Genomic DNA, 50,664 nt, shown 5'->3' with positions numbered 1-50,664 from the left:
GAGGCCGTCGTCCGCAGCCGCCGCCGACGTCGACCCGCCGCCCCCGGCCGGGGTGGGGTTCGCGCGTTCGGTGTAGCCGGTCGGGGGCGTGTAGTTCGGGCTGGAGTCGGTGAACCGCTCCATGATGAACGTCGTGGCGGGGGCGTTCGCGGCGACGGTGGTCACCTGCGGGTTCGCGTGCGTTGTGCCCGCGACCGTCTCCTGCCGGGACGCCCACGCGTCGATCGGGGTGGTGGTGGACACGCCCCGGTACACGACGATGATCGCCGTCTGCTTGTTGATGACCGACTGCGTCAACGCGAGCGGCGACGACTCGGACCCGGTGCACACCCGGTAGTAGATGCGGCCTTCCTGCGTGCCGCCGGACGTCGCGACCCGAGCAGCGCGAGCGGCAGCGGGTCCGTCCACGTCGCGCCGTCGTCACCGTTCCACGCGAGAATCGCGAGGTCACCCGACTGGATCCCGGGCGGCCAGTTGATGTTGAGGGTGCCGGTCGACGCGGTCGCGGACGTTGCGGCGACGAAGGAAACCACGAGGGGCCTAGCTGAGCGTGTAGTCGGCGTCGGTCAGCGTGTAGTCGCCCTGGGAGCCGTACGATTCCGGCGCGGACAGGGATCCGCCGAACAGGAACGTCCCACCCGAGGAGGCCGACCAGACACCCCAGTGGGTGATCGTCGTCCCGCTTGGCACGTCGAAGTTGGGTGCGTTCGACGAGTCGAGGTTCCCGGCCGACGCCGCGTTCCACGTGATCGCCTGCCGCGCGTAGGCAGGGGATCCGCCGGTCACCTCGGATGCGCCCGTGCTGCCGGGGTCGGCGGTGTGCAGCGACGCATAGTCGGCGTCGACCGCGACGGCGTCCAGCATCGTGGTCGCCGCGGTGGTGCTCAGCGCCATCAGAGCCGCCCCTGCTTGCGGAGGTCAGCCAGCGCACCAGCAAGCCACTGTTCCAGCTCGGCGAGCGGCAGAACGTCCCCGCCCACATGCACGTGGACGACCTCGGGCGCCCGGCGCCGTTGGGCTCTCGCCCGGATCCATCGCAGCATCAGATTCGCCCCCGCTTCTTGAGGTCGTTCATCGACTTGGTCAACCAGTCCTGCAACTCCAAGCGGCTGCCGATGACGCCGTGGTTGTGGAGCTCCACCACCAACCGACCCGACCGTCCGCCAAGGGCTGCGCCGTCCCCACCCGCGACCGGCATCGGCGACGCCCGCCGCAGCGGCGACACCATCGCCTGCCCCACCTGACCCGCGTTGATCGCCTCGATCAGGCCCGGGTACTTCGCCGCCTGGCCCTTGCTCACCACGTACTCGTCACGGGTCGCGGCGATGAGGTTGGTGTCGCGGCCAGGGCGCCCTCGCACCCACCCGCCGGACCCGTACGCCGGGATCCGCGGCCGGACCGGGCTCACGCTGCTGGATGGGTCGCCGGTCAGCCCGAGCGTCGCAGCGAGGTCAACCTCACGGCGGGACGCGCCCGGCTGCAGCGCCTCCCGCGCAAGCCGAGCCTCCGCCGGGGTGACCGCGCCACCGGCCGCCATCCGCAACCCGTACTGGCGGGTGAACATGGGGTGATTCGCGCCGCGCGCGCCGCCACCGACACGCACACCCACGCTGCCGGACGACTCCACCGGCACGCCGTTTAGCGTGCCGGCCATGTGACCAACACCGGCGTCGGTCACACCGACCATGAACGGCGACTGCAAGCCCCGCACGAACCCGTCCGGCCCACCACTTGCGCCGAACGAGTGGGTGGTGTGGCGCCGCTGATGAGGGTTCCGCCGCTGAATCACGTTCGTGATCGCCGAAGTCCAGCCGGAGCAGTCGTACCCGGCCGGGCCGACCCCGCCCCACAGGTACGGTTTCCCGACCTGCGTCCGCGCCCACGCCATCGCGGCCCCGCCGGACGCCATGTACTTCTTCCACGACGCCGCCATCGACCGGATAATCCCGGTGATGAACCCCGCGTAGCCGCGGTTGATCGGCGACATCACATCGTCGACCACCGCGCGCGTCGACCCGCCCCGGTCCAAGCTGACGCGCCCGCCCGCCGCGTACCCCTGCAGCTGCCCCGCCCGCGCCATCGCCCGCAGCCGGTACACCGCGTCATGGCCGCCGACCGCGTCGACCTCTTCGGGCGTCCACACGTGCTCGTCGACACGCAGCAGCGCAGGCACCGAGTCGTACGCCCGGCTCGATTCCGGACCCAACGACGGAATGGGGCCGCCTCGGGCGCGCGGCACTAGATGCGCCGGCCCACCCGTCGTCGCACCCGGCATGCTCCGCCAGTTCGACCAGTAGCCCTTGGCGTTGATGTCGACGTTCGTGGACACCTTCTTCGGGATCTTGTTGAGCTCTTTCCACAGAGCCTCGGCGCGGCCCTCGCTGATGTGCATCGACCGGGCGGTCTTCAGGAACGCTTCCTTCGACACGTTCGTCGCACGCGTCGCGTTGCCCGTCGACTTCGCGAGCTGGTCGACCTGCGCCCGCGCGGCCTTGTTGTTCCCGGCCAGCGCGTACAGGACCGGGAGCGCTTCGCGGATCCGCTGGTTGTAGACCGTCTGCGCGCCGCGAGCCCCGTCCGTGCGGAGCGTCTGGATGCGGGCCTGCTCCGCCGACGTTCGCACCTGCGTGATGAATGACCCCAGCGCCCCGGTCCCGGCGTTCGTCGCGCCGCGCAGCTTGGTGTAGGCGAGCCACAGCTCCTCAGCCCGCGTCTTCGACCCGAACATCGCCGTGGCCTGCGCGATGAACGTTGCCTTGCTGACGTTGAGGGCGCCGGTGTTGATCCCGAGCGAAGTGGCGAGCGCGTCCACCTGCGCCTTCGCCTGCCGGTTCCCGCCCGCGAGCGCATACAGCAGCGGCAGCTGCTCCGACACCGCAGCGCGCGCCTCGTCCATGCTCTTGGTCTTCGCGAACGTCGCATCCGCCAGGTCCCGGACGCTCGACAACTGGTTCGCGAACGACTGCTGCAGCTGCAGCGACGACGCGGTGTTGCCGTCCATGCGGCCCTTGGCATCGTCGAACTGCTCGCCCAGGTCCCGGTACCCCTGCCTGAGCTGCGTCGTCACCTGGTACATGCGCAGGCTCGGGTTGAACGCGGCGTCGAGCGCGGCGGTCAGCGCGTTGACGCGGTCCTCCAGCGACAGGGCCTCGTTCGATGCCCGCTCCAGCGACAGGCCGATCGCCTTCGTCGGGTCGTTCGCCTGCTCGACCGCGAGCTTGTACCGGTTGATCTTCTGCGACGCCTCGAACGTCAACCGGCCGTTCTTGTCGACGGCCTCCGACAGATCCACACCGGTCGCGGTCGCGAGCTCGATCGCCTCGTCGGTGGTGATCCCGTACGTGTGCGCCAGCTCTTCGGACGCCTGGGTGATGTTCCGTACGGCTTCTGCGCCTGGTCCAGCTTCCCCCGGTACGCCAAGACTTCCTTACCGGTCTTGACGGTGACTTCGTTGTTGGCGTCCATCTCCTGCCGGGCGCGCCGCTCCGCGTCCTGCAACCGCGGGAGCAGATCCCCGACGAGCCGCTGATAGCCGGTGAGGTTGTTCCCGACCGCGCGGTGCTGCCGCTGCAGCGAGTCCGTCAACTTGTCCGACTCGCTGGACGCCTGCCCCGCGTTCGACGCCCACAGGAACAGCGCCGCCGCCCCGGCAACCCACAGCGCCGGGCCCAGCGCGGACACCACACCCAGCGCACGCGTCGCGACCGTCGCACCGCGCGTCTCCGCCGCATACGTCCGCATCCGCGTGGACAGGTTCCCCACCCCGGCGACCAGGCCCAGGACCGGGGCGCGCAGCAGCAGCGCCGTGACCGCGAACTGCGCGAACAAAGGGTTCACTTGCGCGAGGCTATTGACCATCCCCAGCGCGCCGTTCGCCACCTCCAGGACACTGATCCCGACCGGCGTGATGTCGGTCGCCAACCGCAGGGCGAGCGATCCTGTGGTCGTCGCGGCGGTCCCGAGCTGGTCCAGCGCCCGCGGCGCCTGCGCACCCATCGAGTCCAAGAACGCCCGCATCTGCGGGCCGGTCGCGAACCCACCGAGCCGGTCCAAGAACCTTTGGACGTCCACCGACGTTTCGTTCGCCAGATCCGACAGCATCGGCAACAGATCCGCGCCCACCCGCAGGACCGTGTTGAACGCGCCCATCGCCTCCGGCTCGAACGACCTCGCGAGCGCGAGGTAGTCGTCCTTGAGGTTCTGCACCTCAACCGCCGCGCCACGCTGCAACGGGGACAGGCTGGACCAGTTCGCGGCAAGATCTTCCTGCGCAGCGACGACCTTGTAGATGCTCGGGGCCGCCATCACCCCGAACGCACCCATCGCCGCCGCAGCCGACAACTCAGCCGCCGCCAGCGCCCCCGCCCCGGCCACCAGCGACGTGATCGCACGCTCACGCGTCATGAGCGCCCGCGTCGACTGCTGCGTCGAGCGAGTGTTGCGGTCGGTCTGCTCGGTCTGCTGGCGGGTCTGATCCGTCTGCCGCTGCGTCGACCGCCGGTTCCGCTCGGTCTCCTGCGTCTGCTGCCGCGTCTGCTCGGTCTGCTGCTCGGTCTGCCGGTTCGACTCCTGCTGCTGCCGCGTCAACTGCTCTTGCGTCTGCATGAGCCGCTGCAGGGCCTGTTCCAGCCGCTCCGCCCCGGAGGCGGCGCGGGTGAAGCCGCCGCCGCGCTGCCGGGACACCTGCTGCATCTGGTCGTGGAGTTGCTCGGTGGCGTTCTTGGCGGCGCGCATCGCCGCGATGTAGCCGGTGACGTCGGCGCGAAGTCTCGCGCTCACGGTGCGGTCCGCGATGACGGTCACCCCCTCAGGTGGTGTCGGGCATCGCCCAACCCGCGTGGTTGTGATCGTCATCGCGCCACGTGCGCCGTACCGGGAACCGCAGCGCGTGCAGGTTCTTGTCCTCGGCGTAACGCTTCTGCCGGGCCGCGAGGGCCTTACAGCCTTGGCATGCGACCGGGAGCCCGGCCTCGTACCCGCCGAACGCCTCCGGCTTGGTGGTCTCCGACAGGGGCTGTCCGCAACCGGTGCAGGTGTCGGCCTCGATGTCGAGCAGCGCCGTGGCCCACGCTCGTTCGGTGTCGTCCCACTCTGCCTCAACCTCAGTGACCGACCGGACGAGGCGGTCACCGTCGTACTCGTACGTAGTTACCCGGCGAGGCTCCCAGCCGAGGAACCGCCGCCGCGAGACGCCCCACGCTCGGGCGGCTTCGATTTCGGCGCGGGCCGGGCCAGAATCGCGGACGCGAGCCCGGATTTTGGGACGTTCACCGAGCCGCGGTTCAGCGCGAGCGCGGCGCCGTACAGCTCCAGCATCTGCCCCTCGGTGAGGACCTCGAAGAGCTGGTCGACCTGCTGTTCGGTCATCACCGGGTCCAGGCACGACGCCGCGATCAGCACCGTCGGGAACGTCGCGTTGTTCACCCCGAACTGCGTATCGGCGGCGTTGTCCTCACGCGGCGGATGCTCTTCGAGAAGATCACGCCACTTCTTCCGAGGCAGGGCACGCAGCCGGAACGTGTGCGTGTGGTCCTGCATCGTCTGCCGGAGATCCTCGATCTGCTCGGCGATCTCCCGGGCCTGACCGCCCGCCGCGAGGCTGTCGTCGCGCTCCTCGGCTTCGCGGGCTTCGGCCAGATCCGTCTCCAGCCGCTCGAACTCGACGGCCAGATCTCCCCGCAGGCAGATCGGCACCCCGGTTTCGGGAAGCTTCGCCCCCGCGAGGAGCTTCTCGAAGTCGGCCATTACGCAGCCACGCTCGCTTCCGTGTCCGGGGCCTCGTGGTTGAACAGCCGCTGCTGGACGGTCTGCGGCTCGTTCAGCGCCGGGGGCTGTCGCATGTAGCTCCCGACACGGACGGGGTACACCTCGACCTCGTCGGACGCGGCCCACGCGGTGGTGTGCGCCTTGTTCCGGCGAACGCACAGGTACCCCAGCGTGCCGGGAACGAGCGTGGTGAACGCCACGTCGTCGGCGGTCAGCGCCTTCCGCTTGTAGGTGAGGGTGATCTCGTACTTCGTCGTGCCAGCGTCTTCGGTTTCGGCGACGGAGGCGAGGGCGGTGTTGTCGACCGGGGTCTGCTCGGCGGAGATCTCGAGGCCCTCCTTGGTGATGTACTCCTGGAGGTCGGTGCCGCCGTTGAGTTCGGTGGCGGTGGGTGCGGCGATGTTCGCGACGGTGAGGACGAAGCTCACCTTGACGTTGCCGTCGCCGAGGAGGTCAGCAGCCATGCGGGATCACGCTCCTTACTTGTCGTTGGCCGCGCGGCTGCGGCTCTTCGTGGCGGGCTTGGCGTCCGAGGGCTCCTCGGGCGGGGCGGGCGGCGCGTCGTCGGCCGGGACCTCGCCGGGCGCGGGCTGCTCCTCGGCGTCGGGGACGGGCTCCCAGGCCGGCCAGCGCCGCAGGCCCCGGCGCGCGATCATGTGCGTCTGGCTGTGGTCGGACTTCAGGCGGCACAGCACGAACTCGATGCTCATCAGCGATCAGATCCTCAGGGCAGCGAACGTCACGGACGTGGTCGCCGACCAGGTGATCGACGCGAGCCCCGAATCGTCGGGATCCCCGTACACCGCCAGCAGCGGAATCGCCGACGTCGCACCCGCCGCCACGCTGACGGTCTTGTCCGGGTTGTCGACGCCGTAGCTGGTGGTGCCGACCCCGCCGATCGTCACGGTCAGCGAGGACCCGCCGCCGTTCTCCACAAGGAGGAACGTGCGGTCGGCGGCTCGGACCTTGTCGCCGCCGGACGAGGCGGTGGAGGTGGTGACGGCGGTCCCGTCTCGGGTGATCGCCGCCACGGCAACGGTGGCCATACGGGCTCCTTCCAGGGGTGTTCGGGCATGCGGGCGGGCCCGCGCGGCGGCGGGACAGCAGTGGGGTGCGGCTATTCGGGCTGGGTGCGCCAGCCGAGCTGCAGCACGACGTAATGCACCGGCGGCGCCGCGGTGTCGTCACGCTCGGCCGGGCGGTCCAGGAGGAGCTGCCCCCGGTAGGAGGCACGGTCCGGCACGGTGAGGGTCTGGTTCACCAAGGCCGCCTTGGCGAGGTCCGCGACGGTCTCAGCGGCATCCTGGGACGCGCCGACGCACGTGAGCTGGCAGGTGTAGTCCAGGTACTCGACCGGCTCCGCGACCGTGCCGTCGACCGTGCCGCCGCCCGGGTACAGCACCACGTACGGGATGTGGGGCGAGTGGCCTTCCTGCCCCTGCCACCCAGACGCGGGCGGCTGGATGCCGCGGCCGACGGCCAGCCCGATGCTCTCAAGGGCGGCCTTGACGGCGGTGGTGTGCGGGGCGGCGGCCGCGACCGTCGTCACAGGATGTTCCCGACGATCTGCCCGAACGCCGTGACGGCGAGGTCGGCTTGCTGGTCGAACACCGGGAGCAGGTACGGCTGCGGCGACATCCGGGACGTGCCGAACTCGACGAAATGCGCGTAGTTCGCCGTGGGCCCCGCTTCGAAACCGAGCCCGTCGGGGTCGAAGTCGACGCCGATGCTGGAGCGAAGGTGCCCGGTGTCGACCGGGCAGATCGCCTGCGCGCCGCGGACGGTGTCGAACCCGACCTTCCGCACGACGGCCCCGGCGCGCGCGTCGATGGTGTCGGCGGCGTCGTCCAGCGACTGGATGAGCGCCTCCACCTGCGACAGGTCTGTGAAGCGGGCATTCACTGCTCAACCACCCTGCCTTCGACCTCTTCGGCGAGCATCGTCCGCTGCCACTGCTCCGACTCGTACTCCAGACCTGTCACCGCGAACGTCCGGCCGGCCAGCCGCGGGTCGACCGCGGAGGTGACGGTGATGACGTCTCCGATGTGGATCTCGGGGACGTCCCATGGCACCGACACCATGTAGTCGCGGCGGGTCATCTGCGTCTGCTCCGCGGACACGCGCGGGTTCCGCTCGAACGACGGGGCGATCACCATGCACGGGCCCGTGTAGACGGTGGTGGCGGCGGGCGGCGTCCACGTTCCGTCTGCGCCGACCGTGCCGTCCCCGTCGGTGCGGGTGATGCGGCACGTCGCGGTCATCGCGCCGGTCGCGGTCGGACGGTGATGCGCGGACCAGTTCGGGTGGATGACGCGGGTGTTGGGGAGCGGCATCAGCTCTCCCATTCGGCGAGTTCGTGCGCGGACCAGCGGGTGTGCGGGTCCACGAAGTCAACGATGTCCAGGCCCCCACCGATCGCGGGGTCTTCGTCGTCGGCCTGCTGCCGCAGCATCGCGGCGCGCTTCATCAGCGCGTCAGCGACCTTCGCGCCGTCGGTGGACAGGTCTTGGACCTGCAGCACCTTCGACACCATCGCCTCACTGGACGCGATGGTCTCCAACGCGAGCGCGGCGGCCTTCTTCACGCTGCTGCCTTCGAGCGCGAGGAACCCGGAGATGTCGGCGTCGGTGAACAGCAGGAGCGCCGGGTCCTTGTCCGGGATCAGCAGCCGCACCTGCCCGACCGTGGTGGCCGGGTCGAGGGTCGGCGCCGGACCCACGGTCGGGGACGGCCGAACCTCGAACGTGCCCTCCTCCGCGGACTCCACCGTGCCGGTCGCTTCGAGCCGGTACGCGTGCGTCCCCGCGCCGACCGGCTCGTACGTCGCCCGGTAGGTGCCCGACCCCGACTCGTGCGCGATCGTCGCCGCTGCGGTCGTCTCGTCGGGGAGGGTGATCGTGCCGGTGACGGTCGCATCCGTGACGGCCGCGCCGTCCAGGTCGGTGAGCGCCCACTCGACCACGACCGTCTTCCCGATCCAATACACCTCGGTCATCTGAGGTTCACCTCCGATCCGTAGCTGGTGACGGTTGCGTCGGGCCGTTCGGCGAGCTCCGCGGCGGGGTAGCCGGTCAACGTCACGGTGCCGCGCCCTGCGGGAGGTTCGCCGCCGCCCGCCGCGACCACGTCCGCGAGGGTGAGCGCGTCGGCAACCGACCGGCCGGCCGTGAACGTCCGGCCCGCAGCGTCGGCCAGGACGAGACCGTCCGCTGCCGCGCCGGCCAAGGCAAGCACCCGGCCGGGAGAGTCAGTGAGGGTGACCGGGTCCGCGGCGGTGACGGTCTGCCCTGTGGCGCCGGACGCCGCGTCGCCCAGGGCGAACTCGTCGGTGGCGGCACGCTGCCCCGCGGTAGCGCGGGACGCAGCATCGGTCAGGGCCAGCGCATCGACAGCGCCACGGTCGGCGGTGAGAACGCGCGCGACGGCATCGTCGAGCGTCAGCATGTCGGAGGCGGACACCATCTGCCCGGACGTCGCAGCGACCGCCTCGGCGATGCCGAGCCCATCGACGGCGGCGCGGGCAGCCACGGTGACGCGCGCGGCCGCATCGTCGAGGTCGAGCAGGTCGGCGTTCGTACCGTCCCCAGGGATCAGACGGTCGTCACCGACCCGCGCGAGATTGAGCGCCCGGGCGGCGGCATCGGCGAAGGCGAGCCCGTCAGCGGCGGTCACGTTGTGGCCGGTGGTCGGGACTGCCGCGTCCGCCAGGTCGAGGGCGTCCGCCGCAGCGCGGACTCCAGCCGTGACCTGCGTGGCCGTGTCGACAACGGTGAACGCTTCGACAGTGGCACGGGCCCGAGTGACGACCGCTACCGCCCCGTCACCCAGGCTCAGGCTGCCGGTAGCGGCACGGCTGCTGCTGCTGGTTCGGGTGGCGGCGTCGGCCCCGGCAAGGGAATCGGCCGCCGCCCGGGTCACCGACGAGGTTGCACGGACCGCAGCATCAGCAAGAGCGACCGTGTCGGTAGCGTCCACAGCGACCGGCCCGCCGCCGCCTTCCGGGCCGATGGGCCCCTCGTCGCTGAACGCGACGCTCTCAAGGGCGAAACTCCACGTCTCCGACGACAGCATCCCCATCCGCTGCCGCGTGACCGCGGAGGCGGTGCCGGTGTTGATGCTGCTCGTGGACAGGGTGTCAGCCGGGGTGGTCGACTCCGGATCCGTGTACAGCGTGGCCTGCACACTGCCGGTGCCGAGCCCCGTAGTGACGGTCCACTCGATCCGCACCCACGTGTCCACGGGAATCGCAACCGTGCCGTTCCCGGCGAACGTCCCCGTCCCGTACAGCAGCCCCAGCCTGCCGTTGCTGTTGACGCGGACGGTAATGACGGTCGCGGTCCCGGCCAGATGGCGGACGATGTTGATGTTGTCGGGCGGCAGGCTGCCGATCTTCAGGTAGACGCGGCCCCACGTGGTGGTGCCGGACACCAGCGACGTCCACGCGAAGTACGGGTCGTCATCAGCGACCGTGGTGATCTGGCAGGCGACCGTCCCGTGCAGGGCACCGCTGCTGTAGGTGATCGTGGACGAGCTGGGGTCGACTTCGTTGAACGCGTCCCCGGACAGGCCACCGGAGTTCGCGACGGTGACGGCCGTGCCGGGCGTCCCTCCCTCGAAGGTGTTCTCGAGGACCGCCACGCCTCAGCCGCCCCGCCAGATCAGGACACGGTGATGGTGTCGGTGATCGTGACGGCGTCGCCGGACGCGGACAGCGTCGCGGTCGCGTCGAGGAGCGTCTCGTTCGTCATCGTCCCCGACGTCGACGCGTTGAAGATCCCGATCTTCGCGATCGTCACCGGCAGGCTGTCGGAGCCGTTCGCGGTGAACGTCTTCGACAACGTGGCGGTGGCCTGCCCCGACGTGTGCGCGTACGTCGCCTGCGCCCGCAGCAGCCCACCGCCCACCGTCGTGATCTCCCCGGTGAGGGTCGTGTTCGTCGCCGCCGGAGCCGTGCTGTCCGCCGTCACCGCCATGTAGTTCGACGCGGCGGGCTGCGCGCCCGTGCCGTACACGCACGCCAGCGCGTGGTCACGGCCGCCGTTCGTCAGCACCGTTCAGCCCTCCTGCGGTTCGGGGTCGCGGATCTCACAGCCGTAATGGTCCGCGAGGAGCTCCGCCATCAGCGGGTTCGTGGACGCGACCCACGCCGGGTCCCCGTCGGAGTGCCAGTTCCACACGCCGCCCGGCGCAGTGATCGCCGTGAGGACCTCACCCAACTTCAGACCGGTCGGTGGGACCACGGTCGTGCACCGGCGTCCTTCCGGCAGGACGGTCCGCACCTCACGGCCCGCCTCATCGCGATGCACCTCGACCGCGTCCCGGTTCCCGAGGTACACCACCATCTGCTCACTCATCACCCTCACCCACGGTCGTCTGCTGGGTCGTCTTGCGGGTCGTGGTCTTACGGCGGGAGCGGGCCGGACGCCCCGGGGTCGTGACGCCCGGCCCTTCACCCGCCGGGCTCCGCACGGCCGCGCCAGACCGCACAGCGGCGGGCTCCCGCAACTCCACCTGCCCGGTCGGGGGCCCGGGGGGCTCAGGCTGCTGCGGGAACCGGGCCAGGAGCTCCCCCAGCCGGTCGTACACGGCGGCCAGGTACAGCTCCGTCGCGGTGCCGGGCGGGGGGAGGCTCCTGCCGTCAGACATCGGTCACTGACCGGGCGACGCGACCGCGGACTTCGGGTCCATCAGCGTCCCGCCGATGGTGTGCCTTATCTTCCATTCCGTGCTGTCGGAGTCGAAGTCGCCGTCCTCCGGGTTCACCAGGCCGCCGCCGACGCGCGTGGCGTTCGGCGACTTCTGGAAAAGCTCCGGGGTCTCGTGCCCGATGAGGAACCCGACCTCCATCGCCGGACGGCCGACGCCGGGGTTCGCGAACAGGTACCAGGCGGTGGACCCGACGGTGCCGGTCGTGGTGACGAGTGGAGCCACGGGTTCACCACCAGGGACACGTCGTTCCGCATCCAGTTGGTGGTGCGGAGCTGGTCGTTGCCGGTGCCGTCGCCGCCGCCGGTCGCGGCGAGGATCTCGGTGGCGTTGAGGATGTTCATCGCCGTGACCTTGAGCGCGGGCGGGACGACGAGCACGGCCGACTCGATGTAGATCGGCGCGCCGTCGTCGTCGACCTGGCTCGCGAGGAGCGTGTACGCGTCCTGCAGGCTGCTGATGGACAGCGCCGACGACGCACCCGCGGTGACCAGGTTCGCGTTCCCCGCGGAGAAGAACGTCGAGTCCGGGCCCGTCGCGGACGCGTACAGGTCGGTGACGAACCGCTCCTCGGTGCGGCGCGCCGCGTTCCCGAGCCGGTCGGGGATGGACGCGAACGCATCCAGGTCGTCGTTGATCAGGTCTTCCCAGGACAGGGCGACCCGGCGGCCGTACTTCCCGACCGAGTAGGTGTAGACCCCGTCGGTCAGGGATGCGGCCGGGTACTCCGTCAGCTCCTTGACGCGGCCGAGGGTCGCTTCCGCGCCGTCGAGGGTGTACCGGCGGACCTGTCGGAAGTCGCGGACCCGGCCGCGCTTGGCGATGCTGGTCCACTGCACCGGCATGGACTGGTAGCGGGCGAGGATCTGCCGGTCGAGGATGTCCCCGAACAGGTTCGAGAAGTCCGACGTGGACATGTTCTCCGCGAACTGCAGGCCCGCGTACCGGTCACCGGCGATGACCCGCTGGTACAGGTTCGCGACCTCCAGCAGACCCCGCCGGTAGGCCGGGGACTCGCCCCGGCCCCGGTTGGCGCGGGCACGACCGGACACGCTCCGGCCCTCACCCTCGTACAGCGCGGCCTCCGACGCCTTCGAGGCGTCGACCTGGCCGACGGATCCGAGGACGTCCAGCGGCCCCGGAGCGGCATTCGTGACAGTCATTCTGTTGGCTCCTAGTAGCCGATGCGGACCTGGATCGTGGACGTGGCGCCGGACGTGACGGCCTCCATCGCGATGCCGTACCGGACCCCGGACGTGTTGACGTTCAGGACGGGGGTCGCGGCGGAGTCGTAGTACACGACGTCACCGGCGGCGACCGCGGCACCCGCGGTGCCGTTGTGCGCGATCACCGACAGTTCGGCGACGCCCTCGAACTGCACCGACGTGGTGCCGTCGGAGTGCTCGCTGGTGAGCGCGACGCCCGGCAGCTGACCGAACAGCACCGGGTCCCCCGACGCCGGGGTGGCCGGCTGCGTGCAGACGACGGCGAGGCGGTCGCCGTCGTTGTAGACGATGTTGGTCGCCATTGGTTAGCGTCCCTTCGCGGCGATGTCGGCCACCGTGTCGGGCAGCCCGATGGACTTGAACACGTCACCGAGCCCGGCCTGCAGGTCGGCCTCGGACATCTCGTCGGCGGAGCCGGACGACCCGAGCCCGCGGACCGAGCCGATGCCGTTCTCCTCGGCGAACCGCGCGAGGTAGCGGCGCTCCTTCTCGATCGCCGCGCGGATGTTGGTGACGAGCGCGGCCTCGTCGAGCGCGCCGTCGTCGTTCAGCGGCACGTTGTCGCCGGTGACGGCCTCGACGACCTCGGAGTGCGCGACCTTCGGCAGCGTCGACTCGGCGAGGACCTCCAGCGCCTTGGCGCGCGCGGCGTCGTTCGCGCGGAGCCGCAGGTTCTCCCGCTTGGCCTCGTCGAGCTGGGTCTTGGTGGTCTCCAGCTCGCGGGCGTTCTCGCCGAACTGCGCGACCTTCAGTTCGGCCTCGGCGAGGCGGGACTTCAGGTCGGTGTTCTCGCCGCGGAGCCGGTCGGCCTCGCTGACCTCCCGCGTCCCGGTGGGGGCGCCGCCCTGCGGCGCGCCCTGGATTCCGGTGTCTCCGGACATGGAGACTCCTTCCTTGGTGGGCTTGGCCGGCGGCGCCGGCACGGTGGTTTCCGCCATGGCGGCGGACGTTCTGTCTTCCCGGTCGTCCGGGTCGTCGTCGGGCTCGTCGGGGTCGTCGTGCAGGTCCCGCTTGTACAGTTGCGGCTGCTCGGCCTCGACCCGCGTGACGAACGCGTTGAGGGCGTCACCGATCGCAGAGGAGAGGGCGATGCGCTCGTCGCGGGTGAGGCGGCCCTCGCCGCGCATGTGGTCGGTCATCTCGGTGAACGCCAGGTGCAGGCGGGACTCCAGCCAGCTCCCGATGTTGCGGGCCTCCGCCACGTCGCGGGCGGATTCGAGGACCTCGACGATCGCGCCGCCGCGCCCGGCGCGGGTCACGAAGTCCACGCTGATGCCCTCGGTCAGCGACGTGATGACCATCCGGTTCTGGCCCTCGACCTCGCCCGGTTCGGCGGTGCCGTGCGCGCGGATGGACACGCCGATGTGGTCGGCCTGGTCGCGAAGGAGCTCCTGGAACGGCGCGAACACGCGGGCCTCCGCCCACAGCGCACCGTCCTGGAAGAACGCGTCTTGGGTGAGGACACCGGCGAGGTCCCGCACCGAACGTTCGGGCCGGTCCTCCGCCTCGGAACGGGACGGGTGATCCGTGAACATGTGTGTGCCCGCCCCGAAGACGCGCCGTTCGGCCGCCTCGCGGAGAGTCTCCGCCGGGTACCAGCCCGACGAGCCCTGGCCCTCGTCGATCAGCTTGATCCGCATCCGCGCACCCGACTTGGCGCGGGCCTCCGTCAGGAGCGTGGTCTCACCGACCGCGACGGGCCCGGCCTCGGACAGCGCAGTATCGGTCGTCATCGGTTCGCCTCCCTTATCCGTGGTGGATCGAGGCGACCGCGCCCGTACCGGTCAGCGTCACGTGGATCCCCGACGCGCACTGAATCCCGGGCGCCCCGAAGTCCAGCACCTGCGACGCCCCGGTCGCGGCCTTGAGGGTGAGGAGGACGTCCCCGGACGCGCCGTCACGCAGCTCCAGCGCCGCGACCGCGGCATCGGCGGTGAGGACCAGCCCGCGGATCCGGGACACCCCGGTGGTGACGGCGCCGGTCGCGTTGATCTGCTGCAGAGCACTCACGGCCGGGCCCTCACTCGCCGGCGCGGCGCTGCAGGTCGACGGCCGCCGCCATCAGCCCCTCGACCGCGCGGGACACGTCCCCGGTCGCCATCGGGAGCCGCCGCACCCCGCCCGCGACGCGCGCCTCACCGGGCCGCGGCATCATCTCCTGCTGCAGTTCGAGAACCTTGCCGTTGACGGCCTCGACCTGGGCGCGGATCGTGTCGGCGGCGGCGCGGGCCTCGTCGGCGAGGGCGGCGGCGCGGTCGGTGTACGTCTGCTCGGTCTTCGCCGCGGGCTTGCTCGCGGACATCTTGGGGCCGGTGTTCTTCCCGGTCTCGGTATCGCGTCGGTGGGCTGGTCGCCCTCGGGCTTGTCGGTCGCCTTGCTCGCGGCCCGCCTGCTCGTGGCCATGTCGTCTCCCCTTCCGGGTCGGTTTGTCGGAGGTGGGCCGTACGCTGCCCGGATGGCAATCAGCGAAGAGGAGCAGAAGCTCCGAGAAGAAGCACGGAAGGCGATCCTCCAGTCGGCGAAAGGTCTGGCCGAGAAGGTGCCGAACCTCTCCGCGACCGCGCCCGACAACCTGCGGGCTGCTGCAGAGGCGTACGCGATCGTCGTCGGGGACGACGAGGACGAAGACGAGCCGGACGCGGGCGGGACGTACTAACCCGCCGCAGGAAGATCCCTGACCGGGGTGGTGACGTACGACGGGCGCCACCCCGGGTTCTCCCGCCGCCGCGCAAGGTCGCCCCAGCCGATGGCGCCCGAGTTCAGCCGGGCGAGCCGCGCCGGGCCCATGATCTGCAACTGCTCATCGGGCGGCAGCGACTGGAACGCCGCCTGCGCGTCCGGGATGGCGTCGTCGGGCTCATCAAGGTCGAAGCCCAGCGCCGCCCACGACAAGGTGCGCGGTGACCTACTGCATCGACACTGCGGATGCCCTTGGGGGCCGGGCTCGTCCAGCGCGTGCTCAGTCCCGTGCATCACCCAACAAGCCGGACACGTCCGACCGTCGTCTAGCGTGGCCAACCAGGTCCATCCCGCCAGCACATCCCGGTGGGCGTCCTGCGTCGCAGCCGCAGCCTGGCGATAACTGTCGAGCACCTCAGTGCGGGCGATGGTGACGGCGCGGGTGAGGCCCCCGTTGAACGCACCCTCCACTCTGTCCACCATCGCCCGCGCCGTCTCCCGCGGGTTCCGGCCGCGCTTCACGCCGCGCACCAGCTCGAACCGCATCGCCATGTCCGCGTCCCTGCCGAGCGGCCGCGTCAGCACGGTGATGCGCTGCTGCACGCGCTTGTCGATCGCGTCGATCGCCCGCTGATGGAACCCGCCCGGCCCGCCAACCATGTTGGAGACCGTCCCGGGGTCCAGGCCGGGCGGGAGCTGCGACACAATCTGCTCAACCTGATCCGCCGGGGCCTGCTCAACCGCGGCCTGCGCAACGGCTGAGATCTCAGCGGCGGCGAGCCCAGCGAGCGCATCAAGGAGCTGCGCGGCGGTGGACAGGGCTTCCTGCAGCGCGGCGTCGCGTTCGATCGCACGGCGCGACGGCCACTCGTCGGCGTCGCCGATGAGATCCTCGACCGCGGACGTGATCCGGGGCTCGACCTCGTCCCACGCGGCGGCCCATCGGCCGGTGAGGATGCGTACGGCGACGTCGATAAGACTCGTAACGGCGGTGATCGCGGCGCGGGCGAGACCGAGGGTAACGTCCGTAATCGCCATCCGAATCTCCCCCCGATCAGGGCCGGGCGGGGTTACCGTCACGGCATGGACCACGACCTTCACGCCGTTGCCGTCGCCCTCACCGGCCTGATCCAGGCATTCGAAGCCCACGCCGACGCCAACCCTCAACTGGGAGACTCGCTGCGCGGCTACGCCGCCGAGATCCGAGACCACCGCGACTCGGTACTGCGGCGCCTGGGCATCACGCCCGGCACGCCGCTGGACGACCACGGCGGGGCCAGCGAATGGGCCGCAGCAATCGGGACTCTGAGGTGGGGCAACCACGCCTGGCCAGACCAGCCGACCCGGGGGAAGTGGCTCAGCGTCGAGCAGGCGAACGAGGCTCCGTAGCGCCGCCTGCTTCGGGCTCCGGTTCGGGGTCACCGCCCGTCAACGCGGCAGGGTCCTCACCGCGGCGGAACGCGTCCACCGCGGCCTGCCCCACACCACCGGCAGCGCCGCCGGGCGGGAGGAACTCGCCGCGCGAGTCGGTCAGCATCTCCACCACCGACTCCACATCCGACACACCGAGCGCCTCCAGCAGCAGACGCGCCACCACCAGCGGCGGCAGATACGCCGTCGAGTCCGCCTTCACGATCGCCTCCACGACCTTCGTCGTGTCGACGTCATCAATGTCCGGCCACGAAATGTTCACCTCGTCCGACACACCACCGGCGAGCTCCACGACCTCACGGCCATCCGCGTCGACCGTGATGGTCCCGTCGAGGGGGCCGTCCACCGCGCGGACGGCCTCACGGATCACATGCCGGTAAATCGCCTTGCGGGTCGCGGTCCACACCTTGCGGCGCAGGTCCATCGTCCGCTCGGTCGGCGTGTCGAGGGTTTCGGCGGTCGCCCTGTTGCCGGTGACGCCGGGGTCGGCGAGCAGCATCGTGACCGGCACGTCGAGCGCGGCGGCGGCCATCGCGGCGAGCGGACGGCCGGACTCAGAGTCGATGGTCGCGCCGGTCTTCGGGACCGCTTCGAGGGCCATGTCCGGCGGAAGCATCGCCGTCGCACCGGCATGCCGGGACTCGCCGGTGAGCGGGTCACGGCCGGGCGCCGCGGCAAGCTTGGCTTTCGCGGCGGCCTGCTTGGATCCCTTCGAGGTGAGTTTCCACGCGAACCTGGCCAGCGCCCGCACGAGGGTGGCCCAGTCGCCGAGGAAGTCCTTGTACGCGTGCGCCCAATCCACCGCCGCATACGAGTCCGGGACACCCCACTGCCAGTGGAGATGCCCGCCCACTTTGACGTGGTAGACCGGCGCGTCCCAGAACACCTTCGTCGGGCCCGAGTCACCGAAGCGGGCATAGTTCACCGTCGCCGGACGACCCCGGCTCCGGGACATCTCGTAGTAGGCGAGCGACGGGTAGTACGCCGACTCCCGCCGCTGAATCACCGCACCCGTCCGCACATCGACCTGGTCCGCCCACCACTCACGGCGGTACAGCCACGGCTCGGATTGGTCGTCCGGGTTGCTGATCGTGTCGGTGATCTCGTCCCACGGCAACGTCCGCGCCCGAACGCGGCCGGTCCGCGGGCTGGTGAACAGCGCAACGAACACGTTCCCGTCCGTGCCGAGCGCCCGCTCCAACTCCTCCGACGCCTGCGCCCCCGTGAACGTGGCCTCGTTGTCATCGTCGAACGCCTGAATGACCTCGTTCACCTTCGCGTCGCGGGCGGACACGTCCACGCCGGCGCCCCACACGTACGCCTGCCGCAACCCGAGCCCACGGCGTATGAGGGGGTTCTTGAGCGCCATGATCCGGCACACCGCCGTGATCTGTCTGAGGCCATCGCGGGAGAACTCCTGATCCGCCTGCGCCGTCAGCCGCTGCCAGCCGGGCTCCAGCATCCGGTTCTCAAGGTCGCTGATGGTCTCTTCGAGATGGACGCGGGTCTGCCGTTCGGCGACGACCTGCTCCGCGAGTTCGGTGCGGCCCGTCGCCCGATACCAGCTCTCCTGCACCGCCTCTTGGAGACGCACGAGCACACTCACGACCGCACCCCCTTAGTACGGGCTGATGTCAACCCGAACGTCCTCGTCCAAGTCGTCGTGGTCAACGATCTCGTCCGGGCCCGCACCCACGCGACACCGAGCATCACCGCGTCCGCCTTGTCCGGCGACGGCAGGCCCCGCTTACGCATGTCGTCCTTCGACTCGATCAGGATTTGGCCGCGGGCGTGAACTTGTACCGCATCGCCCCCAGCTGCGCGGCGAGCTCATCGTCGTCGGGGTCGAGGTCCATGTCGCCGTCCTCGAACCGCTGTCGCAGCCCCCACCACCACTCCGCGCGCGCGTTCGCGAAGTGCTTGGAGTCCATGGCGGCCGCACCGGACTGCATGTCCACCACGTCATGCCCGGCCTCAAGGAGCTCGTCGACCACGCCGGCGCCGACCCCGACACCGTCCACGCGGAGTTCGTGCGCGGCGTGCTCGTCTTTGGCGTTGATGACGCGGCCGGTCGTCTCGGTGGTGCGCTGCTTGGAGTAGTCCCCCACGACCCGAACGACCGGGCCGCGGATGAGCGCGAGGATGGTGCGGTCGGAACCGAACCGGGCCACGTCCACGCTGATCGTGGAGAACGGGCCGGGGTCGAGTTCCCGGGTCTGCGCGGCAGTGATCGTGCCGAGCGGGATGAGTTGGTCGTCGCCGACCTCGGGGAACAGGCCCCGCACCTTCGCGGTGAACAGCGGCGACTTCACACCCCACCGGGCGATGCGTTCCGCGACCCACAGCGGCGACAGCAGCATCGGCCGAGCCCTTCGGGGATCGGTTCGCTGCTCGGCTCCAGCCCTTCCCGTTCGAACAGGTCAGCCAGCGCCCGATGCCCCGCGACGGCTTCGGCGGTCATGTTCGGGGTGGCGAGCCCGTCGATGCGGATGATGTTCCAGCCGGAGCCGGGCCGGCAGATCTCCGAGAAGTGGGAGGCGGGGTCGTCGGGGTTCCCGATCGCGAGGACGCGGGCGGCTTCGTTGGTGGCGAGCGCGTCGACCGCGTCGAACAGGCTGCGGGGAATACCGCACGCCTCGTCCACGATGACCAGGACGTAGCGGGCGTGGATGCCTTGGAACGCGGCCTGGTCGTAGTCGGCAGGTTTGCGCCCGTAGGCGACGATCTCGCCGTCGGCGAGTTTCCATTCGGGGACGGTGCCGCCGGTGATGCGGCCGAACAGGCGGCCTTTCTTGTGTGCTTTGCCGATCTCCCGCCACAGGATCGCTGAGACCTGCGCGGCGGTCGGGGCGGTGGTGACGACGAACGCTTCCCCTGGGGGGTGGACGTCGAGCCACCAGGCGGTGAGGCGGGACGCGGTGAAGCTCTTCCCGGCGTCGTGGCAGGACTGCACGGCGGTGTACCGGTTGGTGACGAGGGACTGCGCGATCTCGGCTTGCTTGGACCACAGGTGTTCGCCGAGTTTGTCGCGGACCCACCCGACGGGGTCGGTGCGGTACGGGTCGATGGTGGGTGCTTCGAATCGCCGGAGCATGGCTTCGGCGACGCCGCGGATCGGGTCAAGCGGCACCGGCGGCGCGGACATGGGTTAGGCCGCGTGAGCAGGGGCGCGGTTCCGGCGGCCGGTCTGCTCGGAGAGGCGCTCGGCGGCGACGAGATCGACGAGCACAGCCCCGGTACGGGGGTGTTCCATCCGCTCGATGCGTCCGTCTGCGGCCCAGTTCCGGATGGTGCGTTTCGGGCGGCCGGTGACGTACGCGACGTCCGCGATCGGGCGGAAACGCTTGGGGATTGCGGGAGGCATGTTCACCCCCTGGACAGCAAGAAACCCGGTGCGACAGGAGCGTCACCGGGTTTTGGGCGTGGGTCGCCACGCACATCGTGACTTAAGCACACGATCTTGTCAACTACACGCCGTGAGCCCCTCCGGCCTCACCTGTCGAATCGCCGCCGTCACGACTCGTCGACCCCCAGTTCGAGCGCACGGTCGTAGAAGTCCGGGGTCACAAGGTATGCGCGCCGACGGCCGCGCACGGTGAGTGCGCTCATCAGGTGGTCCTCGCGGGCTTGCTCAATGAGGCGAGTCAGGAGAGGACGGGCGATCGTCAGCGGCACTTCCTGTACTCCGTCGTCGGCGATCACGGGCTGAGGGTCGGCGGCGTTCATGGCAAGAGTGTAAGCCATGGGCACTTATTGCAGTATCACCAATCTTTAAACGTTGGTAAGCTTGGTGACATGACGCATGCGCATCTCGCGGACGCCATCCCCTGCCAGACCCACCGGAGCTACCGGCTGGACTGCGAGCAGTACGAGGGCCTCCGCATCGAAAGCCACGGGATGTGCCAGATCTGTGGCTTCCCGGCAGAGGAGATGCCGCAGCGCAAGCTGTACATCGACCACGCTTGGCCGGGCCGTTGGGCTGTCCGTGGGCTGCTGTGCATCCGCTGCAACACCCAGTTGGAAGGAGGCGTCGCCTTCAGCAGCGCCGCTGCCGCATACCTGGGGAACGCCTGGTACGTGCGGCAGTGCGCGGCGTTCGGCGTGCCGGTCGACGGCGGCCCTGAGCCGGACGCGCGAACGGTCGTGGACAACTTTGGACGGCGTTGGACACGGCGCTACGGCCGGTGGCACCCGAACATCTACCGCGCGCGTCCTCGCCCGTGGTTCGCCCTCAACATGACCTGCGGCCCGTTCAACCTCCGAGCGGTCAAGTAGGCGGTTGTCGAGTGGAAGCCCAAAACGCCCAGCCCGAGGACGGGGATCTACCTCCCGTCCCGGTGGACCGGTTCCTGTGGGAGCGGCTGCTCATGATGAGTGACCTCCCGCAGGGCGACCGGTTCAAGCTCCTCGCCCTCGGGATCTTCATGGACGGGACGACCGGCGACGGCGCCCGGCCGGGGAACGCGAACCTGGCGATGCTCGGGTTCCACGAGGAGACGTGGAAGCAGTTGCTGCGCCGGGCGGTCAAAGCCGGGTGGCTGATTCTGCGTGAGCGGGGTGGGTCTCGGAAGGGGCCGGGCGGGGTGCGGGTGCGTCGGGCGTCGCGGTATGCGGCGTCGGTTCCTGCCGGGGTGTGGGCGCGGCGGGAGGAGGTGTTGGGGTCGGCGCCGTTCCGGTCTTCGAAGGAAGCGCCGGGCGAGACGGTGGGGCTTCCTTCGAAGGATGCCGCGTCTACGAAGGAAGCGTCTGACGCTTCGTTCGAGGAGCCGTCGACCCCCGAGGTCCCCGCGACGCCCCCGGTCGAAGGAAGCCCCGAGGTGCTTCGTTCGACTTCTACGAAGGAAGCATCCGAGACCTACGAAGGAAGCATTTCGGAGGTTCGAAGGAAGTCCCCAGAGACTTCCCCATCAATCCTTCCTTCATCACACCGTCCTTCATCACAGATCGGATCGGATCCGAGCCGGGCGCTGCGCGACGACGTCCAGGACCGGCGGGGTGCCCGGTGGCTGGAAGCGACCTGGCCGGGTGTCGACGAGTCGGTGGCGGCGGATGTGCTGGCGGGTGTCCGGGCGGAGGCTGCGCGGTACGGCCGGGAGATCGGCGACATGGTCGGGTACCTGAAGTCGATGCATCGGCGCGGGGACCTGACGGACTTCGTTGGTGCGGCGCTCGACCGGGCGGCCGGGTTGAAGGAAGTGCTCGCGTCGAAGGAAGCGTCTTCGAACGAAGCCCCGCAGGATGTGACGCCGCTGCCGCCTCCGGCGCGGGCGGTGCTCGCTTCCTCGACCGACGCCCCGGACCGGTCGGCGGGGTCGCAGATGGCGATGCTGCACGCCGTCCCCGACGAACCCGGCCCGACCGCCGCCAATGTGGACGAGCGTGGTCTCCCCGCCGCTGATGCCCGGGCCGCCGCGCACGCCGCCCTGAAAGAGATCCAGACGCGGTACCGGAACCGCGCCCCCCGAACGAGAGGAACAGGCACATGACCCTCCACATCACCGACCTGCTCGACGACGACGCCCTCACTCACGCCATCGACGCCGGACACGTCCGCGCGCAGCACCACCCGACTTTGCCGCTGACCATCTACAACTACACCGAACGCTGCCAGTACGAACGCGCCTGGACGTTCGTCACCCGCACCTGCCGGGGCCTCATCGTCGGCGACGACGGGACGGTCGTCGCCCGGCCGTGGGCGAAGTTCTTCAACCATGGCGAGCCCGAGGCCGGCACGCTCGACCTGGACGCTCGGGTCGAGGTGGTCGACAAGATCGACGGGTCCCTCGGGATCCTGTACCCAACAGGCGACGGGTTCGCGGTGGCGACGCGCGGGTCGTTCACCTCCGACCAGGCCGTCCACGCCACCCAACTCTTGCGCGAGCGGTACGGCGAGTTCGAGCCGCCGCCCGGCGTCACGGTCCTGTTCGAGGTCGTGTACCCGGGCAACCGGATCGTGGTCGACTACGGCGGGCTGGACGACCTCGTGCTGCTCGGCGCGGTCGACATCGCCACCGGCTGGACCTACGCCCCCTTTGCCGTCCCGGACTGGCCGGGTCCGTGCGCGCAGACGTTCGAGGCCGACACTCTCGCGGACGCGCTGGCGCTGCCGCCCCGCCCTGGTGCCGAGGGCGTCGTCGTCCGCGTCGAGGGCGGGACGATGGTGAAGCTGAAGCAGGCCGCGTACGTCGAACTCCACCGGATCGTCACGGGCCTGAACGCCCGCGTCGTGTGGGAAGCGCTCGGTAGCGGGCGGACGGTCGCGGACATCTGCGAGCCGCTGCCCGACGAGCTGCACGCATGGGTGGGTGACGTCGCCGATCGGCTCATGGGTGAGCTGCGGCGGATCGAGTACTCGGCCCGCGCCCGGCACGAGGTGATCCTCCAGGGGCTGGCGACGCCGGTGGACCGGAAGGAGTACGCGAAGGCCGCCATCCAGTCCGAGCACCGGGCGTGGCTGTTCATGTTGCTGGACGGGAAGGACCCGGCGGCGAAGATCTGGCGGACGTGCGTCCGTCGGGTGAGGAGCGGCCGGTCGAGTTCTCCGAGGACGTGGCGTGATGACCGAGCCGACCGTCCGCGCGACCCGCTACGAGGTGTCCTGCTTGCCGGACGACCACGAACTCGCGCACTCCCTCACCATCCGCGTGGAGTGGCACGGCGGCGACCGCTACGCCGTCCTGAACCGGCTCGGCTACGCGCTCGGTGCCGACGGCGAGTGGGACTACGAGTCCGTCCCATCCGAGCGCACCGACGAGTGGAAAGCGACCCACCGGTTCGGCCTCGACGAGGCGCTCAACCACGCGAAGCGGGAGGCGACCCGGGTCAGGGTCGGTGGCCGGACGGCCGCGCAGTGGCTTGCCGAGGAGGCCCGATGAGCGACCTCAACGACCTGCTCGCCACGACCGGGTGCCGGGCCGCCGCGATCGCGTTGGCTGCCTGCTTCGACGGCAACGACGAGAACGCCGCGGCCCGTCTCGCGCCGCTGGATGCCGGGCAGCTCAAGGCGACCGAGGATGCGGCGGTGGCGTTGTCGCTGCACGCGCACCGCGCCCGCCGAAACATCGAGAACGGAGAAGGCCGTGGCTGAGCAGATCACCGCCCCGTCCGGGTGCGCGCACTGTGCGTCCCCGAGCGCATCCACTTCCAGCGGTGGGACGAGGAGTCCGCGGGCTGGCACGGCTGGACGCAGCCGACGCAGGAGCAGATCAAGGCGCGGATGCTCGCACGCCGCAACCACAAGCAGGAAGGAACCACCTGATGGGCTACCACACCTACGTCACGGGCGAGTTCGAGATCACGCCGCCGCTGACCTGGCAGGAGTTCAAGGACAGCGAGTTCGCGCCGCACAACATCGAGAACACGTGGGAGCCCGACCTCGCGCTGCGTGTCGTCGAGGAGGAGGCGGACACCGAGGAGGGTCCGCTGCTACGGCGGACGGCGACCGCGCTGTACATGAGGGAGATCGACGAGTACCGCGAGCGTGGCCTCGTGGAGACCGTCCAGCGCGCCATCGACTCGTTCCCCGGCCACGCCTTCGCGGGGCGGCTGGAGTGTGAGGGGGAGGAGAACACGGACATGTGGCGCGTCGTGGTTCGTGACGGCCGTGCGGTTCGGGTTGAGCCCCGGATCGTGTGGCCGGATGAGGAAGAGGCGGGTGCGTGATGGACGGTCCGATGAGCGACGAGACCCTTGCGATGATCCGACGAACCTGGGACGGCGTTGACTCCGGCGCGTCCAAGGTGACCGTGACCAACAGCAGCACGCCGGGGCAGTTGCTTCATGCGCTCTCGTGTGCGCCGCGGGATGTGCCCCGGCTGCTGGCGGAGGTTGACCGGCTCCGTGTCGAGAACGCCGACCTACAGACCAAGACCACCCGGTACCTCGACCGCATCGACGTCCTCGCCCGCAAGCACTCCCGCGCCGTCGCCCGTGAAGGCGTCCTCCGTCAGCAGCGGGACCAGGCCGCGGCTCAACTCAAGCAGCTCCGCAGCGACCTCGGGAAGGCACTCGACCGCGACAAGGGGCAGAACCATGACTGATCCGATGACCACCGAAGAGCTGGAGGAATTCTTCGCCAGCACCCCCGAACACAAGGGCGGCCCGCTCTGGTCGCTGCTCGACTGGAGCCTCTGGGGCGCGGGTATGGGCGACGTCTTCCGGGAGTCGCTCGCGGACGTCATGCTCGCCGCCGTTCCGGACAACGTCCGTGCGCAGGCCGAGGCGATCATGGCTGAGTTCATCCGGGTCCGGGGGATCGAGAAGACCGGTGTGACGGTCTACCAGGAGCAGTGCGCCGAGTTGGAGCGGCTCCGCGCCGAGGTCGAACGGCTCACTGTGCTGGAGTCCGGTGAGCAGAAAGCATGGGCGAACGCCGGTACCGAGCGGGACCGGGCCCGGCAGGACGCGGTGTACTGGCGGCGGCAGGCCGACCGGCTCCGGGGCGCGTGGGAGTCGGCGCGGCGCGGCCGCCGTCGGGAGCGGGCCCAGCGGGTCGAGCGCGAGGTTGAGCGGGACGACGCCCTCGCCGAGTTCGGCGCCGAGCGGGAGAGCAACGACGCGCTGAGGAAGAACCGCGACCAGCTCGCGGGCGAGTTCCGCGTTGCGCGTGAGGCGCTGGCCCGTGTCCGCAGCGAGGCCGACGAGTTGCGCGGCGGGTGGCAGGCGGCCGACCGTGACCGGCGGCAGCTTCGGGAGCAGCGGGACAAGGCGAACAACAGCGCGCGCGACAGTCGTGCCGAGCTGGGCAAGGCCCGCGAGCAGATCGAGTTCGTCCGGTCGTTCGCTGAGCGGCTCGCCCGGTCCGGTGACCCCGCCAGTGCCGAGGCGGGTCGGAGGCTGCTCGACATCGTGGGGCCGGTGACGGTCGCGCCGGGCACGCCGGCGGCGATGCAGGCGTGCCCGCACCGCGATTTCGACGACCCGACGCGGTGCCTGCTCTGCCACCCGTAAAAGCCCGGCCGGCCGCTCGCAGGGGCAGCGGCCCGGCCCCCTTTCGGAAGGACACCCCCATGACCGACCGCGACCGCATCACCACCACCCTCGACCTCGTCCGCGAAGGCATCACCGACGGCGACCACCACAAAATGTGGCTCATCGACCAGATGGTCCGCGCCCTCACCGGCTGCCCCATGGTCGAACGCACCGCCACCGACTACCGCGGCGACACCTACACCTACGAGGCGCGGGGCGAGTCGGAGGAGTACCTCCGGTTCGTCGCCGAGTTTGAGGACGGCGAGGACGGGCCGCACACCTACGAGTGGGATGAGGGGATCGCGCCGTGAACGACGTCGCCGAACTCCGCACCGCCGCCAAGCTGATCCGCCGCCGCGGCACCGAAGCCACCCCCGGCCCCTGGCGCCGGCCTCTCGACGTCCGCCACAAGGACGTCGTCCAGGCCGACCTCCCCGACGGTGAGCGGCCCCAAGTCTGGCGAGGCGGGATCGACTCGGACGGCCGCCGCGAACGCGTCACCGTCGTCCGCGTCCCCACTCTCGACCTGACCGGGCAGCACATCCGTCAACGGGCTGGCCGCGACCTCGAATGGATCGCGCTTATGGACCCGCGCGTCGCCGACCACATCGCCGGGTGGCTGGAGGCTGCGCGGACGATCTGGAGTCCGCCGCGGCCGCCGTTGCCAAGTGGGGTGAGGTCGAGCAGCTCCAGTACGCCGACTACATCGACGAGCCCGACTCCGTCCGCCGCGCCCTGGACCTCGCGCGGCTCATCAACGGGACCGCATCATGACCCCCACCCACGAAATCCTCGCCGCCCTCGACCTCACAGGCGTTGACCACGTCAACATGCGCTGGTCGGGAGTGGACGCCACCATCGTCTACACCCCCGACCGCGCCGAGTTCGAACGACGCCAGATCGAAGGCCACCCCTCCGTGACCCGGCTCGACTGGCTCAGCCTTCTCATGAACCTGCCGCACGGGCACCCCGTCCCGTTCTCATCGTTTCGGCCCGCCGAACATCGCGACCTGGACCGGATGCCGCTCGGGACGGTGGACATCACTCCGGCCGGGTTCGTGCGTCGACTCACCCACCCGCTGCACGTGGAGCTCGCGATCGTCCACGGGCACCAGTGGAAACCCGGCCTCGGCCGCGCCAGCCGCTTCGCACCGTACTGCCGCCGCGCGCTCGTCCTCGCCGGGAAGCCCAAGCCTGCGGTCCTGCAACAGGCGGCCATCGTCGCGGACTTCTACAGCATCGGGCTCATCGTCAACGAGGCCCGCGGCCCGCGGGTCGTCGTCCGCCCCGACGACTTCACGAAGTACTGGCACACGCCGGCGGGTTGGAAGTTCCTCGAAGAGGTGTATCAGCGTGCCTTGGGTTGCGCGCGTCTCGTTAACGGGACCGCGCCGTGACCACCCAGCCGAGGCCGCGGGTCCTCGAAGGGTTCGCCGGTGCCGGCGGCCTCTCCGAAGGCGCCCGGATGCTCAACCTCGGCCCCACCCTCGGGTACGAGATCCACCCGAACGCGTGCGCCACCGCCACCGCGGCCGGGCATGCGCGTGTCCGCGCGGACATCCGCACCCTCGCCCCGGCCGGGCTGGAGGGCTTGGAGGGGTGGGTATCCGGGCCGCCCTGCCCCACCTACTCCGCGTCAGGGAAACGCACAGGCCGCAGCGACCTCGACATCGTCATCGGCGGCGCCCAAACCCTCTTCGCGCAGACGTCCGCGGACGCCCACACGGCCACCTACAGGCAGGTGGCGGACGAGCGGTCCGCGCTGGTGCTGGAGACGCTCCGGTTCGCCCTGGGCATCGAGGGCCTGCAATGGATCGTGGCCGAGCAGGTCCCGGCCGTCGAGCGGATCTGGTGGGAGTTCGCTGCGTCGCTCGCCACGGCGTACTGGGAGTCGTGCGATGTGATCACGCTGCGGGCGGACGATTTCGGTCTCCCGACCCGCCGGACTCGCCGGTTCCTGGTTGCGGCGCGGGAGTACACGCCGGACTTTTCGGGGTTGCCGATCCGGTCGTGGTGGTGGACGGGGCGGAACCGTGAGCCTGAGGTGCTGTTGCCGCAACTGTGGACGCCGTTCCCGCGTGTGAGCATGGCGGCCGCGCTGGGCTGGCCGGCGGGGGTGCGGGTGAACACCCGCGGGGCGCGCAAGACGGCGGGCGGGAACGAGTTCTCGGCGGACGGTCCCGCGCCCGGATTGACTTACACGGCCAGGTCGTGGTGGCGGACGGACCTCGGCTCGGTCGACGGGCGGCTGGAGCCGTGGCAGGCGGGTGTGCTGCAGGGGTTCCCGCCGGACTACCCGTGGCAGGGATCCCGCACCTCGCAGTTCCAGCAGGCCGCGGACGCGGTGCCGCCGCTCATGGCCGCCGCGGTGCTCGGCGCCGCGACCGGGCGGCCATGGCAGGGCGCGGTGTGGGAGCGCCTCGACCAGCTGCACGATGCCGCACAACCTGCCGCGGCATAACGGAAGGGCCCGCACCCCGGACAGGATGCGGGCCTTCTCGTGTCGGGTTCACAGCCAGCGCTTGAACCCGCCGTCGTCCGTCGGCTCGATGAACACCATCATCCCGGTGGAGCACTCACGGTCCACCTGGCACGACTCGCTGGGGCACCACGCCACCCGCTGCACCGACAGCAGATCCTCGGCCACCAGCAGCCCGAGGTCTCGCACCGACGTGGAGCCGCAGGAGTAGCAGGTGGTGAACGTGCCGTCGTCCGGGCCGTCAGCTTGGGCCGCGGCCACGAGGTTGATCTTCATGTGTTCCTCTTCTCTCCGGGGGTTGGGGTCTGGCGTCACGCAGGCCGCCCCGCCACGGGGCAGCGGGGCGGCCAGCACGGCGTCACACCTCGTCGTCGGACCGGGCCCGCCGCAGCCGCCGCCGCGCGTCCCGCCGCGCCTTCTCCTGATCCGCGGCGCGCTGCAGCACCAGCTCGATCTCCAGCCGCTGCCCCGCCGCGGCCTTCTCCTCCGGCGTCACCGCGGCCCGGTCGGCTTCGATCGCGGCGATGAGCGTGTTCACGCGGGCGAGCCGCTCGTTGTGGTCGGCCCGCGCGGTGCGGTGGTTGACCAGGTAGCAGGCGGCGCCGCTGATGGTGAGCTGCGCGTCGGTCCCCTCGATGAGGAGGCGGGCGGCAGCGGTTTCGGTGATGAGTCCGTCGTCGACGCAGGGGCCGAGGAACTCGACCAGGTCGAAGAAGCTGGGGGTGATCATGTCGCTCCCGTTCGGGTGGAAGGCTTGGCGCTCCGTGGGACGGCCCGACCGAGGCCGGGCCGCCCGGACGCAACGTCAGCCCATGCGCGGCGGCACCAGGTCCGGCCGCACCTGCCGGAGCGTGGACAGCCACGTCGTCGGCGCGATCCGGTACACCGTCCGCGCCGCCTTGCTCGCCTCGTCGGCGCGCCAGTCCGCGATGTCCGCCTGCAACCGCGCGGTGATCCGGTCGGCGACCCGGACCTTGACGTCCACGTCGCTGGCGGCGGCGAGCTCCATCATCTGCCGCACGTCGGCCGCGTCCAGCTCCCCGCAGATCGCGTCCAGCTCGGCCCGGTTGAGGGGCGTGCCGGCGGGCGGGGCGGCGAGGAGCGCCGCGACGAACCCGGCGTCGGCGGTCGCCTGCCGTCCGCGGTCGAGGTCGGTCGCCCAGAAGCGGCGGCCGGTCTGGTGGGTGACCTCGACCCGGCCGTTCTTGCTGTAGTACGTCCAGGCGCCGTCGACCGACTTCGCGCCGTAGATGGCGGAGCGGTGGGTGACGACCTCGACGGGGGTGAGCTGGGCGGTGGTGGTCATGATGGGTCCTTCCTGCCCCCGGTTGGGGGCGGTCGCGGGTCTGACTTCCAGCCCCGCCCCGGACACTGCGTTCCGGGACGAGACAGGCCGTCAGCCCCCGCTCACCTCGTTGTCCTCGACGATCAGCACCCACCGGTCGCCGGGGTCCTCGCCCTGCGCGTCGATGACGCCGTCGAGGACGTGGTCGAACGTGAAGTGCTCGAACTCGGGCGCGTAGTGGCGGCCGTCGACCGGCGCCGCCAGCTCCACCTGAACGAACGCGCCCTTCTCCAGGAACGCCTGGAGGAGGTACCGCATCCACTCGACCGAGTTGTAGAACTTCTCGGCGCCGTTCCACTTGATGGCGGTGCCGTCGTCGGTCGGGACCCAGTTGCACCAGAGGCTGGGCTGCTCGGGGCCGGGCGCGTTGCCGTTGACGATGTCGTTGTCGGGGCCCTGCCCGGCGTGGCCGCTGCCGGTGAAGTAGGGGCCGTTGTCGCGGTGCATGCGGCGGGTGTCGGCGAACCGCTTGAGGTAGGTGATCTCGTGGGGGTTGAGCGGGGGGTTGATGGTGATGTGGCCGGTGAAGTCGGTGGTGTAGCCCATGCGGTTGTTCCTTTCTCGGGGGTGGGGCGCCGGGTCTGGCGTCCTGTACCGGGCCCGTGCGGGGTGTGGGCCCGAGGCGGGGCGTCAGGCCGCGTGGGCGCGGCGGCGGATGCAGGTCTTGGCGTGGGTGGCGTTGCGGTACGCGGCGTGCGCGTCCCGGTACGCCTGGACGGCGCGGGCGGCCCGCGGGTCGCGTTCGACGGCGGTGTTGAACGCGGCGTTCAGGACGTAGCCGAACCGGGCGGCGGCGGGCAGGGCGGCGACGGTGCGGAGGTGGTTGGCGGCGGCGGTGAGGGCGGTGACGGCGCACCACTCGTCGACCTTCGCGGCCTTCCAGTCGGTCTCGATCTCGGTGATCTCGTCGAGGGTGAGGAGGCCGTGGAACGCGTGGTCGTCGGAGAAGAGCGGTTCGTCGAGGTCGAGGATCACGGTGGGTCCTTCCTGGTCAGGCGGCCAGCAGGGTGGCTGCGGCGCGATGGAAACATCCGTGCTTCCCACGGAGCCCTGCGGCGCACGAGCACGCCTGGGGGGCGGTGAGGTAGGTGGCGGTGCCGTCGGAGGACACGGCGCGGAAGACGCGGCGGCCGCGGATGGGGATGATGCCGCCGTCCGCGATGAGCTCGCGGGCCTTGACGAGGGTGGCGGGCTTGATGCCGGCGGCGCGGGCGGCGTTGTCTTGGCGCTCCTTGCGGGCGCAGGTGGGGCCGATGCCGCGGGCGACGCTGCGGGGGTTGGTGAGGGTGGCGTGGCAGCCGGGGCGGCGGCAGGTGGCCGTCTTGGGGGTGGTTGCCTTCGCCATGTCTCTGTCTCCTCGCTGTCGTTACCGCGTAGGAACAGAGTAACCCACAACCGTGTTCCTACGCAATAAGTTGTGCGAAGATTCCCCGTAGGAACACGACACAGAGAAGAGACACCATGACCGACCCAGACGACGCAGCCGGCCAGACCTACATCACCCGGTTCCGCGTCCCGCGCGTCATGTGGGAGGCATACGGACGCGTCGCCGAACGGATCGGCGTCACACGCTCGGCCGACCTCCTCGACCACATCCGCGACGTCATCAATGCGCACGGCGACGAACAGGACCTCGCCGACCTCGCCAGAGCGGACCGAGAGCTATCCGAACGACGCGCCCGTAAAGGCGGCCGTCCTCCGAAGAGCGGCCAGCAGTGAGTGAGTTGGTGGATTTCCTCCGCGCGCGTCTCGCGGAGGATGAGGAGGCGCGCGTGCGGCGGCCGCGTCGTCGGCCGCGCCCTGGCGCCTGACCGTCGAGCAGGACGACTTCGACGGTGACGTACTAATCGGGTACACGGTGCTGCGTGACGCCGACGGGCTGGAGATCTCCAGCGACCGCGCCGACTTCACCGAAGAGGAGCTGACGCACTTCGCGCGGTTCGACCCGGCCCGCGTGCTGGCCGAGGTCGAGGCCAAGCGACAGATCGTAGACATCCACGAGGGCCTGCACTCCTGCGGTGCCGCCGACTACGACAACGCCGACCCGTGCCCAACGCTGCAACTCCTCGCGCAGGTGTACGCCGGCCACCCCAGTTACCGGAAGGAATGGCGGCCGTGAGCAACGACGACAAGCCCGTCCACATCCCGCCGTCGGTGTCGCTGCCCGACCTCGCGCCGTGGGAGCGGCACATCTGGCGGACACCGGACCTCACGGTCGAGGAACGCCGCGCCGCGATCCTTCTCGTCCGGCTGCAGCGCGGGGAGCTCACGGACACGGGTGAGGTGCTGGCTCTCTACCATGCGCTCGGGAACATCCTGAGGAGGCTGCCGTGAGCGACGGCGCACGAGAGTGGCGCATCGACCCGAGGACCCTCGACATGGAAGACCAGCACGGGGAGCCGCCCGGCGGCTTCACCCCGCAGGAATGGGGGCGGCAGAAGTGGGCGCCCTGCCTTGTCTGCGGAACGCGCGTCAACGTGTCCCTCATCGTCATCCCGCACAACGACGGAGGTGCACCCACCTACCAGGCCGGGAGCTGGGCGTGCCCGCACGGCTGCCCGTCACGCCCGGCCTCCGAGGAGGGGGCGGTCAGATGAGCGACGTTGCGGAGATGGCCGCATGGTTGCGTGCGCAGGTCGAGGCCGACCGAGCGGCAGCGCTCGCAGCAACGCCCGGCCCCTGGACAGTCGACCGCTACCAGCCCAGCGAGATCGGTCCACTTGACGACTGCGGGCGCCCCGACTGCGCCCGCATGATGGCCCGGACGATCGAGGTCGATGACGACGACGTCCCCCAGCCGTGGCGCGAGACAGCGGCGCACATCGCCCTGCATGACCCGCAGGACGTGATCGCCGACGCTGACGCCAAGCTCGCCATCCTCGACGAACACGCCACCACCAAGACCTACGCCGTCGGGGAAGACATGCGGCGCGTGCGAATCGACGTGTGCGAAACGTGCAGGAACAAGCGCGGCGTCCCGTGCGCCACCGTCCGGCTGCTCGCGCAGGGCTACCGGCACCGCGACGGATGGCGAAAAGAGTGGGCCACCTAGCCACCGGGATACAAGACTCCGTAACCGGCCCGTGGCACACTGCCACGCATGGCGCCCACCCTCGACCACATCCCGCAACTCGCGCCCGGGGTCCCCGCCGCGCCCGTCATCGACATCTACTGCTGGTCCTGCGGGGACCCGCGCACGTTCGAGGACCGTCACACCGACCAGGTCGGGGCGAGTCCGCTCGATACGTGCACGCGCTGCGATCTGGTTGTCCACATGGTGTGCACGGACTGCGGGGCGAAGTACCGGCCGCAGTCGCAGATCCGCACCCCGTCGTGGCTGCGTTAGGAGACGCTCGTGGCAGATGATCCCCCGAAGTGCCGTCGCTGCAACGGGATCGGGACGGTGCTTGACGAAAAGAACCGGCCGGTGACGTGCCCGGCATGTAAGGGCACCTGCACGGAGTAGTGGCGGTAATCGTCCTGCGCGCCGCCGTTCCTGTCGGGGACGATGGCGGGATGGACGTCGAGTACTACACCGTCAACAAGCCGGGCGTGATCGTGCCGGTCTCCCGTGAACTCCTCCTCGACCACGGCCTGGTCGAGCCGACGCCTGTCGAGCGGGCGGAGCGGGAGCGGCGTGCGGCCGAGTGGCGGCAGCGGGCGGAGGAACACGAGGCGCGGCGCGCGGCCGCACGGGAGGCGCTCGCCGCGATCACGGCCCCGGTCGCGCGGATCGTCCTGGACCTGCACGTCGAGAACCCGCGGGGTGAGTGTGGGGGTGACGACATGGACGGGTACGACGCGGAGTTCCCGGAGTGGCCGTGCCGGACGGTCGAGAAGGTTGCGGCGCACTACGGCATCAGCTTCTGAACGCGAAAACGGGCCTCAGGCGCGGTTCGCACCCGCGTTTGATCCCAAGGCCCGTCTTCGTTTTCGAGAAGAACTCCCAGCTCAGGCTGGGTGTCCGACGTGTGTGGCCTTCCCGGGCCACAGCTTCTAGAGTACCCGGCCGCCCACCGCAAAACCGGTCAATTACCCGAGCGTGTCCGGGTCCCACCCCTCACGCCGGGCGGTGACCGTGTGCGTCGTGACGACCCGGACCACCCGCTGGCATCGCTCGTCCAAGCATGCGTCGCACACCACGACCTCCAGCTCCCCCGGCGTCTCATCGAACGCCGAGCCGTAGCCGGGGCTGCCGCGGAACGTCACCCCGTCGCAGGGTTGGACAGCGGCGTCGCTGACGAACACCGCCTCCAAGACCCGGCCGCACGCAATGCACGGCAGCGCTCTCGCCGTCACCCTGCCTCCCGTTCTGCTTCCTCCAGCAACCGGACCCACGACCCGCGCGGCCACGACGCACCACACCGCGCCTGCCCCACCGGCCCCCACTCCTCGGAGTCCGCCGGCCAGTCCGGGTCATCTGCGGCCGCGGGCCCGTGGACGGGTACCCACCCGTCACACCACACCGCGCTGCTCGCGTCCGCACGCACCTTCAACGGCCCACCACAGTCCGGGCAATACACGTCCCGCAGCGGCACCATCGGCGCGTCATAGTCCGCCGCGATCCGCGCCCGCCCCACGATCGCGCGGAGCCTGGAGGCGATCCACTTCCCGGTGTCTTCGTCTTCGAGCGCGATCGTCACGAGCGTGGCGGGCGCCTTCCAGCCCTGATCGGCGAGCGCATGCCCGAGCTCGTCCAGGTCCCGGCGGATCTCGTCCGCGGCGTGCCACGCCTCGGTGACGGGTTCTCCCGGATCGGGAGAACCCCCGATGAGCGGGGACAGGGCACCGTCGGCGTCCCAGCCCGGGGATCCCGAGGGGATCGCGGCGCCGGCGGACGCGACGCCTTCGACGACGCGCTGTTCGACGCGGTGCAGGACCCACCGGCCGTGCCAGCACTTCACCCGTCCGCGGCGCTCCACCCGCTCTGGCTCGTTGCACGGGCACGGGTCGGGCTGCCAGCGGCGCACCTCCACCGGGACAGCAGCCGCGCGGCGGTTGGTGACCCCGAGCTGCGCGAGGAGGCCCGGCTCTTTCGTGACGTGCGTTGCCCAATCGAGCACGGCGACGGTGCGGTCCTGTGAGCGGCGCACCTGCCGGTACCGGGGAACCTTCTCGCGGGTGATGATCTCGCCGTGGAGCTGCCCGAGGAGTTCCCGGATGGTTTCGGCCGCGGTCGCGGGCTTCGGCTTCGGCTGGTTGGTCAACGGGCCCCCTCTTCGTCGGGCTGGCTGAACCCGCACGCGTTGCAGGTGAATCCCTTGGGTGGACTGCCGCCGCAAGCCGCACATGTCTGTTCGTGCAGGAGGCGGTTCTCGGACACGTTGAGCGCCTTCGCGAGGTAGGCGAGTTCGTCGATGGTGATCGCGCGGCGGCGCAGCCCGTTCCGTGGTCGCCCGGTCTCGATGTTGACCAGCACGCTTGCCGTGATGTCGGGGGCCCCGACCTGAGCACAGCGCCCGGCGAGTTGCTCGCGGGTCAGCCCGAGTTGTTGCCGAAGGGCCTTGATTCTTACCGCCGCGCATTCGCTTCGGGACATCCGATCCCTGCTCAACGGGCCCCCTTCACCTTCGTCTTGTCGATCGGCCGCTGCCCGAGGATCTCCGCCCGGTTCCCCGGCGTCCCCGGACCGGCCGGGATGCCGAGGATCCGGCAGCAGTGCCCGCAGCGGGGCAGCGCGAGCCGGGACCCCAGGCCGGGCCACGCCATCACCGCGCGGACCCCGCACCGGGCGGTGAGCGTCAGCGCATACATCCGCAACTCGTCGCAGGCGTCTTCGTCGTCGGCGTCGACCGCGTCACCGGGGACGGCGTGGAGGCGTTCCCATGAGGACGCGGTGGTGAGCCACCAGTGCCCGAGATTTCCCGGGTGCGGCATCGCGGTCACGGGGCATCGCCGCCCTTCCACGGGCCGACCGGCGGCAGGGACTGGATCGGCACGTCGAACGGTTCGCCGCGCTTGAGCTGGTTCAGCTCCAGATCCACCGTCTTGTGGCCCGCCTCGTTCCGAACAACCTGGGTGACGCGAACGAACCCGGGGGATCCGTCGTAGATTTCGATGCGGAGGGTTTCCTCAGGGTCGATGTCTTGCGCCCGGATCCAGGTGACGAGCGCGGCGTGCTCGTCCGGGGAGAGGCTGGTGAACGCGGTGTTGCGGACGTCGTACACGGCGAGCGGGTCGGTCACTGGGTCTCCTTGAGGGGGCGGACGGTCCAGATGTGGTGGCAGCGGTCGCAGTGGACGCTGACGGGCTCGTCGCCGCCGCCCGCCAGTTGAACGCCGGTGGACGTGACGGTGAAGTCGTGGCCGTCGGTGAAGCACTCCCGGCGGGCGAGTTCCGTGGCGGCTTCGTCGAGGGTGTAGCGCGGCTCGGTCACGGCGCCGCCTCCTCCGATGCACCGGCAAGGTGCGTGGCGAGATGCTGAGCCCACGCGCCGAACGCCTCACACCAGTGGGTGCGGAGCTGGTCGGCTTCGGGGGTTTCACCGTGGGCGGCGAGGGTCGCTTTGAGGTCGCAGATGATGCCTTGGCAGGCGGCCTTCCAGGTGTCACAGCTCACGCAGTCACTCATCGTGGGCTCCACGGCAGCAGCAGCCCGTCGTCCTCACGCCGTGGCACCAGATGCAGGTGCAGATGCCGGACCGTCTGCGTCGCCTCCGCCCCACGGCTCGTGATCAGGTTCACCGGCCCCATCCCGTCGGCGAGTTCCGCGGCAAGCGACATTGCGATGGCGGACACCGCAGGGGACGCGGCGAAGTCCGGGACGTGCTCACGCGGGACAACGAGAATGTGCCCGGTGGTGACCGGGCTGAGGGGGGTGAACGCGATGGCGTCGGCCCATGTTCTGACCACGTCGGCAGCAGCGAGCCCGGCGATGATGTCGCAGAACGGGCACGGTTCGGTCGCGGTAGGAGCGGGGGTGTGTGTGCTGTGGGCGGCGAGCGCTTCGGGCCAGGAGTAGCCGCACCGTCCGCATTCGCGTTCCAGGTGCTCGAATACGACGCGGGGCCGGCCGGGTGGTGGTAGTCGATCCAGCCGCGGCCGGCGGGGTTGTAGTAGCGGGTGTAGGCGCGACGTGGCGGCATTTGGGGCAGGTGGGGTTGTCGCCGGAGAACGGCGGCAGGTTGGTCATGGTGGTGGTCGTGTCGTGTGGGGGCGTGTTCAGGGATGTGCTCGGCGGGACGACGCCGTCGGGGATCTCGTCGGTATGTGGGGCGTGTTTCACGGGGTCGCCTCCGGCTGGTCGAGGGCTTCGAGGGTGCGGCACGGGTAGCCGGGCGGCGCGCCGCATCCTTCGCAGATGCCGTGGTTGACGCATGGAACGGGCGTGGACGCCTTGACGTGGGTTGTGCAGTCGTGGCGGACGTGGAGCTCCCGCACGCGCTGCACGGAGGCCTCGGCCTGCCCGAGCTTGCCGACGAGGTCGCGGAGCTCGCGGGCGTAGCCCTCGGCGATGCCCTTGTACCGCTGCTCGGCGCGCTCGATGGCGGCCTCGACGACGGGCAGCACCGCGTCCGCGAGGTCGCCCCAGAAGACGGCAGTGCCCTGCTCGTCTGCCCGCTTCCGAATCGCGTCGGCGATGCGGTCGCGGATCGCAGACTCGTCCGGCTCGGGCCGGGCGTGGTGTTCGGTGAGGGCCTCACGGACGGGCCTGCCGGTCAGGAGCGCCTCACGTATGGCGTCCCGTTCGTCGGTCACTGTGTCCCCTTCCCGATGCCCTTGGTGGCGAGCGCATGGAACCCGACAAGCAGGCAACCCGCCGCGAGGATCAGCAACGTGATCGGCCAGACGATGCCCGGCAGCACCTCACCGACGAGGCCGTACCGCGCCAACTCCCGCTCACGGGTACCGCGCCGTTCGGAATCCCACGCGAACCCCCTGATGACGGCGGCTGCTATGGCGAGGTAGCCGAGGGCTGCCAGGGTGATCCAGAGTCCGGTCACGAGGTCTCCTCGGTCAGGTCCACCGCCGGGCCTCCGCCGGGCGGCACGGCGTCCGCAACATGCAGACGGTGCCCCTCCGCCCGACCGCACCAGCAGTTCCCCGCGCCGCTGTACGGGCTCCGCTCGTACGGGTGCGCCACGATCCGGCCGTCGCGGGAGTGCTCCACCGCTGCTTCACGATCGAGTCGCGGTCGAGACGCACGACGGCGAGACGCACGAACGACGCACGGAACTCGGCCTCGGTGAGGTGGCCGGCGAGGTCGTCTCCGATGCGTTCGACCTCACCGAGCGGGTCGTCGATCGCATGGTCGAGGGTGCGGGCGATGCCGAGGAACGCGACGCCGTGCCGGTACCGGTAGTACCAGGTGCGGCCGTCGCGGAGGGTGCCTTCGTACTGAGCGGGGCAGGCCATGCACGTCTGGGTGTAGGTGGCGACGAGGTCGCCAAACCCGGTCACGGGGTGTCTCCTTCGAGGCGGTCGGCAAGCGCCGGTGGCATGGTGTGCACGGCTCGTCCGTGATCGGCTTGTCGCACACGTGGCAGATGCCGCGCAGGTAGTCGGTGACCGCGTGGACGAACTCGTAGTCCTCGGGGTCGTCCGGCGGCCATAGGGCGAGGATCTCGACGGCGGCCTCCTCCCGCACGCGCCGCTCGTGGACGGGGAGGACGGCGGCGAGGATCGCGCGGGTCGCGCGGTCCATGAACACGCGGCCGCTCACCTGCCATGCATCGACCCCGATCTGAACCAGGTCGTCCGGCACATCCTGCCGGGGCTCGGTGGGCTCGGGCACGGTCGTCTCCTCCGGGATGCGGTCGGTGCGGGCGGCGATGAACGCCTCGATGCTCTGCCGGCCTATCTCTCCGGCGGTGAGCGGCACGGGGTCGGCGGGCAGGTCGTCGGGGATGCGGTCCCGGAACCACGCGAGGTCACGCTCCTCGGGTTCGGGCTCGGCGTGCGGCCAGTCGTCTTCGGGCCACCCGTCCGGCCTCGTGGAGCACGTCGTCGCGCCGGGCGGGTGGAACCAGATGTGCGGGTTCGGGAGCCTCGCGTCGAGCCAGTACGGGGCGAACACGATCGGCTTCCCGCAGTGCTTGCACACGGCCTCACGCGCCGCCGCGGACTCAGGCACGGGTCACCTCCTCGCGGGTGATCCACAGCAACCCCTCGTCGTCCGGGGCGGCGCCGCGCTCATGCACCGCCCACGTGGTCGACGTCGCGGACCCGAGCGCGCTGGGGCTGACCTCGGTGGCCACGAGGTCGTCGTTGTCGGTGCCGTCGTTCTGGAGGGCGGTGAGCGCGCCCTCCAGCGAGGTGCACACGGCGACGCGGCGGCGGCCGTCGGCGGGGTTGTCGTCGAAGAAGATCACTTCGGCGATGAACACGGCGTCGATCTCAGGCACGGGTTCCTCCTTGTTGAGGTGCTGCTCGTACTCCTCGAACCACTCCGTTGGGAGCAGGGCGATGCAGTCGGCGCAGCCGCAGTCGTCTGCGTGACGGCCGGGCCCGTGGTAGCACGGACCGTCATAGCGTGGCCCTGAGATCGCCTGTGCGGGCCGGGGATGGTCCGGGTGTGACTCGAGTGTGTGTCCGGGGCTCACAACACGCCTCCGGCGTCCTGGTGATCGCCCGGCGGGGTCTGCTGCGGTCCGGGACAATGCCACGGGTACGGAATCTCCGCCGACGGGATCAGGTCACACGCCGGGCAGTCCTCCGCGTTCCCACCCACATGCACCGGCCGCGGCCCCTGCTCCACACGCCACCGCTTCGCGGCCTCCACATTCCGGGCGAGGTTCTCGGCAAGCGCTTCAACGTCCTCGGTGGTGAGCTTGACCAGGTAGCCCTTCCGCCACCGGCGGTCGACCCCGAAGATCAGCCAATGGTCGTCGCCAGCGCGGCCGACCGTCGGACTCACAGCGGTGATGTTCGACCAGCGGAACCGGTCGACCCAGCGGGCGAGCAGCGCGGGCAGGTAGCGGATCACCGGGCCTCCTCGGTGCGTGCGGTCCACCACGGCCCACGTACATCAGGCGCCGGCCGAGTTCGGCGCGGACATCGACCAGACGCGGCCGCGTGAATGTGTCAACGGCACAACCGTCACGGCGGCTGCCGGGGACGGGCCACAGCTCCGCATACCAGTCGGCGTACCGGCCGAACACGAGCCCGACCTGGTCACCATCGACGACGATGCGGTACCCGGCGTCGCCGAGCGGGGACAGGACGAGTTTCACAGGGCATCCTTCGGTTCGTCCGCGAACAGCCGCACCGCGGCCGTCCACGGGTCGTGCAGATCGGTGAGATGCGCGAGGCGGGCGAGGACCACGTCCTCCTCAACCCGCAACCACCTGTGGTTCCGGTACATCACGTCGTGCTCCGACCGGTCCTCGGACGGCGGCGGCTGCACCGACGACAAAGGCGGGCTGCTGCGCTCCGGACGCTCCGGCGGATACCGCACCACCTGCAGGCGAGACGGCACCGCGCCCCCGGCCGCGAACGAACGACGGCCCATCAACGGCCACGGCAACGGACTCACGCCGCACCCCCCGCCAACGCACGCAGCTCCCGCTGCGCCACCTCCGCCGCCTGCGCACGCTGCGCCGCATTGAGGTCGAGCGCGTCCAACACCCGCTCCAACACCGTCACGTACGAACCGGCGATCTGCTCATACACCGCCACCACGCGTTCGCTGACGCCGGCGTCGATCGCGGCCTTGCTGACGCGCGCGAGATGCTGACGCTCGGACTGGTAGAGAGTGATCCACGCGCTCGGGACCGCGCGCCGCTTCGTCTCCGTCCCACCCCCGGACTCGGTGAACGGCTTGTCGACCTCCTCAACCACACCCCACACCACCTCTTCGCGCTCAAGGTCGGCGACGACGGACGCGAGCCACGCCACGTGCCCCGCGGTGCGGTGAACCTCTTCGAGGAGCGCCTGCCCCGGGTCGACCTCACGCGGCAGCCCGTACGTGACGACCGCCGCACGCGCCTCCTCCACCTGCGCGGCCCTACGGTGCGACACCGTCGACCCGCCGTGAAGCTTGCACCGCCCCGTCCCGGCATGATCGGTGCCCCACCCCGCCGGCCGGTGGCACACCTTCCCCGACCCGTCCCGCCGCCGACCGTGGCAGTGGTTCTTCTCGCAGTCCTCCAGGTCCGGCGCAGTGTCACGACCAGGTTCCGAAGAGTCGCTTGTCACGACCGTGCACCGCCCTCCGGCGCCACCGAACCCACCGGCAGGTGCTGACACCCACACGCCTGGATCGCCTTACCGAAATCGCGGCACAACTCCGCATCATGGCCACCGCCATCGATGTCGATGCCGGCGCGGACCATGTCCGCCTCCACGTCCGCGGCACGAGCACAAGGTGGACAGATCATCGGGAACTCCTGTTCTTGAGAGGGCCGACCGCGTTCCGCAGGTCCCGCACCTGCTCGCCGCGGGCGAGCATCCGCGCGGTCGCGACGAGGGTTTGCGGCCATGTCCATCCGGCGGAGTGGCAGTCGGCGAGGGCGCCTTGCAGTTCGTTGGGGTCGATGTCGGGTCGGGTGGCGGTTGCGAACGTGATGAGGGCGGCCATGGCGGGCTGCGCGGCCGGGGCGGTCACGTGAACTCCAGCGGCGCTTGGGCGAGGCGCTTGGCGGCGGCTTCGGCGTAGGGCTCGTGCGCCTCGACCCCGATTGCGCGGCGGCCGGTGAGGCGAGCGGCTTCGAGGGTGGAGCCGCTGCCGGCGAACGGTCGAGGACGAGGGCGCCGGGCGGGCAGGCGTACTCGATCAGCGGGGTGAGGATGCCGACAGGCTTCTCGGTCGGATGGATGCCGCCAATGCGGTGCATTGACCGGACACGCAGCACGGAACGCATGAGCGCCGTGCCATCCCGGACGTCGTCCGATGCGCCTCGCGACCCGTACTGATTCGGCGCGTTTCCCTGACGGCGGATCACTCGTTGCGGCGTCCCGGTCCTCTCCCGAGGTGTCGCCTTGTGCTGCTCGCGCCAGTTGCCTCGATACCAGTGCAGAGCAAACTCATGGACGCGTCGGAAACGATCAGCCTGAAAGCCTGGCCCGTTGTGCTTCTCCCACACCACGTCCTGTGAGAGGCGCCAGTCCGCGAACTGCTCGCGGCGGTCAAGGAACATGCGCATGCTGCCACATGGACCGCGTGACGATGGCGGCGATGTCGGGCCAGCCGTCGGGCCACCGGTCCCATGCCAGCGCGGTCTCGGCGTAGGGAGGGTCGGCGACCACCAGGTCAGCGGTGATGTCGAGGGCGGGCAGCACGTCGCGCATGTCGCCGACGTAGAGGGTGATGTGGTCGTCTCGGTAGTAGTGGTTGGTCACAGCAGCTCCAGTTGCTGCGGGCCCGCGGGGGCGGGCGTCGGTTTCGGGGCGGGTGGCCGCGGCTGCGGCTTCGCCTTGGGTGGGGCGGTCCAGGGCGTGACGGTGGCGTACCGGCGGGCGAGGATCTCGATGCGTTCCGCGCGCGCTGTTCGCGGGGCTGAGCGGTCACGTGACGGACGATCAGCTCCACTGCCCGCCACGGGTCGGCTTCGCGCCTGCAATCGCCGCAGCGGCCGATCTGGGCTTCGTGGTGGCACAACTGGACGGCGTCGGGGGTGGTGGTGGCGCGAGCGTTGTGGTTGTTCACCCGGGCCTGGAGGGTCGCGGGCCGCGGGGCGGGGATGTGGAACGGGTCCCGCTCCGCCGCCGCGAGTTCGAGCGCGTGCTGCTGTTCGGCCGGGGTCATGCGGGCCCAGCAGTCCGGCCCGACCCGGCGGCGCCTCGCGAGGTCGTCAGTGAGCGGGCGGCCGCACTCACGACAGTTCGGGTCGACGGTCCGGATCGTCACAGCACCCGCCCCCTCGGAGTGATCCGGACACCCCGGTGCACGGTCGGCGCCGACGCGGCCTCCATGAGCCGCTGCAACGCGATGAGTTCCAGCCGCCGCACCTCGGCGTACCGATCCGCGGAACTGGCCGCGAGTGTTTCGCCCGGCGACGTGCGCCGCACCGCGTCGAGCGCGGCGTCCCGGACGCGTAGGAGACGCTTGGCGCGCTCGTCGGTGTAGTCCTCGCCCCGTTCGACCCAGGTGACGAGCGCGCGCGGTCGCGGACGTGGACGAGGTGCCCGTCGCGGACGATCCAGCCGTTGTGCTCGAACCGGCGGAGCGAGCCGCGCACGGCGGTGCGGATCTTTCCGCGCGGGATGTGGTTGCCGGTCTGGTGGTGCTGCCCGGTTTGGGGTAGCAGGGCGGTGAGGGTGGTGCGGCGGACGGTGTCGAGGCGGAGCATGACGAGGGCGACGGCGACGAGGTCGCTGATGCCGCGGCGGGGCGGCCCGTCCAGGAAGAAGAAGTCGCCTCGGTTGTTGCCGCCGCCGTTGGCGCGCCAGCAGGGGCCGCACATGCGGTGGGTCGGGTCCTTCGCGGCGGAGCATTCAGGGCAGGTGCTGGTTTGGGGGTGGTTGGTCATGCGGGTACTCCGGTGGCGATGCGGTGGGCGTGGTGGGCGGCGCGGATGAGGACGGCTTCGCGTTCGGCTCCGGGGCCGAGGTCTTGGGTGGCGAGGCGTTCGGCTTTGTCTCGTTCGGTGCCGGGGCGGCTCATGAGGTATTCGCATGCGGCCCGGTAGGTCCACGGCTGCCCGTTGGGGGTGTCGCTGCCGGGTGTCCCGCCGTTGTGTTGATCTTGTTCGTCGGGCGGGGCCGTGGCTGGAGGGTCAGGTGCAGGGAAACCTTCGCCATCTCCTCCTCTACTCAGTCCTGATTCATCCTTCTCTTCCTTGGGGGGACGGTTTTCGTGCCCCATTCCGACGAAAACCGTCCCCCGTTGGGGAGGAAAACCGTCCCCCATTCCGGAGGAAAACCGTCCCCCATTTGGGGTACGGAAACCGTCCCCCATATCGGGGTTATCCACAGGGTTATCCACAGGCTCATGGGGGACGGAAACCGTGCCCCGTCCGGTGCCGTGGACCGGGTCGAGAACAAGCTCGTACTCCGCGTTGCGGCCCGGCCGTGCCCGCGCCACAACCCGCACCGCACCCCGCCGCGTCAACGTCGCCACGGCGTCCTTCACCGCCTTGAACGACGCCTCCCGCGCCTTACGCGACTCCTCGCTGCCGTCGTCGTCGGGGACCCGCCGCCCCAGCCCGAACGCCAAGTCTTCACGGCCGCCGTAGTACCGGGGTCGGGCGTCACCGTCGCGGGTGCGCAGCGCCATGTAGACCAGCAGCCGGAACGGCCCGCCGGGGAGGGCACCCCAGTGGACGAACGCTGCTTTGACGTTCCCTGCGCCCATGTCGAGCGGCTCCTAGCAGTTCAGAAGAGGGTTGCTGGCGTGTGGTCGGGGTCGGGCGGGACGACCTCTTCGTGGACGGTCGGGCCGGCGCGGGCGACCCATCCGCGGATCTTGCGGCGGTGGGCCTCGCAGGCGAGGGCGGCGCGGTAGCGGACGTCTCCGAGGCCGCCGCGTGCCGTGTAGAGGACGGTCGCGGCGGCGAGGCAGGTGTCTTCGGCGCAGTGGGCCATCAGGTCCGGCCTCTTGCGGTGGGGTATTCGTCGGGCAGCGTCATGCCGGGGCGGCCGTTGACGAGGTTGGGCTTCAGGTGGACCTTGCACCCGGCTTCGCGGGCCTGGGCGACGATGCGGGCGACCCACTCGAACGGCGGCGCGAACGCGGGCACCGCCCCGTCGGGCTGCCGGGTCTCGGTCTGGGCGCCGATGACGACCCAGTCGAAGACGGACAGGTCCGTGAACTCCAGCGGCTCCTTCAGCGGTTCGAGCGACAGCCACTTCACGGCGCCGCCGTCGATCTTCCGGAAGGCGTCTTCGGCGATGCGGACGCGCTTCTGCTCGTCCACGCTCGTGCCGATCCAGGCGCCGGGCGGCATGTCGAGCCCGACGTACCGGCCGGGGAACTTGGTGAGGAGGATGTACTGCCACTCGGGCGACGCGAGCATCGCCTCGTGCACGCGGCCGATCCACTCGTCGGGGACCCACCGGCCGTACAGATCGGCCATGGAGCACACGAACACCCGCTTGTACGCCTCGTCGTCGGCGTGCGCCGCGGGGATGGTGGTGTTCGTGGGTGCGTCGAGGCGCTCCTCGTGGAACAGGGGCGTGAAGCCAGCCGGGTAGGCGTCGGGCCAGCGGGCGGTGATGGCGCGGGCGTAGCAGTAGTCGCAGCCGTGGAGGCATCCGGTGACGGGGTTCCAGGACCACTTCGCCCACGAGATGCCGTCGCGGTCTGCTGCGTGAACGTGGCTTTCCCGGCGGGCTTGGGGTAGGGGAATTCGCGGCCGTCGTGGGTGCGGAGCGTCAGCATCACGGGCGACGGCTTCGGCGTCGGGTCGGGGCGCGGCTGCGAGCGGAGCCGTTCCTTGCGCTGCCGGTCCGCAGCGTCGAGGGCGATCGACCCTGCACGCACTTGCTCGGCCAGGTCGGGCGCGTCTCGCTCGACGGCCTTAGCTTGGGCCACGGCACGGCCGGAGGCGCCGACTGCGTGTGCCGCCTTGGTGGCGGACTTCCGCTCGTACTGTGAGTGCAGATCTGCACTCGTTTTATCGCGTTCGGTAGTCGTCGGCTTCGGTGAGTCACCGATCGGCCTGCCGGTCCTCTGTGCTTCGGCGAACGCCTTCTCGTACTCCAGCGCCACCATGGCGCGCTGCCCGGGGTTGAGGTGCCGCCGGGCGAGGTTCTTCGACACGATCAGGTCGAGGATCTTCGGCTCGTCGTAGTGCGCGCCGAGCGTCTCGAACACCGCGTCGACGCCCGCGGCCTCGCACGCCCGATACCGGTTGCGGCCGTCGATCAGGACCGTCCGGTCATGGTTCAGGACGATCGGCTCGCGCAGCCCGTTGCGCTTCACGTCCATCACGAGCTCGTTGAACTCGTCGCCCTCGACGAGCGGGAACGCGTCCGCGAACGGGTGCACCTCATAGGGGCCGAGGTCTGCCATCTAGTTGTCCTTTCCGTGCAGTTCGCAGTGGCAGCCATGGCAGACCGCCAGCAAGTTCTCGGGGACGTCGAACGCGCCCCACGGCGGGTAGCGCAGGTGGTGCGGCTCGGTCGGCGGACGCTGACCGCAGCGCTCGCACGAGCCGCCGGCCCGCTCGAACACCTCGGCGCGGATGGCGAGGAACCGCGGGTGCCGCAGGTACTCCCGATAGCTGCGGTACGGGGCGTCGACGCCGGGCCGGGGCGGCGCGTAGTGGCGGGTCACGCGTCGTCCACGTCGAACAGCGCCAGGTCCTCGCCGACGTCGGGCAGCGCGTCCGGGTTCGACGCGGCGGGGCACGGGATCATGGCGAGCCGCTGCTCGTTGCTCGCGGCCATCCATTCGCGTTCCCGGCCGCGAATCTGCTTCAGCTCCGACTTCTGGAGGAACAAGCGCAGTAGGAGGCCGGTGAACTCGTCGCTGTCCTGTCGCCACCATGCGAGGCTCACGGAGCGGTTGCAGTTCTTGGCGCTCCTGCGTGCGGCCTGATCGGTGCCACTTCGCCACCGCGGCTTCGCGGAGGTCGCCACCAGGTACGCCCACTGAGCCTCGTCGCGGTCGAGGGCGGCGAGCGAAAGGTCGCGGTAGGCGGGCAGCGCCCGCTGCTGCTCGCGGACTGCGGCGAACCAGTTGATGCGCTCGGTGATGGCGAGGCGCTTGATCCCGGCGGGATTGCAGCCCATCGTGGACAGGCAGCGGAACAGGCCCGTGCGGGCGGCGATCTCGGACGCGAATGTCGGGCGCATCGCCCATTCGGTGATGGCGTTCGGGTCGTTGACGACGAACACTCCGGCGTTGCGGTCGACGTCGCTCACGTCCGCGTGGGCGCCGCTGACATTGAGAGCGGTTACGGTGGCGCCGCCGGGATGGGTCCACGTGGCGGGGCCGTCTGCGGCGTACCCAAGTGCAGGGAGTTGCTCGGACAGGTTGCCGACGAGCCGGTCGTAGGTGCCGGTCTGGATCTCGTGCAGACGGATGTGGATGGGAGCCCGGCATCCGGCGGCGTGGTAGGCGAGGATGCCGGGCGAGCAGGCGCGATGCCAGTCTTCGCCGTCCACGGGGGCGGCGTCGCCCGCTGTGAGGTCGTACCAGATGCCATGGCGGGCACCGATGAAGGAGATTACGCCTGCTTCCTGTCCGACGATGCTCGACAGGTAGTCGTGCTTGATGGGGGTCCGCCAGCTTCGCCCGACGTCCTTGTGCTTGGTCACTACGGGGTCTCTTTCCTGTCGGGGGTTGTGCGGTAAAGGGCGGCGAGGGTGCCGATGAGGCGCTGCATCAGCTCCTCGACCGTCGGTTCCTTGCGGTCGGGGCGGGCGCGTTCGGCTTCGAGGTCCCGCACCCGCACCGCGAGTTCGTCCATCACTGCGTCCACCTCCGGACCGGGATGCCGATGGCTTCGGCGGCGCGGACGCACTGGGAGGCGCCAGCGGATTGTCCGCGGATGAACGCGACGACCTCGTCCGGTCGGGTGGCGACCATGGCGGTGTTGCGGCGGGGCCCGGCACTGCGGCCGTAGCGGCGCCATTCGGCGGGGTGCCGTTCGGCGGGGATGCCTCGGAGGATGGCCCAGCGTTCGGCTATGGCGTCGGCGCCGGAGTTACAGGCGCCTGAGACGAGCACCATGTCGGGGTGTTCGGCGTGGAGCTGGTCGAGGGCGGCGTGGATGATGCCGTGCCCTTTCCACGTTCTCGACCCGGTAACGAGGACCCGGTACGGGCTGGTGGTGGTGTCCATCAGGTCGCGTCCCCTTCGGGCTGGGGCTTGCGGCGGGACGCGGGGCACCGCCCGGCGTTTCTGCGTCCGGCGCGGGGGTGGATTTGGAAGGTGCCGTCGAGGCGCAACTTGGCGCGGATGCCGCATTCGTGGCAGACGGTCCAGGTAACCCAGGTGCCGTTGTGGGTCTGGTATTGGCCGCTGCGGTCGGGGCGGGCGGGTGCGGTGGTGAGGCCGAGGACGTCGAGGAGGAGCGCGGCGTCGGGCTGCCGCTGGACGTAGCGGGTGGCGGCGGTGGTCTGCCATTCGGGGAGGGGTTCGTCGGCTCCGGCGGTGTAGTGGAGGCTGGTCATCTGGGTGGTGCCGTCGCCTTTGCGTGGGGTGGCGCGGCGGGCTCGGCCGGTGAGGTGTTGCGCGTCGGGTGGCAAGGGTCGGCGGGTCATGCCGTGGCTGCTTTCTTCCGGGTGGTTTCGTAGCGGTAGGCGGTGGCGCGTGACACGTGCAGTTGTCTCGCGGCGGCGGCGACCGTGTGCCCGGTGGTGCGTAGGTGGGCGAACTGTGTGCGTAGGGCGTCGGCGTCGGCGGTTGTGCGGTATGGGCGGTCGGATGGGTTGGTGGGGGCGGGTGGCCCGGAGGTGGGGCGTCCGGCGGCGGTCCAGCGGCGCCAGCATGCTGTGCGGTAGCCGTGGCCTTTGTGGGGGCCGGGTTGTCCGCAGCAGCGGCAGTGGATGCGGCGGCTCACGCGGTCACCTGCCAAACGCGGATGAGCGCGCCGGGCTCGGCGAGGGCACCGTGCTGCCCGGCGTAGGTCTTGCGGACGCGGCCTTCGATGATCTGGGAGTCGTCGGGCCACAGGACCGAGGTGAGGGCGTCGGATACGGCGCGGCCGAGGTGGTCCCAGTCGCCGGAGGAGCGGGTGATGGGCCAGGGGCGGCGGACGGTCTTGGGCGGGTTGAAGGTGAGGGTGAGGTCCATGCCGACGGGGCCGCGGTAGAGGCCGTGGTCGCCGGGTTTGGCGCCGCAGATGATGCAGGGTTTGGCGCGGCGGTCGTCTTTCTCGTTCTTGGCCTTGGGCGGTTTGGTGTGGGCGTGGTGGCCGGTGGCGTGTTCGGCGGCGGCGGTGACGAGTTGGCGCCAGGGCTTGAGGGTTTTGCCGTTGGAGTGGTAGCCGCGGCCGCTTTTGCCGTAGGAGATGCGGCCTTGTCCGATGGGGGTGCCGAGGACGGTGAAGGTGAGGTGGTTGGGGGTGGTCATGGCGTGGTGTCTTCCGGTGCGGTGGTGGCTTGGGTGGGTCGTCGGGTGGTGGCGCCGTAGGAGCGGCAGTCGGAGGTGCCGTTGGTGTCGTCGCCGGCGGGCCGGGGCGGCCGGGCCATGTCGAGGCATGTCCCGGCCGCGGCGACCACTGCGGCGGCGAGTAGGAGGAGGTGGGTGAGGGTCACGTGGTGGCCTGTTGGAGGTGGGCGCCGCAGGTGCCGCACCGGTGGCTGGTGGGCTCGGGTTCGGGGTTGGGGATGAGTTCGATGGTTCGGCAGCGGTACGGGTCGCGGCGGATCCGTCCGAGGCCCTCCAGCTGGCGGAGCTGGTGCGCGACGCTGCTCGTGGAGGACAGGCCGACCGCGTCGCCGATCTCGCGGATGGACGGCGGGTAGCCGCGGCGGCGGATGCCGTCGGTGATGACGAGGAGGATGGCTTCCTGCCGTCGCGTGAGGGTGTCCTGCTCAGGCATGGGTGGCTGCCTTGAGGTTGCGGCCGGTGTGCCGGCCGGGGTGGTGGGCGAACGCGGCGCGTACGGTGAGCCAGTTCGTCCAGGCGATGAGGAGGGCGGGGGCGCGGAGGTCAGGCATCGGGGTCTCCTGGAAAGCGCCCGTTGCCGGGCCCCTCACCCCCGATGGCCGGGTGTTCGCTGGTGTCGTTGCGGGTGATCTGGGTGGTGTGTCCGGCGACGCCGATGCCGATGGGCCCGGTGCCGAGGATGTTGTGGACGCGGTTCTGTTCGTCGGTGAGGGCGTCGTTCTCGGCCTGGTGGTGGGGGCAGGTGCAGACCGGGCTGCCGCAGTCGCCGTGCTGCGGCGGGTCCTGGAAGCAGGGCGTGACCGGCGGCGCGGCCGCCGCGGCGTTGCCGTTGAAGACGTCGACCTGCTCGGGCGGGAGTTCCGCCGTCACGTTCAGTAGGACGTCCTTCGGCTCGGGCGGGAGGGTGTGGCCGTGCTTGGCGCACCAGAGTTCGACGAGTTCGCGGTGCTGCTCGGAGGAGGTGCGGAACCCGGTGATCTCGCGGCCCTTGTCGGCGTGCTGCTGGTTGAGGAGACGGAGGTGGTTTTGGGCCTTCTCGACGTCTTCCTGCGCCTGGGTGATTTTGGCGTCGAGGGCGGGGAGTTGGGTTTCGAGGGTGATGGCGCGGGTCTTGTCGTGGACGAATTCGTCCCAGTTCTTGCGGATGGCGGGGGGCAGGTCGGTGGTGTTGTTGGTCATCGGTTCGTCTCCCCGTGGGTGATGGCGTCGGCGGCGTGCTGCGCGTCGGCCGCGAAGTGGATGAGGACGTCGAAGACGTTCATGGCGTGGGCGAGGGTGGCCTGCAGGTCGAAGCCGTGCGTGGCGCTCCGCGCCGGGTGGCCGGGCTCGGCACGCTCCACCGCCCGCAGAGCGGTCGAGCACACGTGGTAGCCGTGCTGGGTCAGCGCGTCGAAGTAGGCGGCGACCGCGTGCATGTCGTCGGCGGTCATCCCGGTCTGGCTGATGCGTTCGTTGGTGACGGCGGGTTGTTCGGCGGCGAGCGCGAGCCGGTCGGCGAGGGACTCGCTCACTGGGCACCGCCCACGGGCTCGACGTGGACGTCGGCGCCAGCCTGGTAGTGCCCGATGCCGGGGCGGGGCTCGTCGGCGATGTCCCAGTAGTCGACGATCGTGACGCCGTTCGGTCCGGTCGTCGGGCGGGAGTGGACCCGCCACCGGACGGGCTGACCGTGGTGGTTGGGGTCGGGGTCGCGGACGATGATGTCTCCCGCACGCAGGTCACGCGCGGGCCTTGAGATGATGTGCATGGCCGTGTCCTTTCGCAGTGGTTCGGCCGTGTGGGGCGGTGCCCCGGGCTCGACCCCCGGGGCACCGTTCTTGACGTCGTGGATGAGGCGGTCGGTGGCGTACCGGTTGGGGCGGGCGCGCACCAGCAGCGGTAGTCGTCGGGCTCCAGCCAGTCGGGCAGGAACTCGCACACGTGGATGTTGCGGCGGAGAAGCAGCCAGTCGGAGACGGTGAGGAGCGCGGACACGAGGCGGTACATCACGACGCACCGCCGATCAGGGACTGCTGCTGCTCCGGGCCATACGGGATCAGAGGCCAAAACCCCAAACACCCGTCAGCCTTGGCGTTCAGCGCGACCGAAGCCTGGCTGGTGAGCGTCGTCCACTACATCGTGCA

The 50,664-nt window shown here is 70.4% G+C and carries 88 protein-coding genes and 2 pseudogenes (1 of these 90 only partly in view); 19 read left to right on the top strand and 71 right to left on the bottom strand.

Going from position 1 to position 50,664, the window contains the following annotated elements; genetic code table 11:
- From BJF79_RS29960 to BJF79_RS29860, 22 genes are all read right to left on the bottom strand, one after another.
- Window positions 1–408: the beginning of a hypothetical protein gene (locus BJF79_RS29960; RefSeq protein ID WP_075902440.1), read on the bottom strand. 2,277 nt of this gene lie to the left of the window's left edge; the window shows 408 of its 2,685 coding nt (coding positions 1–408); it begins with the start codon at window positions 406–408; its stop codon lies beyond the left edge, outside the window.
- A gap of 132 nt (window positions 409–540) precedes the next feature.
- Window positions 541–894: a hypothetical protein gene (locus tag BJF79_RS29955; RefSeq protein ID WP_075902438.1), complete on the bottom strand. Its 354-nt coding sequence runs from the start codon at window positions 892–894 to the stop codon at window positions 541–543.
- Complete coding sequence (locus tag BJF79_RS56045; protein ID WP_158079338.1) at window positions 894–1,043, bottom strand: hypothetical protein; 150 nt, start codon at window positions 1,041–1,043, stop codon at window positions 894–896. The genes BJF79_RS29955 and BJF79_RS56045 overlap by 1 nt, the downstream gene beginning before the upstream one ends.
- Window positions 1,043–3,292: a hypothetical protein gene (locus tag BJF79_RS29950; RefSeq protein ID WP_075902436.1), complete on the bottom strand. Its 2,250-nt coding sequence runs from the start codon at window positions 3,290–3,292 to the stop codon at window positions 1,043–1,045. The genes BJF79_RS56045 and BJF79_RS29950 overlap by 1 nt, the downstream gene beginning before the upstream one ends.
- Window positions 3,253–4,779, bottom strand: a complete 1,527-nt coding sequence (locus BJF79_RS29945) for a hypothetical protein (RefSeq protein WP_143220383.1) — start codon at window positions 4,777–4,779, stop codon at window positions 3,253–3,255. The genes BJF79_RS29950 and BJF79_RS29945 overlap by 40 nt, the downstream gene beginning before the upstream one ends.
- Window positions 4,780–5,148: 369 nt before the next feature.
- Entirely contained in the window at window positions 5,149–5,745 is a 597-nt protein-coding gene (locus tag BJF79_RS29940) for a hypothetical protein (protein ID WP_075902432.1), read from the bottom strand.
- A complete protein-coding gene (locus BJF79_RS29935; RefSeq protein WP_075902430.1) occupies window positions 5,745–6,230 on the bottom strand; it encodes a hypothetical protein in 486 nt (161 codons plus the stop codon). The genes BJF79_RS29940 and BJF79_RS29935 overlap by 1 nt, the downstream gene beginning before the upstream one ends.
- 15 nt (window positions 6,231–6,245) lie before the next feature.
- The gene (locus BJF79_RS29930) at window positions 6,246–6,476 is read right to left on the bottom strand and encodes a hypothetical protein (RefSeq protein WP_075902428.1); all 231 of its coding nucleotides are present in this window, start codon (window positions 6,474–6,476) and stop codon (window positions 6,246–6,248) included.
- A gap of 6 nt (window positions 6,477–6,482) precedes the next feature.
- Window positions 6,483–6,812 (bottom strand): hypothetical protein, encoded by a 330-nt coding sequence (locus tag BJF79_RS29925; protein ID WP_075902426.1) that lies wholly within the window; start codon window positions 6,810–6,812, stop codon window positions 6,483–6,485.
- 71 nt (window positions 6,813–6,883) lie between these two features.
- A complete protein-coding gene (locus BJF79_RS29920; RefSeq protein WP_075902424.1) occupies window positions 6,884–7,315 on the bottom strand; it encodes a DUF3168 domain-containing protein in 432 nt (143 codons plus the stop codon).
- On the bottom strand, window positions 7,312–7,668 hold the full coding sequence (locus BJF79_RS29915; protein WP_075902422.1) for an HK97-gp10 family putative phage morphogenesis protein: 357 nt from the start codon (window positions 7,666–7,668) through the stop codon (window positions 7,312–7,314). Before BJF79_RS29915 ends, BJF79_RS29920 begins: the two co-directional genes overlap by 4 nt.
- Window positions 7,665–8,111 carry a DUF6093 family protein gene (locus BJF79_RS29910; protein WP_075902420.1) on the bottom strand — a complete coding sequence of 149 codons (447 nt, stop codon included), beginning with the start codon at window positions 8,109–8,111 and terminating at the stop codon, window positions 7,665–7,667. The genes BJF79_RS29915 and BJF79_RS29910 overlap by 4 nt, the downstream gene beginning before the upstream one ends.
- Complete coding sequence (locus BJF79_RS29905; RefSeq protein ID WP_075902418.1) at window positions 8,099–8,761, bottom strand: hypothetical protein; 663 nt, start codon at window positions 8,759–8,761, stop codon at window positions 8,099–8,101. The genes BJF79_RS29910 and BJF79_RS29905 overlap by 13 nt, the downstream gene beginning before the upstream one ends.
- Entirely contained in the window at window positions 8,758–10,404 is a 1,647-nt protein-coding gene (locus BJF79_RS29900; RefSeq protein WP_075902416.1) for a hypothetical protein, read from the bottom strand. Before BJF79_RS29900 ends, BJF79_RS29905 begins: the two co-directional genes overlap by 4 nt.
- 20 nt (window positions 10,405–10,424) lie before the next feature.
- On the bottom strand, window positions 10,425–10,817 hold the full coding sequence (locus BJF79_RS29895; RefSeq protein WP_075902414.1) for a hypothetical protein: 393 nt from the start codon (window positions 10,815–10,817) through the stop codon (window positions 10,425–10,427).
- A 3-nt stretch (window positions 10,818–10,820) separates the two neighbouring features.
- Entirely contained in the window at window positions 10,821–11,120 is a 300-nt protein-coding gene (locus BJF79_RS29890) for a hypothetical protein (protein WP_143220381.1), read from the bottom strand.
- Window positions 11,113–11,412, bottom strand: a complete 300-nt coding sequence (locus BJF79_RS29885; RefSeq protein ID WP_075902410.1) for a hypothetical protein — start codon at window positions 11,410–11,412, stop codon at window positions 11,113–11,115. The genes BJF79_RS29890 and BJF79_RS29885 overlap by 8 nt, the downstream gene beginning before the upstream one ends.
- Window positions 11,413–11,525: 113 nt before the next feature.
- Window positions 11,526–12,635 carry a Mu-like prophage major head subunit gpT family protein gene (locus tag BJF79_RS29880; protein WP_075902408.1) on the bottom strand — a complete coding sequence of 370 codons (1,110 nt, stop codon included), beginning with the start codon at window positions 12,633–12,635 and terminating at the stop codon, window positions 11,526–11,528.
- 11 nt (window positions 12,636–12,646) lie between these two features.
- The gene (locus BJF79_RS29875; protein WP_075902406.1) at window positions 12,647–13,000 is read right to left on the bottom strand and encodes a DUF2190 family protein; all 354 of its coding nucleotides are present in this window, start codon (window positions 12,998–13,000) and stop codon (window positions 12,647–12,649) included.
- 3 nt (window positions 13,001–13,003) lie between these two features.
- Entirely contained in the window at window positions 13,004–14,431 is a 1,428-nt protein-coding gene (locus BJF79_RS29870) for a hypothetical protein (RefSeq protein WP_075902404.1), read from the bottom strand.
- 13 nt (window positions 14,432–14,444) lie between these two features.
- Window positions 14,445–14,708, bottom strand: coding sequence for a hypothetical protein (locus BJF79_RS29865; protein WP_075902402.1), 264 nt, complete (start codon window positions 14,706–14,708; stop codon window positions 14,445–14,447).
- Between the two features lie 10 nt (window positions 14,709–14,718).
- Complete coding sequence (locus BJF79_RS29860; RefSeq protein ID WP_075902400.1) at window positions 14,719–15,000, bottom strand: hypothetical protein; 282 nt, start codon at window positions 14,998–15,000, stop codon at window positions 14,719–14,721.
- 153 nt (window positions 15,001–15,153) lie between these two features.
- Here BJF79_RS29860 and BJF79_RS29855 point away from each other — a divergent pair, with 153 nt between their 5' ends.
- A complete protein-coding gene (locus tag BJF79_RS29855) occupies window positions 15,154–15,354 on the top strand; it encodes a hypothetical protein (protein ID WP_075902398.1) in 201 nt (66 codons plus the stop codon).
- Here BJF79_RS29855 and BJF79_RS29850 read toward each other — a convergent pair.
- From BJF79_RS29850 to BJF79_RS29820, 6 genes are all read right to left on the bottom strand, one after another.
- On the bottom strand, window positions 15,351–16,589 hold the full coding sequence (locus tag BJF79_RS29850; RefSeq protein WP_143220379.1) for a phage minor head protein: 1,239 nt from the start codon (window positions 16,587–16,589) through the stop codon (window positions 15,351–15,353). The two genes, BJF79_RS29855 and BJF79_RS29850, sit on opposite strands and share 4 nt — an antisense overlap.
- A 145-nt stretch (window positions 16,590–16,734) precedes the next feature.
- Window positions 16,735–18,414 (bottom strand): hypothetical protein, encoded by a 1,680-nt coding sequence (locus tag BJF79_RS56040; RefSeq protein WP_158079335.1) that lies wholly within the window; start codon window positions 18,412–18,414, stop codon window positions 16,735–16,737.
- A gap of 166 nt (window positions 18,415–18,580) precedes the next feature.
- Window positions 18,581–19,168 carry a hypothetical protein gene (locus BJF79_RS29835; RefSeq protein WP_075902392.1) on the bottom strand — a complete coding sequence of 196 codons (588 nt, stop codon included), beginning with the start codon at window positions 19,166–19,168 and terminating at the stop codon, window positions 18,581–18,583.
- Window positions 19,117–19,938, bottom strand: a complete 822-nt coding sequence (locus BJF79_RS29830; protein WP_262402743.1) for a hypothetical protein — start codon at window positions 19,936–19,938, stop codon at window positions 19,117–19,119. The genes BJF79_RS29835 and BJF79_RS29830 overlap by 52 nt, the downstream gene beginning before the upstream one ends.
- 18 nt (window positions 19,939–19,956) lie before the next feature.
- Window positions 19,957–20,172 carry a hypothetical protein gene (locus tag BJF79_RS29825; protein ID WP_143220377.1) on the bottom strand — a complete coding sequence of 72 codons (216 nt, stop codon included), beginning with the start codon at window positions 20,170–20,172 and terminating at the stop codon, window positions 19,957–19,959.
- 149 nt (window positions 20,173–20,321) lie between these two features.
- Complete coding sequence (locus tag BJF79_RS29820; RefSeq protein WP_158079333.1) at window positions 20,322–20,534, bottom strand: type II toxin-antitoxin system Phd/YefM family antitoxin; 213 nt, start codon at window positions 20,532–20,534, stop codon at window positions 20,322–20,324.
- A 69-nt stretch (window positions 20,535–20,603) separates the two neighbouring features.
- On the opposite strand from BJF79_RS29820, the gene BJF79_RS29815 reads away from it, so the two are divergent.
- From BJF79_RS29815 to BJF79_RS29770, 11 genes are read left to right on the top strand one after another with little or no spacing between them, the layout of a single operon-like run.
- Complete coding sequence (locus BJF79_RS29815; RefSeq protein ID WP_075902384.1) at window positions 20,604–21,083, top strand: endonuclease domain-containing protein; 480 nt, start codon at window positions 20,604–20,606, stop codon at window positions 21,081–21,083.
- An 11-nt stretch (window positions 21,084–21,094) separates the two neighbouring features.
- A complete protein-coding gene (locus tag BJF79_RS29810) occupies window positions 21,095–22,294 on the top strand; it encodes a hypothetical protein (protein ID WP_143220375.1) in 1,200 nt (399 codons plus the stop codon).
- Window positions 22,291–23,895 carry an RNA ligase gene (locus BJF79_RS29805; protein ID WP_075902380.1) on the top strand — a complete coding sequence of 535 codons (1,605 nt, stop codon included), beginning with the start codon at window positions 22,291–22,293 and terminating at the stop codon, window positions 23,893–23,895. Before BJF79_RS29810 ends, BJF79_RS29805 begins: the two co-directional genes overlap by 4 nt.
- Window positions 23,896–23,916: 21 nt before the next feature.
- On the top strand, window positions 23,917–24,066 hold the full coding sequence (locus BJF79_RS56035; protein WP_158079332.1) for a hypothetical protein: 150 nt from the start codon (window positions 23,917–23,919) through the stop codon (window positions 24,064–24,066).
- A complete protein-coding gene (locus BJF79_RS29800; RefSeq protein WP_075902378.1) occupies window positions 24,066–24,470 on the top strand; it encodes a DUF6205 family protein in 405 nt (134 codons plus the stop codon). The genes BJF79_RS56035 and BJF79_RS29800 overlap by 1 nt, the downstream gene beginning before the upstream one ends.
- Before the next feature lie 11 nt (window positions 24,471–24,481).
- Window positions 24,482–24,847, top strand: coding sequence for a hypothetical protein (locus BJF79_RS29795; protein WP_143220373.1), 366 nt, complete (start codon window positions 24,482–24,484; stop codon window positions 24,845–24,847).
- Window positions 24,840–25,757, top strand: a complete 918-nt coding sequence (locus BJF79_RS29790; protein ID WP_143220371.1) for a hypothetical protein — start codon at window positions 24,840–24,842, stop codon at window positions 25,755–25,757. Before BJF79_RS29795 ends, BJF79_RS29790 begins: the two co-directional genes overlap by 8 nt.
- Before the next feature lie 59 nt (window positions 25,758–25,816).
- A complete protein-coding gene (locus BJF79_RS29785; protein ID WP_075902372.1) occupies window positions 25,817–26,089 on the top strand; it encodes a hypothetical protein in 273 nt (90 codons plus the stop codon).
- A complete protein-coding gene (locus tag BJF79_RS62185) occupies window positions 26,086–26,598 on the top strand; it encodes a hypothetical protein (protein ID WP_262402742.1) in 513 nt (170 codons plus the stop codon). The genes BJF79_RS29785 and BJF79_RS62185 overlap by 4 nt, the downstream gene beginning before the upstream one ends.
- A complete protein-coding gene (locus BJF79_RS29775) occupies window positions 26,549–27,175 on the top strand; it encodes a hypothetical protein (protein WP_083734164.1) in 627 nt (208 codons plus the stop codon). Before BJF79_RS62185 ends, BJF79_RS29775 begins: the two co-directional genes overlap by 50 nt.
- Window positions 27,172–28,239, top strand: coding sequence for a DNA cytosine methyltransferase (locus tag BJF79_RS29770; protein WP_075902368.1), 1,068 nt, complete (start codon window positions 27,172–27,174; stop codon window positions 28,237–28,239). The genes BJF79_RS29775 and BJF79_RS29770 overlap by 4 nt, the downstream gene beginning before the upstream one ends.
- Window positions 28,240–28,287: 48 nt before the next feature.
- Here BJF79_RS29770 and BJF79_RS29765 read toward each other — a convergent pair whose 3' ends face one another.
- The 6 genes from BJF79_RS29765 to BJF79_RS29740 all read right to left on the bottom strand — a co-directional run bounded on the left by BJF79_RS29765 (window position 28,288) and on the right by BJF79_RS29740 (window position 30,947).
- Window positions 28,288–28,533 carry a hypothetical protein gene (locus BJF79_RS29765; RefSeq protein ID WP_075902366.1) on the bottom strand — a complete coding sequence of 82 codons (246 nt, stop codon included), beginning with the start codon at window positions 28,531–28,533 and terminating at the stop codon, window positions 28,288–28,290.
- 82 nt (window positions 28,534–28,615) lie between these two features.
- A complete protein-coding gene (locus BJF79_RS29760) occupies window positions 28,616–28,987 on the bottom strand; it encodes a hypothetical protein (protein ID WP_075902364.1) in 372 nt (123 codons plus the stop codon).
- 75 nt (window positions 28,988–29,062) lie between these two features.
- On the bottom strand, window positions 29,063–29,563 hold the full coding sequence (locus BJF79_RS29755; RefSeq protein WP_075902362.1) for a hypothetical protein: 501 nt from the start codon (window positions 29,561–29,563) through the stop codon (window positions 29,063–29,065).
- A gap of 90 nt (window positions 29,564–29,653) precedes the next feature.
- Window positions 29,654–30,148, bottom strand: a complete 495-nt coding sequence (locus BJF79_RS29750) for a hypothetical protein (protein ID WP_075902360.1) — start codon at window positions 30,146–30,148, stop codon at window positions 29,654–29,656.
- Window positions 30,149–30,232: 84 nt separating this feature from the next.
- On the bottom strand, window positions 30,233–30,577 hold the full coding sequence (locus BJF79_RS29745) for a hypothetical protein (RefSeq protein ID WP_075902358.1): 345 nt from the start codon (window positions 30,575–30,577) through the stop codon (window positions 30,233–30,235).
- A gap of 16 nt (window positions 30,578–30,593) precedes the next feature.
- Entirely contained in the window at window positions 30,594–30,947 is a 354-nt protein-coding gene (locus BJF79_RS29740; RefSeq protein ID WP_075902356.1) for a DUF6011 domain-containing protein, read from the bottom strand.
- Between the two features lie 116 nt (window positions 30,948–31,063).
- Between BJF79_RS29740 and BJF79_RS29735 the strand changes: the two genes are divergently transcribed.
- From BJF79_RS29735 to BJF79_RS29705, 7 genes are all read left to right on the top strand, one after another.
- The gene (locus BJF79_RS29735; RefSeq protein ID WP_075902354.1) at window positions 31,064–31,321 is read left to right on the top strand and encodes a hypothetical protein; all 258 of its coding nucleotides are present in this window, start codon (window positions 31,064–31,066) and stop codon (window positions 31,319–31,321) included.
- An 88-nt stretch (window positions 31,322–31,409) separates the two neighbouring features.
- Window positions 31,410–31,721 carry a DUF6221 family protein gene (locus BJF79_RS29730; protein WP_262402747.1) on the top strand — a complete coding sequence of 104 codons (312 nt, stop codon included), beginning with the start codon at window positions 31,410–31,412 and terminating at the stop codon, window positions 31,719–31,721.
- Window positions 31,718–31,936, top strand: coding sequence for a hypothetical protein (locus BJF79_RS29725; RefSeq protein WP_143220369.1), 219 nt, complete (start codon window positions 31,718–31,720; stop codon window positions 31,934–31,936). The genes BJF79_RS29730 and BJF79_RS29725 overlap by 4 nt, the downstream gene beginning before the upstream one ends.
- Window positions 31,933–32,199, top strand: a complete 267-nt coding sequence (locus BJF79_RS29720) for a hypothetical protein (RefSeq protein ID WP_075902348.1) — start codon at window positions 31,933–31,935, stop codon at window positions 32,197–32,199. The genes BJF79_RS29725 and BJF79_RS29720 overlap by 4 nt, the downstream gene beginning before the upstream one ends.
- Window positions 32,196–32,654, top strand: a complete 459-nt coding sequence (locus tag BJF79_RS29715) for a DUF6221 family protein (protein WP_143220367.1) — start codon at window positions 32,196–32,198, stop codon at window positions 32,652–32,654. The genes BJF79_RS29720 and BJF79_RS29715 overlap by 4 nt, the downstream gene beginning before the upstream one ends.
- A 48-nt stretch (window positions 32,655–32,702) precedes the next feature.
- Window positions 32,703–32,948, top strand: coding sequence for a hypothetical protein (locus BJF79_RS29710; protein WP_075902344.1), 246 nt, complete (start codon window positions 32,703–32,705; stop codon window positions 32,946–32,948).
- A 170-nt stretch (window positions 32,949–33,118) separates the two neighbouring features.
- Window positions 33,119–33,472, top strand: coding sequence for a hypothetical protein (locus BJF79_RS29705; protein WP_075902342.1), 354 nt, complete (start codon window positions 33,119–33,121; stop codon window positions 33,470–33,472).
- Between the two features lie 162 nt (window positions 33,473–33,634).
- Here BJF79_RS29705 and BJF79_RS29700 read toward each other — a convergent pair whose 3' ends face one another.
- The 37 genes and pseudogenes from BJF79_RS29700 to BJF79_RS29560 all read right to left on the bottom strand — a co-directional run bounded on the left by BJF79_RS29700 (window position 33,635) and on the right by BJF79_RS29560 (window position 50,288).
- Window positions 33,635–33,850 (bottom strand): hypothetical protein, encoded by a 216-nt coding sequence (locus BJF79_RS29700; protein ID WP_143220365.1) that lies wholly within the window; start codon window positions 33,848–33,850, stop codon window positions 33,635–33,637.
- Between the two features lie 47 nt (window positions 33,851–33,897).
- Window positions 33,898–34,809, bottom strand: coding sequence for a hypothetical protein (locus tag BJF79_RS29695; RefSeq protein ID WP_075902338.1), 912 nt, complete (start codon window positions 34,807–34,809; stop codon window positions 33,898–33,900).
- A complete protein-coding gene (locus tag BJF79_RS53995) occupies window positions 34,806–35,141 on the bottom strand; it encodes a helix-turn-helix domain-containing protein (RefSeq protein ID WP_075902336.1) in 336 nt (111 codons plus the stop codon). The genes BJF79_RS29695 and BJF79_RS53995 overlap by 4 nt, the downstream gene beginning before the upstream one ends.
- 11 nt (window positions 35,142–35,152) lie before the next feature.
- The gene (locus BJF79_RS29685; protein ID WP_075902334.1) at window positions 35,153–35,488 is read right to left on the bottom strand and encodes a hypothetical protein; all 336 of its coding nucleotides are present in this window, start codon (window positions 35,486–35,488) and stop codon (window positions 35,153–35,155) included.
- The gene (locus BJF79_RS29680; protein ID WP_075902332.1) at window positions 35,485–35,787 is read right to left on the bottom strand and encodes a hypothetical protein; all 303 of its coding nucleotides are present in this window, start codon (window positions 35,785–35,787) and stop codon (window positions 35,485–35,487) included. The genes BJF79_RS29685 and BJF79_RS29680 overlap by 4 nt, the downstream gene beginning before the upstream one ends.
- A complete protein-coding gene (locus BJF79_RS29675) occupies window positions 35,784–35,978 on the bottom strand; it encodes a hypothetical protein (RefSeq protein ID WP_075902330.1) in 195 nt (64 codons plus the stop codon). Before BJF79_RS29675 ends, BJF79_RS29680 begins: the two co-directional genes overlap by 4 nt.
- Complete coding sequence (locus tag BJF79_RS29670) at window positions 35,975–36,172, bottom strand: hypothetical protein (RefSeq protein ID WP_143220363.1); 198 nt, start codon at window positions 36,170–36,172, stop codon at window positions 35,975–35,977. Before BJF79_RS29670 ends, BJF79_RS29675 begins: the two co-directional genes overlap by 4 nt.
- On the bottom strand, window positions 36,169–36,453 hold the full coding sequence (locus BJF79_RS29665; RefSeq protein WP_262402741.1) for an HIT family protein: 285 nt from the start codon (window positions 36,451–36,453) through the stop codon (window positions 36,169–36,171). The genes BJF79_RS29670 and BJF79_RS29665 overlap by 4 nt, the downstream gene beginning before the upstream one ends.
- Before the next feature lie 369 nt (window positions 36,454–36,822).
- Window positions 36,823–37,299, bottom strand: coding sequence for a hypothetical protein (locus BJF79_RS29660; protein ID WP_075902324.1), 477 nt, complete (start codon window positions 37,297–37,299; stop codon window positions 36,823–36,825).
- Window positions 37,296–37,544: a hypothetical protein gene (locus BJF79_RS29655; RefSeq protein WP_075902322.1), complete on the bottom strand. Its 249-nt coding sequence runs from the start codon at window positions 37,542–37,544 to the stop codon at window positions 37,296–37,298. Before BJF79_RS29655 ends, BJF79_RS29660 begins: the two co-directional genes overlap by 4 nt.
- Entirely contained in the window at window positions 37,541–37,711 is a 171-nt protein-coding gene (locus BJF79_RS56025) for a hypothetical protein (RefSeq protein ID WP_158079329.1), read from the bottom strand. Before BJF79_RS56025 ends, BJF79_RS29655 begins: the two co-directional genes overlap by 4 nt.
- Before the next feature lie 114 nt (window positions 37,712–37,825).
- Window positions 37,826–38,674 carry a hypothetical protein gene (locus BJF79_RS29650; protein WP_075902320.1) on the bottom strand — a complete coding sequence of 283 codons (849 nt, stop codon included), beginning with the start codon at window positions 38,672–38,674 and terminating at the stop codon, window positions 37,826–37,828.
- On the bottom strand, window positions 38,667–38,945 hold the full coding sequence (locus tag BJF79_RS53990; RefSeq protein ID WP_143220361.1) for a hypothetical protein: 279 nt from the start codon (window positions 38,943–38,945) through the stop codon (window positions 38,667–38,669). Before BJF79_RS53990 ends, BJF79_RS29650 begins: the two co-directional genes overlap by 8 nt.
- A 194-nt stretch (window positions 38,946–39,139) precedes the next feature.
- Entirely contained in the window at window positions 39,140–39,526 is a 387-nt protein-coding gene (locus BJF79_RS29640; protein WP_075902316.1) for a hypothetical protein, read from the bottom strand.
- Window positions 39,527–39,769: 243 nt separating this feature from the next.
- On the bottom strand, window positions 39,770–40,075 hold the full coding sequence (locus BJF79_RS29635; protein ID WP_143220359.1) for a hypothetical protein: 306 nt from the start codon (window positions 40,073–40,075) through the stop codon (window positions 39,770–39,772).
- Window positions 40,072–40,536: a hypothetical protein gene (locus BJF79_RS29630; RefSeq protein ID WP_075902312.1), complete on the bottom strand. Its 465-nt coding sequence runs from the start codon at window positions 40,534–40,536 to the stop codon at window positions 40,072–40,074. The genes BJF79_RS29635 and BJF79_RS29630 overlap by 4 nt, the downstream gene beginning before the upstream one ends.
- A 379-nt stretch (window positions 40,537–40,915) precedes the next feature.
- Window positions 40,916–41,146: a hypothetical protein gene (locus BJF79_RS29625; RefSeq protein ID WP_075902310.1), complete on the bottom strand. Its 231-nt coding sequence runs from the start codon at window positions 41,144–41,146 to the stop codon at window positions 40,916–40,918.
- A pseudogene (locus BJF79_RS67440) lies at window positions 41,143–41,678 on the bottom strand (DNA-methyltransferase). The gene BJF79_RS29625 and the pseudogene BJF79_RS67440 overlap by 4 nt, the downstream one beginning before the upstream one ends.
- Window positions 41,668–41,880 carry a class I SAM-dependent methyltransferase gene (locus BJF79_RS51645; protein ID WP_083734156.1) on the bottom strand — a complete coding sequence of 71 codons (213 nt, stop codon included), beginning with the start codon at window positions 41,878–41,880 and terminating at the stop codon, window positions 41,668–41,670. Before BJF79_RS51645 ends, BJF79_RS67440 begins: the two are co-directional and overlap by 11 nt.
- The gene (locus BJF79_RS67435) at window positions 41,792–42,388 is read right to left on the bottom strand and encodes a DUF6011 domain-containing protein (RefSeq protein WP_410050156.1); all 597 of its coding nucleotides are present in this window, start codon (window positions 42,386–42,388) and stop codon (window positions 41,792–41,794) included. Before BJF79_RS67435 ends, BJF79_RS51645 begins: the two co-directional genes overlap by 89 nt.
- Window positions 42,354–43,010, bottom strand: a complete 657-nt coding sequence (locus BJF79_RS53985; RefSeq protein WP_143220356.1) for a hypothetical protein — start codon at window positions 43,008–43,010, stop codon at window positions 42,354–42,356. Before BJF79_RS53985 ends, BJF79_RS67435 begins: the two co-directional genes overlap by 35 nt.
- Entirely contained in the window at window positions 43,007–43,834 is an 828-nt protein-coding gene (locus BJF79_RS53980; protein WP_143220354.1) for a hypothetical protein, read from the bottom strand. The genes BJF79_RS53985 and BJF79_RS53980 overlap by 4 nt, the downstream gene beginning before the upstream one ends.
- 20 nt (window positions 43,835–43,854) lie before the next feature.
- Complete coding sequence (locus BJF79_RS29610) at window positions 43,855–44,064, bottom strand: hypothetical protein (protein ID WP_075902306.1); 210 nt, start codon at window positions 44,062–44,064, stop codon at window positions 43,855–43,857.
- The gene (locus BJF79_RS62180; RefSeq protein ID WP_262402746.1) at window positions 44,064–44,771 is read right to left on the bottom strand and encodes a phage Gp37/Gp68 family protein; all 708 of its coding nucleotides are present in this window, start codon (window positions 44,769–44,771) and stop codon (window positions 44,064–44,066) included. Before BJF79_RS62180 ends, BJF79_RS29610 begins: the two co-directional genes overlap by 1 nt.
- 536 nt (window positions 44,772–45,307) lie before the next feature.
- Window positions 45,308–45,493, bottom strand: a pseudogene (locus BJF79_RS67430) (ParB N-terminal domain-containing protein); the annotation flags it as partial.
- Window positions 45,494–45,757: an HNH endonuclease gene (locus BJF79_RS29600; protein WP_075902302.1), complete on the bottom strand. Its 264-nt coding sequence runs from the start codon at window positions 45,755–45,757 to the stop codon at window positions 45,494–45,496.
- Window positions 45,754–46,743: a hypothetical protein gene (locus BJF79_RS29595; protein ID WP_075902300.1), complete on the bottom strand. Its 990-nt coding sequence runs from the start codon at window positions 46,741–46,743 to the stop codon at window positions 45,754–45,756. The genes BJF79_RS29600 and BJF79_RS29595 overlap by 4 nt, the downstream gene beginning before the upstream one ends.
- The gene (locus BJF79_RS56020) at window positions 46,743–46,895 is read right to left on the bottom strand and encodes a hypothetical protein (RefSeq protein WP_158079328.1); all 153 of its coding nucleotides are present in this window, start codon (window positions 46,893–46,895) and stop codon (window positions 46,743–46,745) included. Before BJF79_RS56020 ends, BJF79_RS29595 begins: the two co-directional genes overlap by 1 nt.
- A complete protein-coding gene (locus tag BJF79_RS29590) occupies window positions 46,895–47,269 on the bottom strand; it encodes a DUF2493 domain-containing protein (RefSeq protein WP_075902298.1) in 375 nt (124 codons plus the stop codon). Before BJF79_RS29590 ends, BJF79_RS56020 begins: the two co-directional genes overlap by 1 nt.
- Window positions 47,269–47,691 carry a hypothetical protein gene (locus BJF79_RS29585; protein ID WP_143220350.1) on the bottom strand — a complete coding sequence of 141 codons (423 nt, stop codon included), beginning with the start codon at window positions 47,689–47,691 and terminating at the stop codon, window positions 47,269–47,271. The genes BJF79_RS29590 and BJF79_RS29585 overlap by 1 nt, the downstream gene beginning before the upstream one ends.
- 295 nt (window positions 47,692–47,986) lie before the next feature.
- Window positions 47,987–48,502 (bottom strand): RusA family crossover junction endodeoxyribonuclease, encoded by a 516-nt coding sequence (locus tag BJF79_RS29580; protein ID WP_075902294.1) that lies wholly within the window; start codon window positions 48,500–48,502, stop codon window positions 47,987–47,989.
- Entirely contained in the window at window positions 48,499–48,687 is a 189-nt protein-coding gene (locus BJF79_RS53970; RefSeq protein ID WP_143220347.1) for a hypothetical protein, read from the bottom strand. The genes BJF79_RS29580 and BJF79_RS53970 overlap by 4 nt, the downstream gene beginning before the upstream one ends.
- Complete coding sequence (locus BJF79_RS29575; protein ID WP_075902292.1) at window positions 48,684–48,974, bottom strand: LexA family protein; 291 nt, start codon at window positions 48,972–48,974, stop codon at window positions 48,684–48,686. The genes BJF79_RS53970 and BJF79_RS29575 overlap by 4 nt, the downstream gene beginning before the upstream one ends.
- Window positions 48,967–49,092, bottom strand: coding sequence for a hypothetical protein (locus BJF79_RS62175; RefSeq protein WP_262402740.1), 126 nt, complete (start codon window positions 49,090–49,092; stop codon window positions 48,967–48,969). The genes BJF79_RS29575 and BJF79_RS62175 overlap by 8 nt, the downstream gene beginning before the upstream one ends.
- Entirely contained in the window at window positions 49,085–49,720 is a 636-nt protein-coding gene (locus BJF79_RS29570; RefSeq protein ID WP_075902290.1) for a hypothetical protein, read from the bottom strand. Before BJF79_RS29570 ends, BJF79_RS62175 begins: the two co-directional genes overlap by 8 nt.
- Entirely contained in the window at window positions 49,717–50,052 is a 336-nt protein-coding gene (locus tag BJF79_RS29565) for a hypothetical protein (RefSeq protein WP_075902288.1), read from the bottom strand. The genes BJF79_RS29570 and BJF79_RS29565 overlap by 4 nt, the downstream gene beginning before the upstream one ends.
- Window positions 50,049–50,288 (bottom strand): hypothetical protein, encoded by a 240-nt coding sequence (locus BJF79_RS29560; RefSeq protein WP_143220345.1) that lies wholly within the window; start codon window positions 50,286–50,288, stop codon window positions 50,049–50,051. Before BJF79_RS29560 ends, BJF79_RS29565 begins: the two co-directional genes overlap by 4 nt.
- Window positions 50,289–50,664 lie beyond the last annotated feature (376 nt).

The sequence above is a fragment of the Actinomadura sp. CNU-125 genome (genome assembly GCF_001942465.1).
Lineage (GTDB): Bacteria > Actinomycetota > Actinomycetes > Streptosporangiales > Streptosporangiaceae > Spirillospora.
Note: the sequence above shows the minus strand (reverse complement) of the source record. Positions and strands in the feature narration are given on the sequence as shown.

Coding starts and splice junctions, on each gene's coding strand:
- BJF79_RS29860 (WP_075902400.1), bottom strand. CDS start 15,000: ATGTCCGCGAGCAAGCCCGCGGCGAAGACCGAGCAGACGTACACCGAC.
- BJF79_RS29585 (WP_143220350.1), bottom strand. CDS start 47,691: ATGACCCGCCGACCCTTGCCACCCGACGCGCAACACCTCACCGGCCGA.
- BJF79_RS53985 (WP_143220356.1), bottom strand. CDS start 43,010: ATGACCAACCACCCCCAAACCAGCACCTGCCCTGAATGCTCCGCCGCG.
- BJF79_RS29905 (WP_075902418.1), bottom strand. CDS start 8,761: ATGACCGAGGTGTATTGGATCGGGAAGACGGTCGTGGTCGAGTGGGCG.
- BJF79_RS29580 (WP_075902294.1), bottom strand. CDS start 48,502: ATGACCACCCCCAACCACCTCACCTTCACCGTCCTCGGCACCCCCATC.
- BJF79_RS29890 (WP_143220381.1), bottom strand. CDS start 11,120: ATGAGTGAGCAGATGGTGGTGTACCTCGGGAACCGGGACGCGGTCGAG.
- BJF79_RS29875 (WP_075902406.1), bottom strand. CDS start 13,000: ATGGCGACCAACATCGTCTACAACGACGGCGACCGCCTCGCCGTCGTC.
- BJF79_RS29570 (WP_075902290.1), bottom strand. CDS start 49,720: ATGACCAACAACACCACCGACCTGCCCCCCGCCATCCGCAAGAACTGG.
- BJF79_RS29795 (WP_143220373.1), top strand. CDS start 24,482: ATGAGCGACGAGACCCTTGCGATGATCCGACGAACCTGGGACGGCGTT.
- BJF79_RS29610 (WP_075902306.1), bottom strand. CDS start 44,064: ATGGCCCACTGCGCCGAAGACACCTGCCTCGCCGCCGCGACCGTCCTC.
- BJF79_RS29935 (WP_075902430.1), bottom strand. CDS start 6,230: ATGGCTGCTGACCTCCTCGGCGACGGCAACGTCAAGGTGAGCTTCGTC.
- BJF79_RS29930 (WP_075902428.1), bottom strand. CDS start 6,476: ATGAGCATCGAGTTCGTGCTGTGCCGCCTGAAGTCCGACCACAGCCAG.
- BJF79_RS29750 (WP_075902360.1), bottom strand. CDS start 30,148: ATGGGCTACACCACCGACTTCACCGGCCACATCACCATCAACCCCCCG.
- BJF79_RS29735 (WP_075902354.1), top strand. CDS start 31,064: ATGACCGACCCAGACGACGCAGCCGGCCAGACCTACATCACCCGGTTC.
- BJF79_RS29705 (WP_075902342.1), top strand. CDS start 33,119: ATGGACGTCGAGTACTACACCGTCAACAAGCCGGGCGTGATCGTGCCG.
- BJF79_RS29885 (WP_075902410.1), bottom strand. CDS start 11,412: ATGTCTGACGGCAGGAGCCTCCCCCCGCCCGGCACCGCGACGGAGCTG.
- BJF79_RS29910 (WP_075902420.1), bottom strand. CDS start 8,111: ATGGGAGAGCTGATGCCGCTCCCCAACACCCGCGTCATCCACCCGAAC.
- BJF79_RS29940 (WP_075902432.1), bottom strand. CDS start 5,745: ATGGCCGACTTCGAGAAGCTCCTCGCGGGGGCGAAGCTTCCCGAAACC.
- BJF79_RS29815 (WP_075902384.1), top strand. CDS start 20,604: ATGACGCATGCGCATCTCGCGGACGCCATCCCCTGCCAGACCCACCGG.
- BJF79_RS29575 (WP_075902292.1), bottom strand. CDS start 48,974: ATGCCTGAGCAGGACACCCTCACGCGACGGCAGGAAGCCATCCTCCTC.
- BJF79_RS29765 (WP_075902366.1), bottom strand. CDS start 28,533: ATGAAGATCAACCTCGTGGCCGCGGCCCAAGCTGACGGCCCGGACGAC.
- BJF79_RS56020 (WP_158079328.1), bottom strand. CDS start 46,895: ATGGACGAACTCGCGGTGCGGGTGCGGGACCTCGAAGCCGAACGCGCC.
- BJF79_RS29710 (WP_075902344.1), top strand. CDS start 32,703: ATGGCGCCCACCCTCGACCACATCCCGCAACTCGCGCCCGGGGTCCCC.
- BJF79_RS29790 (WP_143220371.1), top strand. CDS start 24,840: ATGACTGATCCGATGACCACCGAAGAGCTGGAGGAATTCTTCGCCAGC.
- BJF79_RS29755 (WP_075902362.1), bottom strand. CDS start 29,563: ATGACCACCACCGCCCAGCTCACCCCCGTCGAGGTCGTCACCCACCGC.
- BJF79_RS56045 (WP_158079338.1), bottom strand. CDS start 1,043: ATGCTGCGATGGATCCGGGCGAGAGCCCAACGGCGCCGGGCGCCCGAG.
- BJF79_RS29590 (WP_075902298.1), bottom strand. CDS start 47,269: ATGGACACCACCACCAGCCCGTACCGGGTCCTCGTTACCGGGTCGAGA.
- BJF79_RS29775 (WP_083734164.1), top strand. CDS start 26,549: ATGACCCCCACCCACGAAATCCTCGCCGCCCTCGACCTCACAGGCGTT.
- BJF79_RS29880 (WP_075902408.1), bottom strand. CDS start 12,635: ATGACTGTCACGAATGCCGCTCCGGGGCCGCTGGACGTCCTCGGATCC.
- BJF79_RS29760 (WP_075902364.1), bottom strand. CDS start 28,987: ATGATCACCCCCAGCTTCTTCGACCTGGTCGAGTTCCTCGGCCCCTGC.
- BJF79_RS62175 (WP_262402740.1), bottom strand. CDS start 49,092: ATGCCTGACCTCCGCGCCCCCGCCCTCCTCATCGCCTGGACGAACTGG.
- BJF79_RS29925 (WP_075902426.1), bottom strand. CDS start 6,812: ATGGCCACCGTTGCCGTGGCGGCGATCACCCGAGACGGGACCGCCGTC.
- BJF79_RS29785 (WP_075902372.1), top strand. CDS start 25,817: ATGACCGACCGCGACCGCATCACCACCACCCTCGACCTCGTCCGCGAA.
- BJF79_RS29870 (WP_075902404.1), bottom strand. CDS start 14,431: ATGACGACCGATACTGCGCTGTCCGAGGCCGGGCCCGTCGCGGTCGGT.
- BJF79_RS29820 (WP_158079333.1), bottom strand. CDS start 20,534: ATGAACGCCGCCGACCCTCAGCCCGTGATCGCCGACGACGGAGTACAG.
- BJF79_RS29715 (WP_143220367.1), top strand. CDS start 32,196: ATGAGCGACGTTGCGGAGATGGCCGCATGGTTGCGTGCGCAGGTCGAG.
- BJF79_RS29955 (WP_075902438.1), bottom strand. CDS start 894: ATGGCGCTGAGCACCACCGCGGCGACCACGATGCTGGACGCCGTCGCG.
- BJF79_RS53980 (WP_143220354.1), bottom strand. CDS start 43,834: ATGGGCGCAGGGAACGTCAAAGCAGCGTTCGTCCACTGGGGTGCCCTC.
- BJF79_RS29740 (WP_075902356.1), bottom strand. CDS start 30,947: ATGGCGAAGGCAACCACCCCCAAGACGGCCACCTGCCGCCGCCCCGGC.
- BJF79_RS29670 (WP_143220363.1), bottom strand. CDS start 36,172: ATGAGTGACTGCGTGAGCTGTGACACCTGGAAGGCCGCCTGCCAAGGC.
- BJF79_RS29855 (WP_075902398.1), top strand. CDS start 15,154: ATGGCAATCAGCGAAGAGGAGCAGAAGCTCCGAGAAGAAGCACGGAAG.
- BJF79_RS29560 (WP_143220345.1), bottom strand. CDS start 50,288: ATGCACATCATCTCAAGGCCCGCGCGTGACCTGCGTGCGGGAGACATC.
- BJF79_RS53995 (WP_075902336.1), bottom strand. CDS start 35,141: ATGTCCCGAAGCGAATGCGCGGCGGTAAGAATCAAGGCCCTTCGGCAA.
- BJF79_RS29835 (WP_075902392.1), bottom strand. CDS start 19,168: ATGCTGCTGTCGCCGCTGTGGGTCGCGGAACGCATCGCCCGGTGGGGT.
- BJF79_RS29805 (WP_075902380.1), top strand. CDS start 22,291: ATGACCCTCCACATCACCGACCTGCTCGACGACGACGCCCTCACTCAC.
- BJF79_RS29825 (WP_143220377.1), bottom strand. CDS start 20,172: ATGCCTCCCGCAATCCCCAAGCGTTTCCGCCCGATCGCGGACGTCGCG.
- BJF79_RS29800 (WP_075902378.1), top strand. CDS start 24,066: ATGGGCTACCACACCTACGTCACGGGCGAGTTCGAGATCACGCCGCCG.